Origin of the sequence: Sphingomonas sp. 2378 (genome assembly GCF_038084995.1) — a bacterium.
Lineage (GTDB): Bacteria > Pseudomonadota > Alphaproteobacteria > Sphingomonadales > Sphingomonadaceae > Sphingomonas.
Genome location: NZ_JAXCMJ010000019.1, coordinates 1 through 55210 on the forward strand (window position 1 = coordinate 1; position 55210 = coordinate 55210).

55 protein-coding genes are annotated in these 55210 nt (G+C 67.4%); 25 read left to right on the forward strand and 30 right to left on the reverse strand.

Annotation, left to right across the window (positions count from 1 at the left end):
• Positions 1-273 precede the first annotated feature (273 nt).
• The 7 genes from ptsP (at position 274) to SM191_RS10960 (ending at position 9528) form a co-directional block, all read left to right on the forward strand.
• Positions 274-2547: a phosphoenolpyruvate--protein phosphotransferase gene (ptsP, locus tag SM191_RS10930; protein WP_307002476.1), complete on the forward strand. Its 2274-nt coding sequence runs from the start codon at positions 274-276 to the stop codon at positions 2545-2547.
• Between the two features lie 91 nt (positions 2548-2638).
• On the forward strand, positions 2639-3583 hold the full coding sequence (locus SM191_RS10935; RefSeq protein WP_341506230.1) for a helix-turn-helix domain-containing protein: 945 nt from the start codon (positions 2639-2641) through the stop codon (positions 3581-3583).
• A gap of 90 nt (positions 3584-3673) precedes the next feature.
• On the forward strand, positions 3674-4603 hold the full coding sequence (locus SM191_RS10940) for a tetratricopeptide repeat protein (protein WP_307002472.1): 930 nt from the start codon (positions 3674-3676) through the stop codon (positions 4601-4603).
• A gap of 215 nt (positions 4604-4818) precedes the next feature.
• Entirely contained in the window at positions 4819-5811 is a 993-nt protein-coding gene (gene tilS, locus SM191_RS10945; protein ID WP_341506231.1) for a tRNA lysidine(34) synthetase TilS, read from the forward strand.
• 253 nt (positions 5812-6064) lie between these two features.
• A complete protein-coding gene (ftsH, locus tag SM191_RS10950) occupies positions 6065-8032 on the forward strand; it encodes an ATP-dependent zinc metalloprotease FtsH (protein WP_307002470.1) in 1968 nt (655 codons plus the stop codon).
• Positions 8033-8406: 374 nt separating this feature from the next.
• The gene (locus SM191_RS10955) at positions 8407-9288 is read left to right on the forward strand and encodes a dienelactone hydrolase family protein (protein WP_341506232.1); all 882 of its coding nucleotides are present in this window, start codon (positions 8407-8409) and stop codon (positions 9286-9288) included.
• Between the two features lie 96 nt (positions 9289-9384).
• Positions 9385-9528 carry a hypothetical protein gene (locus tag SM191_RS10960; protein ID WP_341506233.1) on the forward strand — a complete coding sequence of 48 codons (144 nt, stop codon included), beginning with the start codon at positions 9385-9387 and terminating at the stop codon, positions 9526-9528.
• A 50-nt stretch (positions 9529-9578) separates the two neighbouring features.
• Here SM191_RS10960 and SM191_RS10965 read toward each other — a convergent pair whose 3' ends face one another.
• The 3 genes from SM191_RS10965 to pgi all read right to left on the reverse strand — a co-directional run bounded on the left by SM191_RS10965 (position 9579) and on the right by pgi (position 12994).
• Positions 9579-9746, reverse strand: coding sequence for a hypothetical protein (locus SM191_RS10965; protein WP_307002464.1), 168 nt, complete (start codon positions 9744-9746; stop codon positions 9579-9581).
• A gap of 170 nt (positions 9747-9916) precedes the next feature.
• The gene (gene gor, locus SM191_RS10970) at positions 9917-11266 is read right to left on the reverse strand and encodes a glutathione-disulfide reductase (RefSeq protein WP_341506234.1); all 1350 of its coding nucleotides are present in this window, start codon (positions 11264-11266) and stop codon (positions 9917-9919) included.
• 234 nt (positions 11267-11500) lie between these two features.
• Positions 11501-12994, reverse strand: coding sequence for a glucose-6-phosphate isomerase (gene pgi / locus SM191_RS10975; protein WP_341506235.1), 1494 nt, complete (start codon positions 12992-12994; stop codon positions 11501-11503).
• A gap of 207 nt (positions 12995-13201) precedes the next feature.
• Here pgi and SM191_RS10980 point away from each other — a divergent pair, with 207 nt between their 5' ends.
• Positions 13202-14083, forward strand: a complete 882-nt coding sequence (locus tag SM191_RS10980; RefSeq protein WP_341506236.1) for an energy transducer TonB — start codon at positions 13202-13204, stop codon at positions 14081-14083.
• A 14-nt stretch (positions 14084-14097) separates the two neighbouring features.
• Here SM191_RS10980 and SM191_RS10985 read toward each other — a convergent pair whose 3' ends face one another.
• Positions 14098-14694: a GNAT family N-acetyltransferase gene (locus SM191_RS10985; protein WP_307002456.1), complete on the reverse strand. Its 597-nt coding sequence runs from the start codon at positions 14692-14694 to the stop codon at positions 14098-14100.
• Between the two features lie 177 nt (positions 14695-14871).
• The gene (gene sppA / locus SM191_RS10990; protein ID WP_341506237.1) at positions 14872-16833 is read right to left on the reverse strand and encodes a signal peptide peptidase SppA; all 1962 of its coding nucleotides are present in this window, start codon (positions 16831-16833) and stop codon (positions 14872-14874) included.
• Between the two features lie 225 nt (positions 16834-17058).
• Here sppA and groES point away from each other — a divergent pair, with 225 nt between their 5' ends.
• Together groES and groL are read left to right on the forward strand one after the other, a co-directional pair.
• Positions 17059-17346 (forward strand): co-chaperone GroES, encoded by a 288-nt coding sequence (groES, locus tag SM191_RS10995; protein ID WP_267435017.1) that lies wholly within the window; start codon positions 17059-17061, stop codon positions 17344-17346.
• A gap of 97 nt (positions 17347-17443) precedes the next feature.
• A complete protein-coding gene (gene groL, locus SM191_RS11000; RefSeq protein ID WP_341506238.1) occupies positions 17444-19084 on the forward strand; it encodes a chaperonin GroEL in 1641 nt (546 codons plus the stop codon).
• Between the two features lie 622 nt (positions 19085-19706).
• On the opposite strand, the gene SM191_RS11005 is transcribed toward groL, so the two are convergent.
• The 3 genes from SM191_RS11005 to SM191_RS11015 are packed head-to-tail and all read right to left on the reverse strand — an operon-like array spanning position 19707 to position 21687.
• Entirely contained in the window at positions 19707-20447 is a 741-nt protein-coding gene (locus tag SM191_RS11005) for a DsbA family protein (RefSeq protein WP_341506239.1), read from the reverse strand.
• A gap of 29 nt (positions 20448-20476) precedes the next feature.
• Positions 20477-21172 carry a DsbA family protein gene (locus tag SM191_RS11010; RefSeq protein ID WP_341506240.1) on the reverse strand — a complete coding sequence of 232 codons (696 nt, stop codon included), beginning with the start codon at positions 21170-21172 and terminating at the stop codon, positions 20477-20479.
• Positions 21172-21687, reverse strand: coding sequence for a DUF721 domain-containing protein (locus tag SM191_RS11015; RefSeq protein ID WP_341506241.1), 516 nt, complete (start codon positions 21685-21687; stop codon positions 21172-21174). Before SM191_RS11015 ends, SM191_RS11010 begins: the two co-directional genes overlap by 1 nt.
• 26 nt (positions 21688-21713) lie before the next feature.
• On the opposite strand from SM191_RS11015, the gene mutY reads away from it, so the two are divergent.
• From mutY to nudC, 3 genes are read left to right on the forward strand one after another with little or no spacing between them, the layout of a single operon-like run.
• Positions 21714-22763 (forward strand): A/G-specific adenine glycosylase, encoded by a 1050-nt coding sequence (gene mutY / locus SM191_RS11020; RefSeq protein ID WP_341506242.1) that lies wholly within the window; start codon positions 21714-21716, stop codon positions 22761-22763.
• An 8-nt stretch (positions 22764-22771) separates the two neighbouring features.
• Entirely contained in the window at positions 22772-24091 is a 1320-nt protein-coding gene (locus SM191_RS11025) for a serine hydrolase domain-containing protein (RefSeq protein ID WP_341506276.1), read from the forward strand.
• A complete protein-coding gene (gene nudC, locus SM191_RS11030; RefSeq protein WP_341506243.1) occupies positions 24088-24939 on the forward strand; it encodes an NAD(+) diphosphatase in 852 nt (283 codons plus the stop codon). The genes SM191_RS11025 and nudC overlap by 4 nt, the downstream gene beginning before the upstream one ends.
• A gap of 130 nt (positions 24940-25069) precedes the next feature.
• Here nudC and SM191_RS11035 read toward each other — a convergent pair whose 3' ends face one another.
• A complete protein-coding gene (locus SM191_RS11035) occupies positions 25070-25960 on the reverse strand; it encodes a prephenate dehydratase (protein WP_307002445.1) in 891 nt (296 codons plus the stop codon).
• Positions 25961-26088: 128 nt separating this feature from the next.
• Here SM191_RS11035 and SM191_RS11040 point away from each other — a divergent pair, with 128 nt between their 5' ends.
• The 4 genes from SM191_RS11040 (at position 26089) to SM191_RS11055 (ending at position 29866) form a co-directional block, all read left to right on the forward strand.
• A complete protein-coding gene (locus SM191_RS11040; RefSeq protein WP_341506244.1) occupies positions 26089-26796 on the forward strand; it encodes a c-type cytochrome in 708 nt (235 codons plus the stop codon).
• Between the two features lie 52 nt (positions 26797-26848).
• The gene (locus SM191_RS11045; RefSeq protein WP_445949846.1) at positions 26849-27844 is read left to right on the forward strand and encodes an NAD(P)H-dependent flavin oxidoreductase; all 996 of its coding nucleotides are present in this window, start codon (positions 26849-26851) and stop codon (positions 27842-27844) included.
• A 42-nt stretch (positions 27845-27886) separates the two neighbouring features.
• A complete protein-coding gene (locus tag SM191_RS11050) occupies positions 27887-28957 on the forward strand; it encodes a sialidase family protein (RefSeq protein ID WP_341506246.1) in 1071 nt (356 codons plus the stop codon).
• Between the two features lie 90 nt (positions 28958-29047).
• On the forward strand, positions 29048-29866 hold the full coding sequence (locus tag SM191_RS11055) for a shikimate 5-dehydrogenase (protein WP_341506247.1): 819 nt from the start codon (positions 29048-29050) through the stop codon (positions 29864-29866).
• 140 nt (positions 29867-30006) lie between these two features.
• On the opposite strand, the gene SM191_RS11060 is transcribed toward SM191_RS11055, so the two are convergent.
• Entirely contained in the window at positions 30007-30408 is a 402-nt protein-coding gene (locus SM191_RS11060; RefSeq protein ID WP_341506248.1) for an EVE domain-containing protein, read from the reverse strand.
• Between the two features lie 139 nt (positions 30409-30547).
• On the opposite strand from SM191_RS11060, the gene SM191_RS11065 reads away from it, so the two are divergent.
• Positions 30548-30931 (forward strand): hypothetical protein, encoded by a 384-nt coding sequence (locus SM191_RS11065; protein WP_341506249.1) that lies wholly within the window; start codon positions 30548-30550, stop codon positions 30929-30931.
• Between the two features lie 79 nt (positions 30932-31010).
• Positions 31011-31289, forward strand: coding sequence for a DUF3297 family protein (locus SM191_RS11070; RefSeq protein ID WP_307002433.1), 279 nt, complete (start codon positions 31011-31013; stop codon positions 31287-31289).
• Between the two features lie 236 nt (positions 31290-31525).
• Here the strand turns inward: SM191_RS11070 and SM191_RS11075 are convergent, their stop codons facing one another.
• The 4 genes from SM191_RS11075 to lipB all read right to left on the reverse strand — a co-directional run bounded on the left by SM191_RS11075 (position 31526) and on the right by lipB (position 35682).
• The gene (locus tag SM191_RS11075) at positions 31526-33388 is read right to left on the reverse strand and encodes an ABC-F family ATP-binding cassette domain-containing protein (protein WP_341506250.1); all 1863 of its coding nucleotides are present in this window, start codon (positions 33386-33388) and stop codon (positions 31526-31528) included.
• A 359-nt stretch (positions 33389-33747) separates the two neighbouring features.
• The gene (locus SM191_RS11080) at positions 33748-34455 is read right to left on the reverse strand and encodes a hypothetical protein (RefSeq protein ID WP_307002430.1); all 708 of its coding nucleotides are present in this window, start codon (positions 34453-34455) and stop codon (positions 33748-33750) included.
• A gap of 213 nt (positions 34456-34668) precedes the next feature.
• Complete coding sequence (locus tag SM191_RS11085; protein WP_267434984.1) at positions 34669-34938, reverse strand: hypothetical protein; 270 nt, start codon at positions 34936-34938, stop codon at positions 34669-34671.
• 90 nt (positions 34939-35028) lie between these two features.
• The gene (gene lipB, locus SM191_RS11090; protein WP_341506277.1) at positions 35029-35682 is read right to left on the reverse strand and encodes a lipoyl(octanoyl) transferase LipB; all 654 of its coding nucleotides are present in this window, start codon (positions 35680-35682) and stop codon (positions 35029-35031) included.
• A 171-nt stretch (positions 35683-35853) separates the two neighbouring features.
• Here lipB and SM191_RS11095 point away from each other — a divergent pair, with 171 nt between their 5' ends.
• Both SM191_RS11095 and SM191_RS11100 read left to right on the forward strand, forming a co-directional pair.
• On the forward strand, positions 35854-36717 hold the full coding sequence (locus tag SM191_RS11095) for a hypothetical protein (RefSeq protein WP_341506251.1): 864 nt from the start codon (positions 35854-35856) through the stop codon (positions 36715-36717).
• On the forward strand, positions 36717-37466 hold the full coding sequence (locus SM191_RS11100) for a hypothetical protein (RefSeq protein WP_341506252.1): 750 nt from the start codon (positions 36717-36719) through the stop codon (positions 37464-37466). Before SM191_RS11095 ends, SM191_RS11100 begins: the two co-directional genes overlap by 1 nt.
• On the opposite strand, the gene SM191_RS11105 is transcribed toward SM191_RS11100, so the two are convergent.
• From SM191_RS11105 to petA, 7 genes are all read right to left on the reverse strand, one after another.
• Complete coding sequence (locus SM191_RS11105; RefSeq protein WP_341506253.1) at positions 37450-38043, reverse strand: GNAT family N-acetyltransferase; 594 nt, start codon at positions 38041-38043, stop codon at positions 37450-37452. The two genes, SM191_RS11100 and SM191_RS11105, sit on opposite strands and share 17 nt — an antisense overlap.
• Before the next feature lie 5 nt (positions 38044-38048).
• Complete coding sequence (gene hemF / locus SM191_RS11110) at positions 38049-38909, reverse strand: oxygen-dependent coproporphyrinogen oxidase (RefSeq protein WP_341506254.1); 861 nt, start codon at positions 38907-38909, stop codon at positions 38049-38051.
• Positions 38910-38944: 35 nt separating this feature from the next.
• Positions 38945-39400, reverse strand: a complete 456-nt coding sequence (locus tag SM191_RS11115) for a tRNA (cytidine(34)-2'-O)-methyltransferase (protein ID WP_341506255.1) — start codon at positions 39398-39400, stop codon at positions 38945-38947.
• Positions 39400-39936 (reverse strand): adenine phosphoribosyltransferase, encoded by a 537-nt coding sequence (locus SM191_RS11120; protein ID WP_341506256.1) that lies wholly within the window; start codon positions 39934-39936, stop codon positions 39400-39402. The genes SM191_RS11115 and SM191_RS11120 overlap by 1 nt, the downstream gene beginning before the upstream one ends.
• Positions 39937-40191: 255 nt before the next feature.
• Positions 40192-41040, reverse strand: a complete 849-nt coding sequence (locus SM191_RS11125) for a cytochrome c1 (protein ID WP_341506257.1) — start codon at positions 41038-41040, stop codon at positions 40192-40194.
• 27 nt (positions 41041-41067) lie between these two features.
• Entirely contained in the window at positions 41068-42366 is a 1299-nt protein-coding gene (locus SM191_RS11130) for a cytochrome b (RefSeq protein WP_341506258.1), read from the reverse strand.
• A gap of 14 nt (positions 42367-42380) precedes the next feature.
• Positions 42381-42974, reverse strand: coding sequence for a ubiquinol-cytochrome c reductase iron-sulfur subunit (gene petA, locus SM191_RS11135; RefSeq protein ID WP_341506259.1), 594 nt, complete (start codon positions 42972-42974; stop codon positions 42381-42383).
• Between the two features lie 324 nt (positions 42975-43298).
• Here petA and SM191_RS11140 point away from each other — a divergent pair, with 324 nt between their 5' ends.
• Positions 43299-43805 (forward strand): hypothetical protein, encoded by a 507-nt coding sequence (locus tag SM191_RS11140; RefSeq protein ID WP_341506260.1) that lies wholly within the window; start codon positions 43299-43301, stop codon positions 43803-43805.
• Positions 43806-43808: 3 nt separating this feature from the next.
• Here SM191_RS11140 and SM191_RS11145 read toward each other — a convergent pair whose 3' ends face one another.
• The 9 genes from SM191_RS11145 to radC form a co-directional block, all read right to left on the reverse strand.
• Positions 43809-44258, reverse strand: coding sequence for a MaoC family dehydratase (locus SM191_RS11145; RefSeq protein WP_307002409.1), 450 nt, complete (start codon positions 44256-44258; stop codon positions 43809-43811).
• Positions 44259-44270: 12 nt separating this feature from the next.
• Positions 44271-45578 (reverse strand): alkaline phosphatase family protein, encoded by a 1308-nt coding sequence (locus SM191_RS11150; protein ID WP_341506261.1) that lies wholly within the window; start codon positions 45576-45578, stop codon positions 44271-44273.
• Positions 45579-45931: 353 nt separating this feature from the next.
• Entirely contained in the window at positions 45932-46324 is a 393-nt protein-coding gene (locus SM191_RS11155) for a BLUF domain-containing protein (RefSeq protein WP_341506262.1), read from the reverse strand.
• 79 nt (positions 46325-46403) lie between these two features.
• The gene (gene ychF / locus SM191_RS11160) at positions 46404-47504 is read right to left on the reverse strand and encodes a redox-regulated ATPase YchF (protein ID WP_341506263.1); all 1101 of its coding nucleotides are present in this window, start codon (positions 47502-47504) and stop codon (positions 46404-46406) included.
• Between the two features lie 120 nt (positions 47505-47624).
• Positions 47625-47819: a hypothetical protein gene (locus SM191_RS11165; protein WP_307002402.1), complete on the reverse strand. Its 195-nt coding sequence runs from the start codon at positions 47817-47819 to the stop codon at positions 47625-47627.
• A 151-nt stretch (positions 47820-47970) separates the two neighbouring features.
• A complete protein-coding gene (locus SM191_RS11170; RefSeq protein ID WP_341506264.1) occupies positions 47971-48573 on the reverse strand; it encodes a TIGR02466 family protein in 603 nt (200 codons plus the stop codon).
• Positions 48570-49145 carry an aminoacyl-tRNA hydrolase gene (gene pth, locus SM191_RS11175; RefSeq protein WP_341506265.1) on the reverse strand — a complete coding sequence of 192 codons (576 nt, stop codon included), beginning with the start codon at positions 49143-49145 and terminating at the stop codon, positions 48570-48572. Before pth ends, SM191_RS11170 begins: the two co-directional genes overlap by 4 nt.
• A gap of 63 nt (positions 49146-49208) precedes the next feature.
• Positions 49209-50180, reverse strand: coding sequence for a hypothetical protein (locus SM191_RS11180; protein WP_341506266.1), 972 nt, complete (start codon positions 50178-50180; stop codon positions 49209-49211).
• A gap of 81 nt (positions 50181-50261) precedes the next feature.
• Positions 50262-50963 (reverse strand): RadC family protein, encoded by a 702-nt coding sequence (gene radC, locus SM191_RS11185; RefSeq protein ID WP_341506267.1) that lies wholly within the window; start codon positions 50961-50963, stop codon positions 50262-50264.
• Between the two features lie 122 nt (positions 50964-51085).
• Between radC and SM191_RS11190 the strand changes: the two genes are divergently transcribed.
• The 3 genes from SM191_RS11190 to SM191_RS11200 are packed head-to-tail and all read left to right on the forward strand — an operon-like array spanning position 51086 to position 54851.
• Entirely contained in the window at positions 51086-54250 is a 3165-nt protein-coding gene (locus tag SM191_RS11190) for a YdbH domain-containing protein (RefSeq protein WP_341506268.1), read from the forward strand.
• A 29-nt stretch (positions 54251-54279) separates the two neighbouring features.
• On the forward strand, positions 54280-54468 hold the full coding sequence (locus SM191_RS11195; protein ID WP_230481998.1) for a YnbE family lipoprotein: 189 nt from the start codon (positions 54280-54282) through the stop codon (positions 54466-54468).
• Between the two features lie 2 nt (positions 54469-54470).
• Positions 54471-54851, forward strand: coding sequence for a YdbL family protein (locus SM191_RS11200; protein WP_341506270.1), 381 nt, complete (start codon positions 54471-54473; stop codon positions 54849-54851).
• Positions 54852-55210 lie beyond the last annotated feature (359 nt).

The following is a 55210-nucleotide window of genomic DNA, read 5'->3' on the forward strand; positions in this document are numbered from 1 at the left end:
CCTTGGCGGCGGCGGGGGGAGGGGGCGGCGGGGTCTGTGCGATGGCGGGCGCGGCGGCGGCGCCGAGGATAAGCGCGAGGGTTAGGAATTTGGGCATGCTACTCTCCCGTGACTGATCTTGACGCAACCGGTCGTTTCCTCCGCTGTTCCTGATAAATATTTGAAACATGATACATATCAGCGACTTTGTTCGGGTCGCCCGATGGCCAAAAGGCACGGTGCCGCGATATTAGGACATGACACCCCCGCATCCCGTCTGTTAGCCCTGTCGCCATGCCCGTTTCGGCCGCCGCATCCGCCCGCGAGATCCTCGTTCGTCTGCACGACGTCATGGCGTCGCGCACCACCGCCCAAGCCAAGCTGAACCAGGTCGTCCAGATCATCGGCGAGGCGATCGGCAGCGAGGTGTGTTCCATCTATCTGCTGCGCGAAGGGGTGCTGGAACTGTTCGCGACGCGCGGGCTGGCCGAGGAGGCGGTGCACGTCACCAAGATGGCGCTGGGCGAGGGGCTGGTCGGCACCATCGCCGAGGATGTCGAGGTGCTGAACCTCGACGAAGCGGCCAGCCACCCCGACTTCGCCTATAAGCCCGAGACGGGCGAGGACCGGTTCCACAGCTTCGCGGGCGTGCCGATCATCCGGCGCGAGCGGGCGGTGGGCGTATTGGCGGTCCAGCATAGCGAACCGCGCAAATATGCCGATGTCGAGATCGAGGCTTTGCAGACCGTCGCGATGGTGCTGTCCGAACTGATCGCCAATGCCGGGCTGATCGATGCGGCGGGGGCGGCGGGCACGCGGCCGCAGATGACCGCTTCGGTCCGCTTGAGCGGACAAAAGCTGGTCGACGGCATGGGCAGCGGTTTCGCCGTCTATCACCAGCCGCGCATCGTCATCGAGCATACGGTTGCCGAGGATATCGATGCCGAGCGTCGCCGCGTCTATGCCGCGTTCGACAAGATGCGCGAACAGATCGACCGCATGGCGCGCGAGGCCGAGTTCGGCGTCGCGGGCGAGCATGTCGAGGTCATCGAGACCTATAAGATGTTCGCCTATGACGAGGGTTGGGCAAGGCGGATCAACGAGGCGATCGATAGCGGCCTGACCGCCGAGGCCGCGATCGAGCGGGTGCAGCAGCGTACCCGCCAGCGGATGCGCCAGATCGACGACCCGCTTCTCGCCGACCGGATGCACGATCTGGAGGATCTGTCCAACCGGCTGCTCCGCATCGTCTCGGGCCAGATGGGCACGGCGGCGCAACTCGGGCTGCGGCAGGATACGATCCTGCTCGCGCGCAATCTGGGGCCCGCCGAATTGCTGGAATATGACCGGCGGCGGTTGAAGGGCGTGATCCTGGAGGAAGGGTCGCTGACCGCGCATGTCATCATCGTCGCGCGGGCGATGGGCGTGCCGGTGCTGGGCCGCGTGCGCGACATGCGGCGGCAGATCGCCGATGGCGACCAGTTGCTGCTCGACGTGACCGAGGGCAGCGTGCTGGTCCGCCCGACCGCCGCGATGGAGGAGGCGTTCGAGGCGAAGCTGCAACTCCGGCAGAAGCGGCGCGCGGCCTTCGCGGCGCTGCGCGACGTGCCGCCGGTGACGAAGGATGGTCGCCGCATCACGCTGATGGTCAATGCCGGGCTTCGCGACGACGCCGCCGCGCTCGACACCACGGGGGCGGACGGGATCGGGTTGTTCCGCACCGAATTCCAGTTCCTGGTATCGGCCACCCTGCCACAGCGCGAGCGGCAGCAGCGGCTGTACCGCGACGTGCTGGAGGCGGCGGGCGACCGGCCGGTGATCTTCCGCACCATCGATATCGGCGGGGACAAGGCGCTGCCCTATCTGAACACCGATGCGGCGGATGAAGAGAATCCGGCGATGGGCTGGCGCGCGCTTCGCCTCGCGCTGGAACGCGAAGGGCTGATGAAGGCGCAGGCCCGCGCTCTGATCGAGGCGGGGGCGGGACGCACGCTCCACATCATGTTCCCGATGGTGTCGGAGGCCTGGGAGTTCGACGAGGCCAAGGCGTTGTTCGAGGCACAGCGGGCCTGGCTTGGCGCGCGCGGGCGTCGCCCGCCGATCGACGTGCGCTACGGCGCGATGCTGGAGGTGCCCGCGCTCGCCGAACAGCTCGACCTGATCCTGCCGAACGTCGATTTCCTGTCGATCGGCACGAACGACCTGACCCAATTCCTGTTCGCCGCCGATCGCGCCAATCCCAAGCTGGCCGAGCGTTACGACTGGCTGAGCCCGTCGATCCTGCGCTTCCTCCGCCGGGTGGTCGATCCCGCCCGCGCGGCGGGGGTGCCGATCGGCGTATGCGGTGAGATGGGCGGGCGTCCGCTGGAGGCGATGGCGCTGATCGGGCTGGGCATCGAACGCCTGTCGATCACGCCCGCCGCGGTGGGGCCGGTCAAGGCGATGATCCGCTCGCTCGACCGTTCGGCGATCGCCAAGGAGATGGCGCGGCTGCTGGCCCATCCCGTGCGCGACATGCGCGGGGCGCTTGGTGCCTGGGCTGCGACGAACGGTGTGGAATTGGCCTAAATCAAGCCGGGGCCCCGCGTTGACTTGCGCACGGGGCTCTGAAAGAACGACCGCGATCATGGGGTGGGCCATGGTCACTTCGGAGTTGAGAATGGACGAGGTCAATCCCGGCCACGATGCCGCACCGGCGGCACCTGCCCGCGCCGGTGACGTCCTGCGCACGGCGCGTGAGGCGCAGGGGCTTTCGCTGGGCGATATCGGGGCTCGCACCCGCATCCCCAGTCGCCATCTCGCGGCGATCGAGGCATCCGATTATCAGAGCCTGCCGTCGGCCACCTATGCGGTCGGTTTCGCCAAGGCCTATGCCCGTGCGGTCGGCGCGGACGAGGTCGCGATCGCACAGGCGGTGCGTGCCGATGTCGACCGGCTGGGTCGCCGTACCACCGAATATGTGCCGCAGGATATCGCCGATCCCGCCCGCGTTCCCTCGCGCGGTCTGGCGATCGTCGGGGTCGGGCTGGCGCTGGCGCTGCTGATCATCGCGGGGCTGTGGTACGGAACCGACCTGTTCCGCCGCGACCGCACCGCGCAGGAGGTGCCCGCCGCCACCCCGCTGACCAACGCGACCGAGGCCGCAGCCGCCCCGGCGCCCAGCCCGACCCCGGTGACGGCGGGCAAGGTGGTGCTGACCGCCAAGGGCGAGGTCTGGCTGCGGGTCTATGATGCGGACAATGTCACGCTGAAGATGGGCACGCTGAAGCCCGGCGAACAATATGAGGTGCCTGCCAATGCCAAGGGGCCGCTGCTCAATGTGGGGCGTCCCGACAAGCTGGGCGTGACGCTGGACGGCAAGGAGCTTGCGCCGCTGGGCGACGGATCGCGGGCGATCAAGGATGTGCGGCTCGACCCCGCCTCGATCGCGGCGCGGTTGTCCGGCGCGCACGTGCCGTCCGCCACGACGGCGGCGACCGGCACGGGCCGCAGCACGACGCGCGAGCGGTCGGCGCGATGGCCTTCGTCGGAGCAGGCGGGCGATACGGCTCCGGCCCCCGCGCCATCGCCGACCACCGCCACCACGGCCCCGGCCGATCTGTAAGGGGCCGGCTCCTTCAGGCTGGAGACAGCCGTGACGGAGCAGGATAGCGTCCGTTATGTTCTTGATGATGCCCAGCGGGGGGTGAGACCGATGCGTAATCTGTTGCTGGCCGGGATCGCGGCCCTGACGATCCTGCCGACCGCCGCCATGGCGCAGTCCAATGTCGAGGGCCGCGTCGGCAAGCTGGAAAGCGAAATGCGCGCGGTCCAGCGCAAGGTGTTTCCGAACGGCGCGGGCGGCTATGTCCAGCCAGAGATCACCGCGCCGCAGACCCAGGCGCAGGCCCCCGGCGTTCCCGCGTCGAGCGCGCTGAGCGACCTGACCGCGCGCGTCACCTCGCTGGAAGAGCAGATGGCGAGCCTGACCGGTCAGATCGAACAGAATGGCTATCGCACCCGCCAGCTTCAGGACCAGTTCGACGCCTATAGGCGCGGCACCGAGGCGCGGCTGAAGGCATTGGAGTCCGGCCCCGCGCCGATCGCGCCCGCCGGGCAGAGCGCGCCGCTCGATTCGGCCCCGGCGGCGTCCACGGGCGGCAAGAGTCCGGCGGCGGCTTCGGTCGTGACCGGCGACACCGCCAGCACCGCCCCCGCGACGGGTGGCGCGGCGGTGGACAAGCCCTCGACCGGTGATGCGGCGGAGGACGCCTATCTCTATGGCTATCGCCTGTGGACGGCCAAGCGCTATGCCGAGGCGGAGACGCAGTTGAAGAAGGTGGTCGCGGATTATCCCAAGAGCCGCCGCGCCAGCTATGCCCAGAATCTGTTGGGCCGTACCTATCTCGACTCCGGCAAGCCCAGCCTGGCGTCGATGGCGTTCTACGAGAATTACAAGAAATTCCCGGACGGCGAGCGCGCGCCCGACAGCCTGCTCTATCTGGGCCAGGCGCTGACCAAGCTGAACAAGGCCGCCGACGCCTGCAAGGTCTATGACGAACTGTCCGACGTGTACGGCGCCAAGCTGTCCGCTTCGATGAAGTCGCAGATCACCGCCGGACGCACCGCCGCCAAGTGCCAGTGATCGATGATCATTCCTCCCCTTGCAGGGGAGGTGGCAGGGCGAAGCCCTGACGGAGGGGTGTCACGGCCAACGGGGACACCCCTCCACCATGCTTCGCATGGTCCCCCTCCCCTTGCAGGGGAGGAGTTCGGTGACGATGGCCAGCGCAAAATCCCTTGCGCCCGTCCTCCGGAAGGGCCAGAGCGCGCGCGTCCCTGACCAGATTTGAGAGCATCATGGCCACCGATGCCACGGCCGTCGATCAGATTGCGCGCTTTGCCGCCGATCTGACGCTTCTTCACGATCCTTCCGCCGATGCGGCGCCCCTGTTGCTGGCCGTGTCGGGCGGTCCCGACAGCATGGCGATGCTGACGCTGGCGGCGGCGGCGCTGCCGGGACGGATCGCGGTGGCGACGGTGGACCACGGCCTTCGCCCCGAGGCGGCGGATGAGGTGCGGATGGTGGCGGAGCATTGCGCGAAGCTGGGCGTGCCGCATCACGCCTTACGCCCTTCGGAGGCAATCGCGGGGGCCAGCATCCAGGCGCAGGCGCGAGACGCCCGCTATGCGCTGCTCGCCGAACAGGCGCGGGCCATCGGCGCGGCGGCGATCCTGACCGCGCATCATGCCGACGACCAGGCGGAGACCTTCCTGATGCGCGCGGCGCGCGGGGCGGGGCTGTCGGGCCTGTCGGGCGTGCGTGCGCGGACGGTGATCGCGGGCGCGGTGGTCTTGCGTCCGCTGCTCGACTGGCGACGGGCCGAGTTGCGCCAGATCGTGCGGCGGGCGGAAGCGCCGTTCGTGGACGATCCCGCCAATCACGATCCGCGTCACGACCGCACCCGGTTCCGCCAGTTGCTCGACGGCCATGAATGGCTGGGCGTGGCGCAACTGGCGCGTGCGGCGCAGCAACTGGCGGAGGCGGACACCGATCTTCGCGCGACCGTCGACTGGCTATGGGATCAGCGGGTTCAGATAGACGGCGACAATGTCCGCATCCAGGCCGCCGACCTGCCCCGCGAACTGGGGCGCAGGCTGGCCCGCCGCGCGATCGGCACGGTCCGTGCCGCCGCGGCGATCGAGTCGCCCGCCTGGAGCGAGGGCAGCAATATCGAGAAGCTGCTCGAAGCGCTCCACCATGGCAGCCGCGCGACCCAGGCGGGGGTGATCGCCAGCGTTCGCTCCGGCGTCTGGCGCTTCCGCCCCGCACCCCCGCGCCGAACGGGTTGATCCTCCAATTCCTCCCCAAGCTTGCTTGGGGAAGGGGACCGCCGCGTCAGCGGGGGTGGAGGGGCCATGTCGCTATCGATGCGCCATATGGCAGGCCTTGATGCCCCTCCACCACCGCTTCGCGGCGGTCCCCCTCCCCGCGCTTCGCGCAGGGAGGAATGAAGTCCGTCCCACCGATCACATTGATCGGCGTTGTTCCATTGCCATTAACCTCGCCATGCCTATCTTGGTGGCTGAAAGGTATCCGGCACCTATGAATGACAACGACAAGCAGCAGAGCCCCGATCCCAATGGGGGCGGCAACCCCTGGATGAAGAGCCTGTTGATCTGGGTAGGCATCCTGATGGCGCTCGCCCTGTTCGTCAGTCTGTCGGGCGCCGGTTCCTCGGCGCAGAGCGGCAACCAGATCGAATATTCCACCTTCCTCGACAAGGTGGACGAGGGGACGGTGAAGACCGCCACCATCTCGCGCGATACGATCACCGGTACGCTGTCGTCGGGTGAGCGGTTCAAGACCACGCCGGTTCCCGATTCGCAACTGATCCCGCGCCTGCGCAAGCAGGGCGTGACCTTCACCGCCAAGACCGAGGAAGCGCCCTCGGTCTGGATGCTGATGCTGTACAATTCGCTGCCCTTCATCCTGTTCATCGGCATCGCCTTCTTCGTGCTGCGCCAGATGCAGAAGGGCGGCGGGGCCAGCGGCGCGATGGGCTTCGGCAAGAGCCGCGCCCGGATGCTGACCCAGAAGGAGGGCAAGGTGACCTTCGACGATGTGGCCGGCATCGACGAGGCGCGCGACGAGTTGCAGGAAATCGTCGAGTTCCTGAAGGACCCGTCGAAGTTCGCCCGTCTGGGCGGCAAGATTCCGAAGGGCGCGCTGCTGGTCGGCTCGCCGGGCACCGGCAAGACGCTGCTCGCCCGCGCGATCGCGGGTGAGGCGGGCGTGCCCTTCTTCACCATTTCGGGTTCGGACTTTGTCGAGATGTTCGTCGGCGTCGGCGCCAGCCGCGTGCGCGACATGTTCGAGCAGGCCAAGAAGTCCGCCCCCTGCATCGTCTTCATCGACGAAATCGACGCGGTGGGTCGCCATCGCGGTGCGGGCCTGGGCAACGGCAATGACGAGCGCGAGCAGACGTTGAACCAGCTGCTGGTCGAGATGGATGGTTTCGAGGCCAATGAGGGCATCATCATCATCGCCGCGACCAACCGCCCCGATGTGCTCGACCCCGCGCTGCTGCGTCCCGGCCGTTTCGACCGTCAGGTCGTGGTGCCGCGTCCCGACATCGATGGCCGCGTGAAGATCCTCGAAGTCCATATGAAGAAGGTGCCGCTGGCCCCCGACGTCGACGCCCGCGTCATCGCGCGTGGTACGCCGGGCTTTTCGGGAGCGGACCTGGCCAATCTGGTCAACGAGGCGGCGCTGATGGCGGCGCGCAAGGGCAAGCGTCTGGTCGCCAATGCCGAGTTCGAGGAAGCCAAGGACAAGGTCATGATGGGCGCGGAGCGTCGTTCCATGGTCATGACCGAGGACGAGAAGCGGATGACCGCCTATCACGAGGCGGGCCATGCCATCATCGCGCTGCACGAACCCGCCTCGGACCCGATCCACAAGGCGACGATCATCCCGCGCGGCCGCGCGCTGGGCATGGTGATGCGCCTGCCCGAGCGGGATTCGTACAGCTATCACCGCGACAAGATGTACGCGAACCTGGCGGTCGCCATGGGCGGTCGTGTCGCCGAGGAAATCATCTTCGGCTATGACAAGGTGTCGAGCGGTGCCAGCGGCGACATTCAATATGCGACGGGTCTCGCCCGCGACATGGTCACCAAATGGGGCATGTCGGACAAGGTCGGCCCGGTCGAATATGCGCAGCCGGAAGGCGAAAGCTTCCTGGGTTATTCGTCCAGCCAGCCGGTGCGCATGTCCAACCAGACCGCGCAACTGATCGACGACGAGATCAAGTCGATCGTCGAGGGCGGCCTGCACCGCGCCAAGCATGTCCTGACCGAGCATGTCGACCAGCTTCATCTGCTGGCGGGTGCGCTGCTCGAATATGAGACGCTGTCGGGCGATGAGATCAAGAAGCTGATCGCGGGCGACGATATCGGTCGCGACGATCCCAAGGCGAAGGCGGTGCCGATCGCCAAGGCGGGGACGTCGATCCCGAAGACCCGTCGCGGGGCGGGGCCCTTCGGTTCGCCGAGTCCGCTCGGGGCCTGATCCGGTTTCCGGTTGCGGAAAGGGCCGTTCCTGACACGGGGGCGGTCCTTTTTCTTTGGGGTGGTCGCGTGGCCTTCGACTTCGCTCAGGCGGAACGGTGGTTGGGGGCCATGTCTCTGAATCGCCTCGCCTGATATCCTGGATCGGGATGATAGCAGGTCGAGCCACCCCTCTCCTGAAGGGGAGGGGCTCGGATCGGCTCCAGGTCTTCCTGCCCCCCAACGTCCGTTCGGCCTGAGCGAAGTCGAAGGCCACGGGAATCCCTGTACCCCAATCCCGCACTAGCCCTCTGATCCCACGCCGTTTACACTCCTCTCACGGCCATCACCCGCGTCCCAGCGAACGACCGACCAGGCCGAAGGGAGGAAGTCCGCATGACCGATGCGCTGCACGACCAGGCCGTCCGGATTTACGACGCCTTCACCCATGAGCATCACGACCGGCGAACCCTGCTTCGCCAGATGACCGCGCTGGCGGGATCGGTGGCGGCGGCAGAGGCGCTGATCCTGGGGATCGCCGCCAGCCCGGTGGCGGCTGCGATCGTCGATCCGCATGACACGCGCCTGCGCATCGACCGGCGGGAGGGCATGGAGGCGGGCGCCCGCTCGGCGGCCTATATCGCGATGCCCAAGGGCGCGAAGAAGCGGCTGGGCACGGTGCTGGTCATCCATGAGAATCGGGGGCTCACCCCGCATATCGAGGATGTCGCGCGGCGTATGGCGCTGGCGGGCTTCCATGCCGTCGCGCCCGATCTGCTCGCACCGCAAGGCGGCACCCCGGCCGATGAGGATCGCGCGCGAACGCTGATCGGCTCGCTCGACTATGATCTGGCGCTCGCCCAGGCGCGGGCGATGATCGAGCATGCCGCCCGTGACAGGGCGGGCACCGGCCGGGTCGGTGCCGTGGGGTTCTGCTGGGGCGGGGCGTTCGTCAACCGGCTGGCGGTGGCGACGGGGCCGGCCCTAGCGGCGGGCGTCGCCTATTATGGACCCGCTCCCGCCCCGTCGGAGGCCGCCAGGGTGCAAGCGCCCCTCATGCTCCATTATGCGGGCAAGGATGCGCGGGTGAACGCGACCGGCGAACCCTGGGTCACGGCCTTGCGGGCGGCGGGCAAGCCGGTCGAGGCCTTCACCTATCCGGGCGTCGATCATGCCTTCAACAATGACGGCTCCGCCCAACGCTATGATGCCGTTGCCGCGAAGCAGGCCTGGGACCGGACGATCGCCTTTTTGCACCGTCATCTGGATCGCGCATGACCGCGCCAGCGCAATCGTGATCGCAATAGAGACGAAATGGCCGCCGACCTGATGCTCTATACCAACCCTCGGTCACGCGGCCGGATCGCTCGCTGAATGCTGGAGGAGGCGGCGAATCGCGCGTTCGGCGTGACCGTGACGCCGGATCAAGGCCATATGGCGGGCTATGGCGATTTCGATCGGGCCGTCGCGGTCATCGATGGGACGACCACCCCGCCTATCGTCGCGCCAGCGCGCTGACGACGGGATGGAGGAGGCGGTCTGACCGAGCCGACCCTGGCCGACCGGGCTCAGGCCGAAAGGCGCTCGTCTTCCCGCTTTCGATGGGCGGCGCGTAGCATGTCGAGACCGGCCGCGATGTGATTGCCCGCCAGCCTGTGGCCCAGCGCATCCGCGCCCTCCATCGCCGCGATGGCGAGTGCGATCACCTGTTCGAACGTGGTGGTCTGATCGTTCATTCCGCTTTCCATGGCCATCCTGCCCAAAGCCCGCGCATCGAGTCGGCCTTGCTTATACCGTCCGAATATTAAATCGCGATAAAATATAGCGCGATATATAATTTGTCACATATCGGCCCTTTGTGCCTTGGCGGGACAGAGCGGCATCCGCTCCATCCCGCAAGGCGGGTTCAGCGCATCAGCACCAGTTCCTCGGCCATGGTCGGGTGCAGCGCGACGGTCGCGTCGAACTGCGCCTTGGTCAGACCCGCCTTGACCGCGACGGCGGCGGCCTGAAGGATTTCCGGCACGTCGGGCCCGATCATGTGCAGACCCACGACCCGGTCGGTGTCGCCGTCGCACACCATCTTGTAGAGCGAGCGCTCCTCGCGGCCCGCCAGCACATTCTTCATCGGGCGGAAGTCGGAGGTGTAGACGCGGACCGACCCCAGTTTCTGCTTGGCCTGCGCCTCGGTCAGGCCGACGCCCGCCATCGGCGGATGGCTGAACACCGCAGCGGGGATGCATTCGTAATCGACCCTGGTCGGCTTGTTGCCGAAGATGGTGTCGGCGAAGGCCTGTCCCTCGCGGATCGCGACGGGGGTCAGTTGCACCCGGTTGGTGACGTCGCCCACCGCATAGATGCTGGGGCAGGTCGAGCGGTTGTCCTCATCCACCTTCACCGCGCCGTGATCGTCCAATTCGACGCCCGCCGTTTCCAGCCCCAGGCCATGGGTGTTGGGCACGCGACCGGTCGCGAACATGACCAGATCGACCTCGATCGGGGCGTGGCCCGACATGGAGACCTTGAGCGAGCCGTCCGCCTGCTTCTCGATCCCCTCGAACGTCGCGTCGAAGCGGAACTCGATCCCCTTCATCATCGAAATCTGGAGCAGCCGGTCGCGGATGGTCAGGTCGTATCCGCGCAGGATCTCCTTGCTGCGGTTGATCAGGGTCACATGCGCGCCGAACTGATGGAAGACGCCGGCAAATTCGTTGGCGATATAGCCCGCGCCCGCGATCAGCACCCGTTTCGGGATGCTGTCGAGATGGAACGCCTCGTTGGAGGTGATGCCATGTTCGTGGCCGGGACAGGAGGGAACGGCGGGGTGCGCGCCGACCGCGATCAGGATGCGCTCGGCGGTCTTCTCGGTCCCGTCGGCCAGGCGGACGCTGTGCGGACCGGTGACGGTGGCGCGCTGATCGATGATCTCGACATTGTGGCTTTCCAGCGTTTTCTTATAGGCGCCGTTCAGCCGATCGACTTCGGACAGGACGTTGTCGCGCAGCGTCTCCCAAGAGAATTCGCAGTCACTGGGCACCTGCCAGCCGAAGCGGCGCGCGTCCTTCAGGTCCTCGGCGAAATGCGCGCCATAGACGAGCAGCTTCTTCGGCACGCAGCCGCGAATGACGCAGGTGCCGCCGACGCGGTATTCCTCGGCCACCGCCACGCGCGCGCCATGCGCCGCCGCGACCCGCGACGCCCGCGTGCCGCCGGAGCCCGCCCCGATGACGAACAGGTCATAGTCATACTCAGCCATGGGAAAGACTTCTCCGGGGAATTGGGGACGACAGGTCCCCCTAAAAGCACAACGGGGGACGCCGAGCCAAGTTCAGCGTCCCCCTGACAGTGATCGGAAATTCAAATTCCTCCCCAAGCTGTGCTTGGGGAGGGGGACCGCGCCCGAAGGGCGTGGTGGAGGGGCATGGTCGCTGGCGGTGACACCCCTCCGTCAGGGCTGCGCCCTGCCACCTCCCCTTGCAGGGGAGGAATGTTACGCGCCGAACGCCCGCTGGATCAAATCCTCGGTCGAGGGGTCGAAGTCCTGCCCGCCCTGATCCGCCGCCTTGGCCATTTCCTTGCCCAGTTCGACGCCGAACTGATCGAAGCTGTTGATGCCCAGCAGCACGCCGTTCACGAACACACGGTGCTCATAGAACGCGATCAGCGCCCCGAGCGTGCGCGGGTCGAGCGTGTCGAGCAGGATGGTCGAGGAGGGACGGTCGCCCGAATAGCTGCGCGCGGGATCGTCGACCGTCTTGCCCTTCATCAGCGCGGCCCCCTGCGCGAAGGCGTTGAGCAGCAACTGGCGATGATGATCCTCGCTCAGCACATCGCCGGGCTCGATGACGGCGATGAACTCGACGGGGACGAGGTGGGTGCCCTGATGGAGCAACTGGAACACCGCATGCTGCGCATCGGTGCCGACCCCGCCCCAGGTGATCGCGGCGGTGGGACGGCCGACCGGCTGGCCATCGACCGTCACGCCCTTGCCGTTCGATTCCATCTCCAACTGCTGGAGATAGGAGGGCAGGAGGCGAAGCCGCTCGTCATAGGCGAAGGGCGCGCGCGTCTCGGCATGGCGGACCTGGGTGTAGTAAAGGTCGGCAAAGGCGGCGAGCGCGGGGGCGTTCTGGCTGAGGTCGGTCAGGCGGAAATGGCGATCCATCTCGGCCGCGCCCTCCAGCAGTTCCTCGAACGCATCCCAGCCCAGGCCCAAAGCGGCCGGGAAACCGATGGTCGACCAGAGCGAATAACGCCCGCCGACCGACCCGGCGAAGGGCAGGATGCGCGTCTCGTCCACGCCCCATTCGACCGCCTTGTCGGGGTTGGCGGTCAGCGCGATCACCTTGCCATAGGGATCCTCGACCCCATGCTCGGTCATCCATTGCAGCGCCGAGGTGGCGTTGAGCATCGTCTCGGTGGTGGTGAAGGTCTTGGACGCGACGACCAGCAGCGTGGCGGCGGGATCGAAGCGCTTGAACACCTCCTCCAGCGCGACGCCGTCGACGTTCGACACGATCGCCACGTCGTAGCGGTCGCTGTCACGCCCCAGCGCGTCGACCAGCAGGTCGGGGCCAAGTGCCGAGCCCCCGATGCCGATATGCAGGACATGGCGGATCGGCCCCAGCGCCTCGGCCTCGATCGCGTCGATCAGCGCGCGCATCCGGGCGTGGGACTGGCGGGCGGTGGCGACGCTCTCGGCCTTGCCCTCGCCACGCTCGGCGGTGTGCTCGACCGCGCGGCCTTCGGTCACGTTGACCACCTCGCCGCCGAACAGCGCGTCGCGCTTGGCGGCCAGCCCCTTGGCCTTGGCCAGTTCGGCGAAGGCGGCGACCGCGTCGGGCGTCAGATGGGTCTTGGACCAGTCGAAATGGATACCCGCCACGTCCAGGCTGAGCGATGCCAGCCGATTGGGATCATTCGCGAAAAGATCGAGAAGCGGGGTCTGCGGGAGCGATTCGATCGTCGACCAGTCGGCAGCCATGATGCCTGTTCCTTTCTAGCGTCCCCAACGGGGTTCACCCACGGCGTTAGCCAAAGCGGGTGCGCAAAGCCAAGCCTTAGATTGGTATGGTGGGGACAGGGCGGCAGAGGAAAAGGCCGAGTGCTTCACAATATCGTTGGGCCGTGGGACGGGTCATGGCATCCTGCCGGGCGATCGGCCGGTCCGGTCGAACCGAGGGAGAGGGGAATGATGCGCGGTCGAATGGCTTTGGCACTTGCCGGGGGCGCGGCGATATTGGGGACGATGACATCGTCCATGCTCTTCGCTGCGGAGCCCAAGCCTCCCATGGTGCCGACGTCCAAATGGAACATGGATTACGCGCCGACCGAATGCCGCCTGTTGCGGACGTTCGGTGAGGGCAAGGAGCAGATCCTGCTCCAGATCGCGCGCTATGATGTCCTGGACCGGTTGGAAATGGCGCTGGCCGGGCCGCATATTCCCGCGACCGATGAAAAGCAGGCGGTGTCGGTGTCGACATCGACCGTCGCCGAAGTCCCCGGCATGCGGGCGCAGGGCTTTGCGGGGATGCGTAACACGCCCGCCACGCTTCGGTTCAGTCCCGATGTCGATCTGCCCAAGGCTTTGCGCGGGGATGTCGCGGCGGGGAAGCCGACCATGTTGGGCATCAATTTCGTGCGACGCTACGCCATCCGGCTGGATTTGGGGGCGATGGCGAACGCGCTCGCCGCGCTCGACAAATGTTCGGACAATCTGATCGCCTCCTGGGGGCTCGATCCGGTTCAGCAACGCCAGTTGAAGAGTGGGCCGGAGCCCGTCGAGAGCCCTGTCAGCTGGTTCCGGCCCGACGATTATCCGGCGGGATTGAGCCAGATGGGCATGGGGGGCGCCGTCATCATTCGCCTGCTGGTCGGAACGGACGGCAATGTCCAGAAATGCGAAGTGGCCAAGGCCGGGGGCGACAAGGCGTTCCAGGACGCGACCTGCGAAGCGGCGACGAAGCGAGCCAGGTTTCGGCCCGCCATCGCCGCCGATGGCCAGCCCGTCGCCTCGGTCTGGATCAAGCGGATCGATTGGAAGCCCGGCGGGGCGTTCTTTGTATTCCGCTGACGGGTGAGGGTCGATCAGCCCTGGCGATGCTTCGCCGACACCGGATCGCGGACCACGCCGACATCGGCGAAGCGCTTGGGTTCGGCGGGATGGGGGGCGGGTTCGGCGAGTTCGCGTTGCCAATAGCCGACGTCGATCCAGCGGCCATGCTTGTGCCCGACCTCGCGGAACACGCCCGCGCGGCGGAAACCGACCGCTTCGTGCAGCTTGATCGAACCGTCATTGGGCAGCGCGATCACGCCCATCGCCTGGGTGAATCCTTGCGCGGTCAGCGTGTCGACCAAAGCCTCGTAAAGCAGCCGTCCGATGCCCGAACGCTGCGACACGTCGGCGACATAGATGGTCGTCTCCACCACCCAGCGATAGGCTTCGCGCTCGCGGAAGCGGGCGGCATAGGCATAGCCGATCACGCCCTCCTCATTCCCCTGTTCGTCCGCCAGGGTCGCGACGATCCAGGGATAAAGGCCGTCCGCCCCCTCCATCCGCGCGCGCATCGTGTCGGCATCCGGGGCCTGGGTCTCGAACGACACGACACCGGCCAGAACATGCGGGGCATAGATGGCGGCGATGGCGGCGGCGTCATCGGGGCGGGCGGCGCGGATGGCGATCATGCTGGGCGGGGACTCCGGAAGTGATGGACCTGCCTAGCGTGAAGGGCGGCGGTTCGGGAAGTGCCAATCCCACACCCCGTTCGCACTGAGCGAAGTCGAAGTGCATGGGATAACGCTTGCCGATCGGGCGGGGCGTGGCCTTCGACTTCGCTCAGGCTGAACGGGGGGTGGGGGGCGTTACAGCCCCAGCTTCGCGATCACCATGTCGAGCAACCGCTGATCGCCCGGCCTGGCCATCGGGCCCAGGCCACCGCATTCCAGGCAACGTGCCTGCACCGACCCGCCGCGCACCAGCCGGGTCACGTCGCCCAGCGCCCGCGCCACGACCGCACGGCGTTCGGCGGCGGCGATGGCGAAGACGTCGCCGCCCTGCTGGCTGTCATCGTCGCTGTCGAACCCTTCGGCCAGCATCGCGGCGAAGCCCGGCTTCTTCTCCAGATATTCGGCATGGACCTTGGCGGGGTCCAGCTTGGCGCGGCGCGCAGCCTCGGCGATGGCGTCGGACAGATTGCCGAAGCGGTCGACCAGGCCGATCTGACGCGCGGTGCCGCCGTCCCACACCCGCCCCTGCGCGATGGTGTCGACCTTTTCCGGCGTCATGTGGCGTGACTGGGCGACGCGGGTCAGGAACTGGCGATAGCCATTCTCGATCCCCGCCTGAAGGATGGTGTCGAGCATCGGCGTGGTGCCGCCCAGCACGTCCGGCTGGCCGGTCAGCGGCGTGGTCTTCACCCCGTCGGTGGTCACGCCGATCTTGGCCAGCGTGTTCTCGAAGGTCGGGATGATGCCGAAAATGCCGATCGACCCGGTGATCGTCCCCGGCTCGGCGAAGATTATGTCGGCGGGGGTCGAGACCCAGTAACCGCCCGACGCGGCCAGACCGCCCATCGAGACGACGACCGGCAGCTTCTGCCGCTTGGCCTCCAGGATCGCTTGGCGGATCTGCTCGGACGCCAGCACCGAGCCGCCCGGCGAATCGACGCGCACGACCAGCGCCTTCAGCTTCTTGGCGGCCAGCCCGTCGAGCAGCGCCTTGGACACCGTCTCTCCGGCGGCGGTGCCGGGGCCCGCTTCGCCATCGACGATATCGCCCGCGACGGTCAGCACGCCGATCGCGTCGCCGCTGGTGGGCAGCGGATTGGCACGTACCCAGGAGGCATAGGAGATGGTGCGGAAGCTGCCCGCGGGCTTGTTCGCCTCGACCCCGGCGATCTCCGCCACCCGCTTGCCGAAGGCCATGCGGTCGCCCAGCTTGTCGACCAGCCCGGCCTTCCGATTGGCCTCGGCGATATTGCCGTGGGTAGCGAGCACCGCGCGGTCGGGCTGCGACAGGAAGGCGTCGATCTGCGCCTTGGGCCGCGCCTTGGCGACGGCTTCGCGCCACTGGGCGAACAGCGTACCGTACAGGGCCTGCGACGCGGCGCGCGCATCGGGGCTCTGGTCGGTGCGGATATAGGGCTCCACGAAGGATTTGAACTTGCCGACGCGATAGACATGGGTGTTGACGCCCAGCTTGTCGATCAGCCCCTTATAGTAAAGCTGGTTGCCGCCCGGCCCCGCGAACAGCGTGCCGCCCAGCGGATTAACCCAGATCTCGCTGGCATTCGATGCCAGGCGATAGGCGCCGTCGGTATAGGCGGTGGCATAGGTCAGCACCGGCTTGCCGCTCTTGCGGAAGCGGGTGATCGCATCGCCGACCTCCTGCAACGTCGCCGGATAGGCGCCGCCGAACGCGTCGAGGTCGAGGACCAGCAGCTTCACCCGGCCATCGCCCCTGGCGGTGTCGATCGCGCGCACCACGTCGCGCAGGCGATATTGGCGCGGCGTGTCGCCGCCCGACAGCAGCGCGAGCGGCGCGATCGTCTCGGGCTGTTCGACGATCGGGCCGTCCAGCTTGAGGAGGAGCGCGCCGTCGCTGATCGCCTTCGTCCCCGGCCGCGCATTGAGCGCTGCGAAGATCAGTCCGAAGAACAGCAGCATCGCCGCCAGGACCAGGAAATCCTTGATCCCCACCAGCAGCCGCCACGCCGCCTTGACGATCCGCCAGCCGCTGCGCTTGCCGGGCTTGCGCCCCGGGCGACTGAAATCCTGGTCGAGCGGGGAGGCGGGCGGAAGAGCGTCTGCGCGAGCGTCGGTCATCAGGCATGGCTAGCCCAGCCGCGAAGGCTGGGCAATGGCCCGTATTATGGGGCCAATACGGATGTGGATGGCCTATGATTTTGTTCCCGGCTTTCGGGCGGCCCGTCGAAATTTTTTGGGATGGACCGTTGACGCCCTGAACCGTCGTTCACATATCCGGGGTGTTGGCACTCGCATGGCTCGAGTGCCAGAAAAGTGTAACATGCCAGATAAAGGGACATGGCAATGAACTTTCGTCCGTTGCACGACCGCGTTCTCGTCCGTCGCGTCGAGGCCGAGGAAAAGACGGCTGGCGGGATCATCATCCCCGACACCGCCAAGGAAAAGCCCCAGGAGGGCGAAGTCGTCGCCGCCGGTTCGGGTGCGAAGGCCGAAGACGGCAAGCTGACCCCGCTGGACGTGAAGGCGGGCGACCGCATCCTGTTCGGCAAATGGTCGGGCACCGAGGTCAAGGTGAACGGTGAAGACCTGCTGATCATGAAGGAATCGGACATTCTCGGCGTCATCGGCTGAGGACAGTCCCGTCATGCCAGCGCAGGCTGGCATCTTCTCCCGCACGAGACCCCAGCCTTCGCTGGGGTGACGAAATTTCAGAGAAAGGGTAGCCACCATGGCAGCCAAGGAAGTCAAGTTTTCGCGCGACGCGCGTGAGCGCATTCTGAAGGGCGTCGACATCCTCGCCGATGCCGTCAAGGTCACGCTGGGCCCCAAGGGCCGCAACGTCGTGATCGACAAGTCGTTCGGTGCCCCGCGCATCACCAAGGACGGCGTTTCGGTCGCCAAGGAAATCGAACTCAAGGACAAGTTCGAGAATATGGGCGCGCAGATGGTGCGCGAAGTGGCGTCGAAGACCAACGACATCGCCGGTGACGGCACCACCACCGCGACCGTCCTGGCCCAGGCAATCGTCCGCGAGGGCATGAAGTCGGTCGCGGCCGGCATGAACCCGATGGACCTGAAGCGCGGCATCGACATCGCCGTCACGAAGGTCGTCGAGGACATCAAGTCGCGCTCCAAGCCCGTCTCGGGCAGCCAGGAAGTGGCCCAGGTCGGCATCATCTCGGCGAACGGCGACCGTGAAGTCGGCGAGAAGATCGCCGAAGCCATGGAAAAGGTCGGCAAGGAAGGCGTCATCACCGTCGAGGAGGCCAAGGGCCTCGAATTCGAGCTCGACGTCGTCGAGGGCATGCAGTTCGACCGTGGTTACCTGTCGCCCTATTTCATCACCAACCCGGAAAAGATGACGGTCGAACTCAACGACCCGTACATCCTGATCCACGAGAAGAAGCTGTCGAACCTCCAGGCGATGCTCCCGATCCTGGAAGCCGTCGTCCAGTCGGGCCGGCCGCTCCTGATCATCGCCGAGGACATCGAGGGTGAGGCTCTGGCCACGCTCGTCGTCAACAAGCTGCGCGGCGGCCTGAAGGTCGCGGCGGTCAAGGCGCCGGGCTTCGGCGATCGTCGCAAGGCGATGCTGGAAGACATCGCCATCCTGACCGCGGGCGAGCTGATCTCGGAAGACCTGGGCATCAAGCTCGAAACCGTCACCGTCGGCATGCTCGGCACCGCCAAGCGCGTCACGATCGACAAGGACAACACCACCATCGTCGATGGCGCGGGTGATGCCGAAGCGATCAAGGGCCGCACCGAGGCGATCCGTGCGCAGATCGAGAACACCACCAGCGATTACGACCGCGAGAAGCTCCAGGAGCGTCTGGCCAAGCTCGCTGGCGGCGTGGCCGTCATCAAGGTCGGCGGTGCGACCGAGGTCGAGGTGAAGGAGCGCAAGGACCGCGTCGACGACGCGCTGCACGCGACCCGCGCGGCCGTCGAAGAGGGCATCGTCCCCGGTGGTGGCACGGCGCTGCTCTATGCGACCAAGGCGCTCGACGGCGTCAAGGGCGTCAACGACGACCAGACCCGTGGTATCGACATCGTTCGCAAGTCGCTGACCGCGCTGGTTCGCCAGATCGCTCAGAACGCCGGTCATGACGGTGCGGTCGTGTCGGGCAAGCTGCTCGACCAGCACGACACCTCGTTCGGCTTCAACGCGTCGACCGACACCTATGAGAACCTGGTCGCCGCCGGCGTGATCGACCCGACCAAGGTCGTCCGCACCGCGCTCCAGAACGCGGCGTCGGTCGCGGGTCTGCTCATCACCACGGAAGCCACCGTGGCCGAGCTGCCCGAAGACAAGCCCGCCATGCCCGCCGGTGGCGGCATGGGCGGCATGGGCGGCATGGACTTCTAAGTCGGATCGGGGACCGGCGGGGCTTGCCCGCCGGGAACCGGACCGGCCTGTCCTTGCGGTACAGCCAGAGAAGGCCCGGGGAATGATCCCCGGGCCTTTTTTGCGTGCGCTTTACCTTCCCCGATCGTCGTTCAGCCTGAGCGAAGTCGAAGGCCACGGGACTCGCTCGGGGGGAGGGCGGGGCGTGCACTTCGACTTCGCTCAGTGCTAACGGCGGTGGGGCGTGAGGCTTACCTTCCAGGATCGAGCCCGGTGCCCCGCTCCCTGCATCCGTTCAGCCTGAGCGCAGTCGAAGGCCATGGGTAGTGCGCAGTTCAATCGGCGGGGCGCGCACCTCGACCCCGAACAATGCGAACGGGGGGTGGGGTGGGAAGCGATCGGAAGGCCCGGTTCCCCGGCGAAGGCCGGGGCCCAGTTTCGATGCGCCTGAGGAGGGCGTCGAAACAGGCGGGGGAGGCCCAGCGATCCGCCTCGTCATTGGCTCCCCAGCCATCCGCTTCGCGCGCCATCGGAGACATGGCAACTAGGCCCCGGCCTCCGCCGGGGTACGAAGGGGGGCATGGAAAAAGGCGGCCGGACCTTCGCCCGACCGCCTTTCCCGCAATCCGAAAGTCGGACCTGCTTACGCGCCCGCGTTCTTCAGCGCCGCCTGCACGTCCGCCCAGCCGATCGCGCCCTTCAGCGGCTTGCCGTTCAGGATGAAGGTCGGCGTACCGGTCACCGTGCCGTCGGCGCCGCGATCCTGGGTCTGCTTGGTCAGGCGGTCGATCTGCGTCATGTCGCTCAGGCACTGGCGCGCCTTGGCTTCGGGGATACCGCGCTGCTTGACGAAGTTGATCAGGTCCATCTGATCGGCCAGCGCCTTGATGACATCGACCGGCTTGGCGTTCTGGAGCTGCTGCTGCATCGCGGGGCTCATCGCCTGGAGCTTGTCGTTGAAGCCCTGCTGCGACTGGTACATCTGTTCCAGCACCGGGAAGAAGGTCGCCTCGCCCGCGCAGATGCCGAGCAGCGCCGGGGGCAGGTCGGGCGCGCCGTGGATCAGGAATTCGCGGAATTCCCAGCTGACCTTGCCCGACTTGACGTAGGTGTTCGTCAGCGGCTCGTAACCCTCACGCGCGAATGCGCCGCAGGCGGGGCACAGGCGCGAGCCATATTCGACCAGCTTGATGGGCGCATTGGGGTTGCCCATCACATAGCCTTCGTCGGTCTTGCTGACGACCTGGGTCCAGTCCTGGCCCGCAGGGGCGGCGATCGCGGGCAGCGGCGAAGCGGCGGGGGCAGTGCTGTTGGCGTCGCCGTTGCCGCCGCCACAGGCCGCAAGGGCGAGCGGAAGGGCGAGGAGGAGAAGGCGAGACTTCATCGACATATGCTCCGAGGAAAAAGAAGAGATTAGCGGGCGCCGGCGGCGCGCAACAGCGGCATCAGCCGATCCCAGGTGAAGACGCCCATCGCCTGTTTGCCGTTGATGAAGAAGCCCGGCGTCCCCTCGATGCTTTCGGGGGCGGAACTGGTCATCGCGACGATCCGGTCGGTGGCGGCGCGGTCCGACAGGCAGGCGGTGATCTGCGCATCGCCAAGCCCCGCCGCCTTGCCGATCGCGGTCAGCCCGGCGCCATCGGCGATCGCGCGCATCTGCGCCGCGAGCGGATAGGTGCCGATGCGCTGGCCATTGGCCTGATCGAACTCCATGGCGCGCTGGCCCCAGCTCTTCTGCTGCGCGAACAGCGTCTCGGTCAGCCCGACGAACTTGCCCGCGCCGCCGCAACGCGCGAGGAGCGACGCGGCCAGATCGACCCGGTTGAGCAGATAATGGCGAATCTCGATGCTGGTCGAGCCCGAGCGGACGAACTGGCCCTTCAGCACCGGCGTCGCGCTGTTCACGAAAGCGGCGCAGTGCGGACAGGTATAGCTGACATATTCCACCAGCTTCACCCGCGCATCGGGGTTGCCGATGACATAGGCGCCCGCAGGCGTCTGGGTGATATGGGTCGTCCAGTCGACCTTGCGCTGCGCCTGGGCGGCATTGGCGCTGGAGGCCACGGAGAGCGAAAGGCCGAGTGCGGCCAGCGACAGGAAGAGGCGCATCACGATACCTTGGGGATGCCGCGCGTCGCGGCGACGCCTGCGGCGAGCGATTCGAGAACGGCGCGAAGTTCCGGGTCGGCGATCTGGCGCAGCCCGTCGCCCATTTCGGGCGGCACCGGCTGGGGCTTGGGCGGCGCGGCGCGGCGGGGGGCGGCCATGGGCAGTTCGCCCTGCCGGATCTGGAGCCGTGCGACCGCCGGATAGCCGAAGAAGCGGTTCACCCGCTCGATGATCTCGGGCGCGATATGCTGCATCATCGGCGCATGGGCGCCGCGCACCACCAGGGTCAGGACGCCATTCTGCTTCTCGCCCTGCGGAAAGCGGATCGACTCGGGCGCGCTGGCGGTCGACAGGCGGGGACCGACGATATCCGGCCAGCGGCTGACGATCGCGCTCTGCACGAAGCCGAAGCGGCGAAAGGCCGCGCCGCCGATCGCGGGCAGCAGTTCGGACACCGCGCGGGGGCGATTCGATCGGGGGGGCGGCTCCTGGGGGGCGCGGACGCGCTTGCTCATATCCGCCCCCATGCCATAGCGGGCGGGTGGACGCCAAGCATTCATCATCGCCCGATACGCCCGCCGCCCGGTTGCTCGCCTGGTATGACCGGCATGCCCGCGACCTGCCCTGGCGCAGCAAACCGGGGGAGACGCCCGATCCGTACCGTGTCTGGCTGTCCGAGGTGATGCTGCAACAGACGACGGTGGCGGCGGTCACCCCACGCTTCACCGCCTGGGTGGAGCGCTGGCCCGATGTGGCGAGCCTGGCGGCGGCGTCGGACGAGGACATCATGGCTGCCTGGGCGGGGCTGGGTTACTATGCCCGCGCCCGCAATCTGGTGAAGGCGGCGCGGGCGGTGGTCGCCGAGCATGGCGGGCGCTTCCCCGCGACCGAGGCGGCGCTTCGCGACCTGCCGGGGCTGGGGGCCTATACGGCGGCGGCGGTGGCGGCGATCGCGTTCGGCGAGCGGGCGGTGGTGGTCGATGCCAATGTCGAGCGGGTCGTGGCGCGGCTGTTCGCGATTCGGACGCCGCTGCCCGCCGCGCGCCCGGCGATTCGCGAGGCGACCGACCGGATCACGCCGGACGCGCGCGCGGGGGACTTCGCGCAAGCCATGATGGACCTGGGCTCCTCCATCTGCACCGTGAAGAAGCCGCAATGCCTGCTCTGCCCGCTCGCCGCCGATTGCGACGCGCGGGCGCAGGGGATCGCCGAGACGCTGCCCGCCAAGGCCCCCAAGAAGAGGCGCCCCTATCGCCACGGCACGGTCTTCTGGATCGAGCGGGACGGCCGGGTCTGGCTGGTCCGCCGCCCGGACAAGGGGATGCTGGGCGGGATGCGCGCGCTGCCTACCGGGCCTTGGGAGGACGATCGGCCGGGCCTGGCCGATGCGCCGGGCAAGGGGCCCTGGACGATGCTGAACGAGACGGTCGTCCATGGCTTCACCCATTTCGAGCTGGAATTGGCGCTTGCGAAGAGCGAGGGCGAACCGGATGATTCGGGGGCGGGCGAATGGTGGCCGATCGCCGAATTGGGAACCGCTGGCCTGCCCACATTGTTCGCGCGGGCAGCCGATCGTTTGAAAGGGGTCTGAAGCCGATGATGCGCCGTGTGATGATGACGGGCGGGGTGATGCTGACCCTGCTGAGTGCCACCGCCCCGGCGCAGGTCGCCGCGCAAGCCCGACCCCAGGCGCGAACCGTCGCCCCGCTGCCCACGACCCAGGCGCTGTTCGACAGCTATGTCCGGTCGGGGAAGATGCCGGGCATCGTCGCCGCGATCGGGCTTCCGGGCAAGCCGGCGATGTTCGTGTCCGCCGGGCGCACGGGGGTCGAGCCCAATGCCCCCGCCGTCACGCCCGACAGCCTGTGGCGCGTCTATTCGATGACCAAGCCGATCACCGCCATGGCGGCGATGATGCTGATCGAGGAGGGCAAGCTAAAGCTCGATCAGCCGCTGTCCGACATCTATCCCGCCTATCGGCAGATGCGGGTGCTGACCGACCCCGACGCCTCGCTCGACAGCCGCCCGGCGACCAAGCCGATCACGATCCGCAACCTGCTGACCCATACGGCGGGGCTGGGATACAGCATCGTGACCAAGGGGCCGTTGCTCAAGGAATATGAGCGGCTGGGGATCGTGCCCTTCGCCGCCAATGCGCGGGTGGAGGCGCAGGTCCGCCCGACCCGTCCCGCCAACCTCCAGCAATTCGCCGAGCGGGTCGCCACCCTGCCGCTGATCGCCGAGCCGGGAACGAAGTGGAGCTATTCGATCGGCCTCGACGTGATGGCGGCGGTGGTCGAGAAGGTGTCGGGAATGCCGTTCGAGCGGTTCGTGCAGACGCGGCTCTTCACCCCGCTCAAGATGAATTCCAGCTATTGGCAGGTGCCCGCGTCGGCGGCCAACCGGCTGGTCGGCAATTACACCTTCCTCGGCGACAATCTGGTGCCGCTCGATCCTGCGGCGAGATCGGTGTTCCTCCAGGCGCCGAGTTTCCCCTATGGCGGCGCGGGGCTGGTCATGTCGGCGCGCGACTATGACCGCTTCCTCCAGATGCTGCAAAATGGCGGGGAGGTGGACGGCGTGCGGGTGATGAAGGCCGAGACGGTCGGCCTCGCCATGTCCAACCTGTTGCCCCAGGGGGTGACCTTTGGCGGCGTATCGGGATCGACCGGGGGCAGCGCGGTGGCGGTGCCGACCGGCTATGGCGCGGGCGGGTCGGTGACGCTGGCCGACACGCCGGGCGGGCCGGGCAAGGGCACCTATGGCTGGGGCGGAGCGGCGGGCACCATCGCCTATGTCGATCCGACCCGGCATCTGCGCGGCACGGTGATGGTCAATTATTTCCCCGCCGACAGATATCCGCTCCGCCGCGATCTGGCGGCGGCGCTCTATCAGGATCTGGGGCGGTCGCGTCCGTGACGATCGGCTTTACCGGCGGGCGCTTGGACCGCGCCGATCCGTTGCGCCACGATCCCGAGGGGTTCGCGGCGACCCTGGCCGATCCGGCGGCGCGGTTGCTGGTCCTGAACGACTATCAGCCGGAGATGGCGGAGGGGCGGCTGGTCTGGACCGCTATCGCCCCCGACGCCGTGCCCGAGGACCATGTCCTGCTCGGCATCGAGGACGCTGTGCCGCATTTCGCGCGGCTGACCGGCCAACCGGCGGTGGGCCGTTCGTTCGAGATGATCGCCGCGCTCCATGCGCTGGCGGCGGGGGAGGCGGCGACCTATGCGGCGGCGCGCTCGGTGGTGGACTGGCATGCGCGGCACCGCTTCTGCGCGCGGTGCGGGGTGGAGACGGTGCCGTTCCGCGCGGGCTGGGGACGGAAATGCCCTGCGTGCGGGACCGAGCATTTCCCGCGCGTCGATCCGGTCGTCATCATGATCGCGGAGCATGAAGGGCGTGCGCTGCTCGGCCGTCAGCCCGCCTTTCCGCCGGGGCGCTATTCCGCGTTGGCGGGATTTCTGGAACCCGGCGAATCGATCGAGGAAGCGGTCGCGCGCGAGTTGTTCGAGGAAGCGGGCGTGCGGGTGAGGAATGTCCGCTACATCGCCAGCCAGCCCTGGCCCTTCCCGTCGTCGCTGATGATCGCCTGCGTCGCGGAGGCGGTGGATGACCGGCTGACCATCGACACGACCGAGTTGGAGGATGCGATCTGGGTGTCGCGGGACGAGGTTCGCGCGGCGCTGGCCGGGGATGCGTCGCGCTTCGGCGTGCCGCCGTCCTATGCGATCGCGCATACGCTGCTGGAGGCATGGGCCAGGTAAGTCCTCCCCTGCAAGGGGAGGGGGACCGCCGCGAAGCGGTGGTGGAGGGGTGTCCCCGCTAACCGTGACACCCCTCCGTCAGGCCTGCGGCCTGCCACCTCCCCTTGCGGGGGAGGAATGGGGCACCCCGTTATCCCCGCTCGCGCGCCTGGGCGTAGGTACCCAGCATCCGCACCCATTTGCTGTGGAAGCCCAATTCCTCGATCGCGCGGTCGAAGGCGGGTTCGCCGGGCTTGCCCACGACATCGCAATAGAATTCGGTCGCGGCGAAGCTGCCGCCGCGCTGATAGCTTTCCAGCTTGGTCATGTTGACGCCGTTGGTGGCGAAGCCGCCCATCGCCTTGTACAGGGCGGCGGGGATATTCTTCACCTCGAAGATCAGGCTGGTCATCCACGGTCCGTCGCCGACCGGCGGCTGGCTGCCCCGCGCCAGTGCGACGAAGCGGGTCATGTTGCGCTCGCCGTCCGAAATATCCTCGGCCAGCAGGTTCAGCCCGTAGAGTTCGGCCGCGCGTCGCGGGGCGAGGGCGGCGACGCGGGGGTCGCCCATCTCCGCCACGCGCGCCGCCGCGCCCGCCGTATCGGCATAGACGATCGGGCGGATGCCATGCGCGCGAAGCCAGTGGCGGCACTGGCCCAGCGCCTGCGGATGGCTCATCGCCTCGGCCAGTTCCTCGCGGGTGCCCGTCGCCATCAACGCGTGGCGGATCGACAGGAAATGCTCGCCCACGATCGCCAGCCCGGATTCGGGTAGCAGGAAATGGATGTCCGCGACGCGCCCGTGCAGCGAATTCTCGATCGGGATGATCGCCCGGTCGGCCTTGCCGCTCTTCACCGCGTCCAGCGCGTCGGCGAAGTCGAAACAGGGCAGCGGCAGGCCGTCGGGATAGGCCTCCATCGCCGCGACATGGCTGTTCGCGCCCGGTGCGCCCTGAAAGGCGACGGCGCGGTGCGGCTCGGCCAGCGCGGCGTTCGTCATCGCCTCGACGATCGGGCGGGCGGGGGCGGCGTAATTTTCCATGGGCCAGCGGCCTAATCGCGGCGCGGCACGCGATCAAGGCGGGAAGCCGAGACACAAAACTTGCCGTCCGCGAAAGCGGCACCTAAGGTCCGCGTTCAGGAGAGATATTGGCGGGGCAGCGAAAAGCGATGGACCTAAAGACCAATACGATCGCGGGATGGGTGCTGGGCGCGGCAGGCGCGGCACTGGGCCTTTCGATCGTCGGCGGCATGATGTTCCACGACGAACGGCCGGAAAAAATGGGCTATGCGATCGAGGGCGTCGAGGCCGAAGGCGGCGGCGGGGCCGCGGCGGAGGTGCCGATCGCGTCCCTCCTGCCCACCGCCGACGCGGCCAAGGGCGCGGAAGTGTTCAAGAAATGCGCCGCCTGCCACACGATCAACCAGGGCGGCGCGAACGGCATCGGCCCCAATCTCTATGCCACGATGGGCGAGGCGATCGCGCAGGGGAAAGCGGGCTTCGCTTTCTCCGACGCGCTGAAGGCGGTCGGCGGCAATTGGGACTGGGACAAGATGAACGCGTGGCTGACCTCGCCGCGCAAGTTCGCGCCCGGCACGAAGATGACCTTCGCGGGTCTCTCCAATCCGCAGGATCGCGCGAACGTGATCCTGTACCTCAACCAGCAGGGATCGAACCTGCCGCTGCCCGCCGCCCCGGCCGCCAAGGAATCCGCAGCAGGCGACGCCCCGGCCAATGGCGCGGACGCGGCGGTGAACAAGGTCGAGGAGGATGTGCGCGGCGATACCGGATCGATCGCCAATACCGGCACCCCCGCCAAGGGCGCGCCCTCGGTCGATCCGCAGGCCGCGATCGAGGGGGCCAAGGCGCCGCGCTGATCCGGTGTGCCTGACCGACCTGATCGCGGGCATCCCGGTCCTCCAAGCGCCGATGGCGGGGGTATCGACCCCGGCCATGGCGGCGGCGGTGAACGACGCGGGCGGGCTGGGTGCGATCGCGCTGGGGGCGAGCGGTGTGGAGCAGGCCGCCGCCATGATCGCGGAAACCCGCGCGCGGACCGAGCGGCCGCTCAGCGTCAATCTCTTCGTCCACGCCCCGCCCGCTCCTGATCCGGCGCGCGAGGCGGCGTGGTGCGAGGCCCTACGCCCCGCCTTTGCCGAGCAGCGGGCCGAACCGCCCCCAGGGCTGCGCGCCATCTATGCCAGCTTCGTCGATGACGACGCCATGCTGGCGTTGCTGATCCGGGAGCGCCCGGCGGTGGTCAGCTTTCACTTCGGCTTGCCCGGCCGCGATCGAATCGCCGCGCTGAAACAGGCGGGATGCCTGTTGCTGGCGAGCGTCACCTCGCTGGACGAGGCGCGGGCGGCGGAGCGGGCCGGGATCGATGCCCTGGTCGCGCAGGGCTATGAAGCCGGGGGCCATCGCGGCGTCTTCGATCCCGATGCGCGCGACGATCGGCTGGGGACGTTGGCACTGACCCGCTTGCTGGCGGTGCGCACGGGCCGCCCCGTCATCGCGGCGGGCGGGATCATGGACGGCGCGAGCGTGTCGGCGGCGCTGGCGCTGGGCGCGGTGGCGGCGCAACTGGGCACGGCCTTCATCGCCTGTCCCGAAAGCGCGGCGGATGCGGCCTATCGCTCGGCGCTGATGGGGGAGGGTGCGGCGCATAGCGTCATGACCCGTGCGATTTCGGGGCGGCCCGCGCGCTGCCTGCCCAATCGCTTCACCGCGCTGGGGGAGCGGCTGTCCGCCGCCCCGCCCGCCTATCCCATCGCCTATGACGCCGGAAAGGCGCTGAACGCCGCCGCCAAGGTGCGGGGTGAGCATGGCTATGGTGCGCAATGGGCGGGGCAGGGCGCGCCGCTCGCCCGTGCCATGCCCGCGGGCGATCTGGTCCGGACGATCGCTGGCGAGATGCGGCGATAGCGTCTATCCGCGCGCCAGATGGCTCCGGCGGAGAATGACGGGATGAAGATGCTTGCGGCCTGGATGGCCCCCATGCTGGTCGTCGCGACCCCGATGGCGACGGCGGCGAGCCGATCGCCGATCCTGTTGTCCGAGTTCGTCGATGCGCAGGCCCCTTATCCTCAGGCCCATGCCTCAACCCTGGTGCAACTCCCCGATGGGACGCTGGCCGCCGCCTGGTTCGCCGGATCGGGGGAGAGCCGTCCCGATGTCCGCATCTGGTTCGCGCGGCGGGGGCCGGGGGGATGGAGCGCACCGGTACCGGTCGCGGACGGCGTGTCACCGCATGGCGACACGCGTTATCCGACCTGGAACCCGGTGCTGTTCCAGGCGCCGGGCAGGCCGCTGCATCTCTATTACAAGGTCGGGCCCAACCCGCGCGAATGGTGGGGCATGGTCATCCGCTCCGGCGACGGCGGTCGGACCTGGACAGCGCCCGAGCCGTTGCCGGGCGGCGCGCTGGGGCCGATCAAGAACAAGCCGGTGATCGCCGCCGACGGTGGTTGGCTCTCCCCCTCCAGCCGCGAAGAGGGAACGGCGGAGGCCAATATCTGGTCGCTGCGGATCGAGCGGAGCACCGATCAGGGGCGGCACTGGACGGTCGGCCCGCGCATCGCCTCACCCATGCATATCGAGGCGATCCAGCCCAGCATCCTGTTCCACAAGGACGGCGGGCTCGAACTGGTCGCGCGGACGCGGCAGGGGGCGCTGGCGCAAAGCTGGTCGCGGGACAATGGCGTCACCTGGTCCCCTATCGCGGCGATCGACCTGCCCAACCCCAATGCGGGCACCGATGCGGTGACCTTGGCCGACGGGCGTCAGTTGATCGTCTATAACCACAGCGCCCATGCCCCGAATACGCCCGGCGATGGCCCGCGCTGGCCGCTCAATATCGGGTTGTCGGAGGACGGGGTGCATTGGCGCAACGCCCTGACGCTGGAGGCCAGGCCGATGCCCGACGGCTATGCCTATCCGGCGGTGATCCAGACGCGCGACGGGCTGGTGCATGTGACCTATACGTGGAACCGGCAGCATATCCGGCATGTGGTGATCGATCCCAGCTTGTTGCGGTGACCTTGTGGCGTGGGCTTCGACTTCGGGGCATAGCGCCGAAGTCGAAGGCCAAGGGATGCACTCGCCACGATGCTGGGCTAAACAGCGGGAATGACTACCAAGCCCCCCATCGGTCGCGACACGCGGCTGTGCATGTCGCTGTCGGCGCGGCCCGGCAATTTTGGATCGCGCTTCCACAACTGCCTCTATGAGCTGACCGGGCTCGATTATGTCTATAAATCGTTCAGCACCACCGACCTGGCGGCGGCGGTCGGTGGTATCCGGGCTCTGAACATCCGGGGCTGCGCGATCTCGATGCCGTTCAAGGAAGCGGTGATCCCGATGCTCGATGGCCTTGCCGGGTCGGCGGCGGCGATCGATAGCGTGAATACGATCGTCAACGATGACGGGCGGCTGACCGGCTATAACACCGACTATGCCGCCGTGGTCGAGTTGATCGCGGATATCGATCGCGCGACGCCCTTCGTGCTGCGCGGGTCGGGCGGCATGGCCAAGGCGGTGGCGGCGGCGTTTCGCGATTCGGGTTTCGGCCATGGCACCATCGTCGCGCGCAACGAAGCGGTCGGGCGCGCCCTGGCCGATCTCTATGGCTTTGCCTGGGCTGGTGAATTGGCGGAGGGCGCGCCGCTGCTCGTCAACGTCACGCCGATCGGCATGACGGGGGGGGATGAGGACCAGCTCGCCTTTCCCGAGGCGATGATCGCCGAGGCGGAGATCGCCTTCGACGTGGTCCAATATCCGCCCGAGACGCGGTTCCTGAGCGTGGCGCGCGGCCTGGGCAAGCGGATCATTACCGGCACCGAGGTCGCGACCATCCAGGCACTGGAGCAGTTCGTCCTCTATACCGGGGTGCGGCCCACCCCGGAGCAGGTCAAGGAAGCGGCGGAGTACGCACGGAATATGGGCTGATCGGGACATTCCTCCCCTGGAAGGTGAGGTGGCAGGCCGTAGGCCTGACGGAGGGGTGTCGCCGCTGATGATCGGACTCATCGCTGGCGGTTATACCCCTCCACCAGCTTCGCTGGTCCCCCTCCCCTTGCAGGGGAGGATTAATTTCGAGCCAACGCCATCAGCACCGCCCATTCCGCGTCCCCCACGGGCGATACCGATAGCCGCGACTGGCGCAGCATGGGCAGGTCGGCGAGGCGCGCGTCCGCCTTCATCGCCGCCAGCGTGACGGGGCGGGGCAGGGGGCGGTCGGGCGCGACCCGAACCGAAACCCAGCGACCATCCTCGCCATCGGCGCGTGCCGCGCGGGTGATCGTCGCGATGCCGACCGCCGCTTTCTCCTTTCCGCTGTGATAGAAGAGAGCCGAGTCGCCGACCGCCATCGTGCGCAGATGCTTGGCGGCGGCGGCGTTGCGCACCCCGTCCCATTCGGTCGCGCCATCGCGGACCAGATCGTCCCAGCCATAGCTTTCGGCTTCCGATTTCAGCAGCCAATGGGCCATGTCGCCAATTTCTCCTGAACCCTGACTAAACGCCGCATTCCAACGCCATTCAGCCCCAAGCGAATAGGAAAGGCAACACGGACGCAGCGTGCGCGTTTTGCCATCAGCGGACCGGGCTTTTGAGTATCGGAGGTTCGAGATGAACGGAATGTTGAAGAAGGTGGGGATGGGCGTCGCGCTGGCCGCGACCGCGCTGACCGTCGCGGCCCCCGCCGAGGCGCAGCGTTGGGGGCGTGGCTGGGGTGGCGGCTATTATCACCGCGATCGCGGTGGCGATGCGGTGGCGGGCGCGCTGCTGGGCGGTATCGTCGGCCTGGGCGTGGGCGCGGCGATCGCGAGCAGCAACCGGCCACGCTACGTCGAGCGGGACTATTATTACAATCGGGGCTACGACCCCTATTACGCGCCGCCGCCCCCGCCGCCGGTGGTGTACCAGTATCGCAGCTATGCGCCGCGTTGCTGGAACGACTGGCGTTGGGATCCCTATTGGGGCCGCAGCGTCCCGGTCCAGGTCTGTAACTGAACCTCATGGCGGCGTCGGGAGCGATCCCGACGCCGCTTTTTCTTGGCAGGGCGACCGAGTCGGCGTTAAGGCCCGAAGCATGACCGATACCGTTCCCGATCGCCTGTCCACCAACCCGGACAGCCCCTATTTCGACCAGGACCTCCTCTCGCGTGGGGTCGGCATCCGCTTCAAGGGTGCGGAGCGCCGCGACGTCGAGGAATATTGCATTTCCGAAGGCTGGATCCGCGTCGCGCTGGGCAAGAAGGTCGACCGCCATGGCCGCCCGCTGACCCTGAAGCTGAACGGCGAGGTCGAGGCGTGGGTCGAGAATCCCGCCGATGGCGCGGAAGAGGGGTCGGACGAAGCCGAGGCCTAATCCCCTGGTCCACCCGGCGAAAGCCGGGGTCCAGTAGCGGTGCCTTGGCGATAGCCTCCCACGCGGCGGGTAGCGCGCCACACGCTGCGTGGAAACTGGGCCCCGGCCTTCGCCGGGGTCGAGTGACTTATAGGGGCGGGAAACTCCTCAACTCCCGTTCAGGCTGAGCGAAGTCGAAGCCCACGGGAAGTCCTCGCCGCACTTCGACGTCGCTCAGTGCGAACGGGGGGTACGGATCAGGCCGCCTCCATCGCCTCGCCCGCCTCCATCCAGCGCGCCTCCGCCTCGGCCAGCTTGTCGACCACCTCCGCGCGGCGCTTGTTCAGTTCGCCCATCGACAGCTTCGCGTGGCGCGGTTCGGCCGCCGCCGGGTCGTTCATCGCCTTGTCCAGCGCGTCGCGCTCGCGGGTCAGCCTGGCCATTTCGTCCTCGATCCCACGCAGCGTCTTCTTCATCGCGTTGAAGCGTTCGCGCTGTTCGGCGGAGGCCTTCTTGCTTGCCGCCCGGTCCGCCTTGGAGGCGGCGTCGCCCTGGCCCGCATCGCCCTTCAGGACGAAGGCAATATAGTCGTCCAGCGACCCGTCGAACTCCTTCGCCGTGCCGTTGTCGACCAGCACCAGCCGGTCCGCCGTCATCTCCAGCATGTGGCGATCATGGCTGACCAGCACGACGGTGCCCTTGTACATGTTGAGCGCCTGGACCAGCGCCTCGCGCGCATCGACGTCGAGGTGGTTGGTCGGCTCGTCGAGGATCAGCATGTGCGGCGCGTCGCGGGTGATCAGCGCCAGCGCCAGGCGGGCGCGCTCGCCGCCCGACAGCTTGCCGACCTTGGTCGTCGCCTTGTCGCCCGAAAAGCCGAACCGCCCGAGCTGTGCGCGCACCGCCGCCGGAGTCGCGCCGCGCATGATGCGGGTCATATGCTCCAGCGCGGTGTCGTCGGTGTCGAGTTCCTCCACCTGATATTGGGTGAAATAGCCGACGCGCATCTTGCCGCTCGCGTTCATCTCGCCTTCCATCGGCGTCAGTTGCGCGGCGAGCAGGCGGGCGAGCGTCGTCTTGCCGTTGCCGTTGCGACCCAGCAGCGCGATCCGGTCGTCCGGGTCGATGCGCAGGTTCAGCCGCTTCAGGATCGGCGTCTCGGCATAACCCACGCTCGCCAGGTCCAGCGTGATCAGCGGCGGGCGCAACTGGTCGGGATCGGGGAAGTCGAAGGACAAAGACGGGTCGTTCGCCATCTCGGCGATCGGCTGCATTTTCGACAGCATCTTGGCGCGGCTCTGCGCCTGCTTGGCCGTCGAGGCGCGGGCCGAGTTGCGCGCGATATAGTCCTGCAACTTGGCGCGCTGGGCGTCCTGATTCGCCTTGGCGGCGGCCAACTGCGCCATCCGCTCGGCGCGCTGGCGCTCGAACGAATCATAGCCGCCGGGATAGAGCGTCACCTTGCCGTTCTGGAGGTGCAGGATATGGTCGACGACATTGTTCAGGAAGTCCCGCTCGTGGCTGACCAGCAGGATCGTCGCGCGATAGGATTTGAGGAAATCCTCCAGCCACATCACCGCTTCGAGGTCGAGGTGGTTCGAAGGTTCGTCGAGCAGCAGCACGTCCGGCGCGGAGAACAGCAGCGCGGCCAGCGCCACGCGCATCTTCCATCCGCCCGAATAGCTGGACAGGGGCCGGGCCTGCATCGCTTCGTCGAACCCCAGCCCTTGCAGGATGCTGGAAGCTCGCGCGGGGGCGGTATAGGCGTCGATCGCGATCAGCCGTTCGTAGATATCGCCCAGCTTTTCCGGGTCGCTCTCGGTCTCGCTGCGCTCCATCAGTTCGGCGCGCTCGACATCGGCGGCGAGCACCGTCTCGAACGGGGTGGCGGTGCCGTCGGGGGCTTCCTGCGCGATATAGCCTAGCCGCGCGCCCTTGGGCATTTCCGCGGCGCCGTCGTCGGCCTCCAACTGGCCCGCGATCACGCGCACGAGCGTCGACTTGCCCGCGCCGTTGCGACCGATCAGGCCGACCCGGCTGCCGGGGGGGAGCGCGGCGGATGCGCCGTCGAGGATCGTGCGGCCGCCCAGGCGCACGGTGATGCCATTCAGGTTGAGCATGAGGCGCGCGTAGCAAATCCCGGCACAAAAGGGGAGAGGGCCCTTTGATCCTCCCCGGAACGGGGAGGGGGACCGCCGTGAAGCGGCGGTGGAGGGGGCGTTCCACAAGCGATGTCCTGTGAGGATGCCCCCCTCCGTCAGCGCTCCGCGCTGCCACCTCCCCGTGCCGGGGAGGATCGTGTCCTGACGTCGATCGACATTCCCCATTCCTCCCATGGCAGGGGAGGTGGCAGGCCGTCAGGCCTGACGGAGGGGTGTCGCGCTCTCGATAAGGGGACACCCCTCCACCATGCTGCGCATGGTCCCCCTCCCCTTGCAGGGGAGGAAAAATGACCCTTCAGCCTGAATGATGATCAGGCTTAGCGCGCCGCCAGATTGGTGCGGCCCGCAGGCGGCCAGTTCTGTGCCCCGCACTTCTTGACCACCCATTCGGCCTTCTTGTTCCAGCATAGCGCGTCGAGGCGCGGCATGGTGGCGGCAAAATGTTCGCGGCCGATATAGCGGGGGAAACGCTGCTCGCCATAGGGGGTCAGGCTGTTGCGCAACTCGCGCATCCGATCGACCGCCAGTTCGCCCAGATGGCCGCGCGGGGTGAAGACCGCCGCATGCGCGATCGATCCCGCCGTCTGACAGAAATTGAGCTGGGCCGCGACCGCCGCGAAGCTGGAATAGGTGCGCGTGCCATATTGATCGAGCGCCATCTGGCCTTCGCGCACCGTCTTGCTGGTGCGCTTGAAATAGGCACCCAGCGTGTCGAACGCGCCCTTCAACTCGGCATCGTGATCCTTCAGGATCGCGTTGTAGTTGGAGACGGTCGAAAGCATCGGCTCGAACTGGCATTGCAGGGCCGCGACGTTCAGCGCCGCGCGCATGTTCCACAGCAACCCCGCGCGCAATTCCGCCGGAGTCGCGCCCGGAAGCGGCTGTCCGATACCGGGTTCGTCCCCCCGAACCGGTTTGCCTTCGAAATTATAGGGCTGCAGGAAAAATTGCGCCGATGCGGGTGCTGCGGCACCCATCCCCCAAAACGCCACGCCGGCGACCAGCGCGGTACGCACCACCTTCATCTGATTTCGATCCTTCCCCCGTAGGGCCTTCGAGCGTTCCGAAACATAACGCTTTTCAGGCTTTTCCCCAAATGGAAATCGCGGGTTCGGCAAGACCGTGCGGTGGACGGTGTCGTTACGGAAGGGCAGCGAAATCGCACGGCGCCCCAAGGAAAAGGGGCCGCCCGGTCGCCCGGACGGCCCCTTCCACGTCGGGAATGACCCCGACGATGATTACATCGCGTTGGTCGCGTTGGTCATCATCGTGTCGTTGGCCATCATCATGTCGTTCGACATGGTGTCGTTGGCCATCATGCCGCCGTTCATGGCGCCGTCGACGGCGGTCATGTTGTCGGTGGCGGTGTCCATGCCTTCCGAAGCGTTCATTTCGGTGGTCATGTTCGCGTCGGTGGTGTTCTCGGTGTTCGAGCCGCAAGCCGAAACCGCGAGCGCCGCGCCGGCGATGATCGAGCCCGTCAGGACCTTGGAGATGATTGCACGCATTGGAAGCTCCCTTGATATTAAGGATTTGGAACGGCTTGCTGGCCCTATTACCCAAATCGGGGTGGACATTAATCGGATACCGCCCGGTCCTCAAGTCTCGTTTTGTCGGACCTGCCCCAGGGACTGGAGGAACGCCGGAAGAGTGAACGCTAGCGCCTCGTCAAAGGTTTCCAACGACTTGACGCCGTTTAACGCAAAAAGACTGGTCACGGGGAACTCCGGCAGGCCGCAGGGAATGATTCCACCGAAATGAGACAGGTCGGGCGCGATGTTGATCGCGAAGCCGTGAAGCGTGACCCAGCGCCGCACCCGGACGCCGATCGCGCCGATTTTCGCCTCCGTGCCCCCGTCGCGGGTCCAGATGCCGACCCGCTCGTCGACGCTGAAGGCATTCACCCCCAGCCGGGCGAGCGCGGCGATCAGCCAGTCCTCCAGACCATGGACGAACTGCCGCACATCGCGACCCCGCCGGTTGAGGTCGAGGATCAGATAGCCGGTGCGCTGGCCGGGGCCGTGATAGGTATATTTGCCGCCGCGCCCGGTCTGGAACACCGGAAAGCGCGGATCGACCAGCTCGACCGGGTCGGCGCTCGTCCCCGCCGTATAGACGGGCGGGTGTTCGAGCAGCCAGACCAGCTCGCGCGCCTGGCCCTGCGCCACGGCGGCCGCGCGCGCCTCCATCTCGGCGAGCGACTGGTCATAGGGGGTCAGGCCGGGGCTGACCCGCCATTCGATATCGGGCATGTCGGGAAAATGGGTCACGATCGCGGCTATCTGCGCCTGCCATCGCCCTGATGCAAGCGGTGGACAAGCGGGGCGTCGCGGTCGCGATGGCGTTGCACGCTGCGATGGGCTAGGTCGGGGCGATTGCCCGAACGATCAGGGGGCGACCATGTCCGGCTCAAGGGAGGAACGATGACCGTCAGGATCGGATCGGTGTGGGACAGCACGCAACAGGTGCTGGCGGGCAGGGCCGCCATGCTGATCCCCTTCGCCGCGATCGGCTTCGTCCTGCCCAGCCTGTTGCAGCTTCTGGTCCTGCCCCAGGGCGGCGCTTCGTCCGCCGGCAATGTCTCCGGGTCGGGGCTGGTGGTGACCATCATGTCGCTGGTGCTGGGGGTATGGGCGCAACTGGGGATCATGGCGCTGGCGACGCATCCCGCCACCACCTCGGCAGAGGCGTCGCGTGTCGGGTTCCGCCGCTTCTTCCCGGTATTGGGCCTGGCGCTGGCGATCGGTTTCGTCGTCGCGCTGCTGGTTCTGGTCTTCATCATCGGCATGGTGGTGTTCGGTTTCGACTTCACGGCGGCGATGGCGGTGAATGGCGATCCCTCGCGCATGCCGCCGATGCCGGGTGGCGCGGTGATCTTCGCGATGATCTATTTTCTGGTGGCGTTGCCGCTGACGCTCTGGCTGGTCGCGCGGTTGATGCTGACCTATGCCGTGGTCCTCAACGAGCGGCGGGGGCTGGGGGCGTTCCGTCGTTCGATCGCGTTGACGCGGGGCATGACGTGGCGGCTGATCGGCATGACGCTGCTGTTCCTGATCGTCCTGTCGGTGTCGGTCTTCGCGGTACAGGGCGTGACGGGCGCGGTGTTCCGGCTGATCCTGGGGCCCGACATGCTCTGGCTGGTGCTGGCGTTGACCACCTTGGCGAGTGCGGTGGTCAGCGCGGCGTTCATGACGCTGGCCTATGTCTTCGTCGCGCGCCTCTATGTCGCGACGGCGGGGGAGCAGGCGCTTCGCCAGGACGGCCAGGACGGATCGCCGCAACTCTGATGACATTGAGCATCGTCGCGACCCTGCGGGACGCCTGGGGCCTGTTCCTCCGGGATCGTTCGCTGCTGATCCGGCTGGCGGGGCCTTTCCTGTTCTGGCCCGCGCTGGCGCTGGGGCTGCTGGTTCCCGCACCGCCTCTGCCTGACGAAGGTGTGGGGGAAGCGACCGCACAGGCGACCGCCTGGATCGATTCGGTAGGGCAATGGGCGGGCCAATATGGCGGCTGGTATCTCGCCAGCTATGCCGTCGGCCTGATCGGCACCGCCGCGCTGCTCGCCCTGGTGCTCGGCGAGGGGCGGCTGACCGTGGGGGAGGCGCTAAGCCGGGCGCTGGGGATCGCGCCCCGCTATGTGCTGGCGATGGTGCTGGTCGCGCTGCCGGTCGGGGCGGGGATGCTGCTCTACATCCTGCCGGGCCTCTATGTGGCGGGGCGGCTGTTGCTCGTCGGGCCCGTCCTGCTGGCCGAGCGGCGGATGGCGGCGGTGGCGGCGCTGGCCCGCTCGGTCAGGCTGACGCGCGGGGCGGGGTTGCCGATGGCGGCGCTGTCCGCCTGCACCTATCTCGGTGGGATCGTCGCGACCCAGCCCATTTTGATGCTGATCGACCTGTCCAAGGGCGATGGGCCGGGCAATCCGGTAGCGCTGGCGCTGCTCCACGCCGCAGCGGCGGCGGTCGCGATGGCGGCGGGGCTGGCCCAGGCGCTGATCGCCGTGGCCGCCTATCGCCGACTGGTCAATCGACCGGTCTGATCCGGGGGATTTGCGGCGCGGCGTCCTCGGGCAGCAGGCCGAGCGCGCGCGGGTCGACAAAGGTCTCGATCGCGCGCCCGATCGCGGTGAAACCCTGACGCCGATAGAAATTGAGCGCGGAAGGGTGGTCGAGCGTGCAGGTATGCACCCATACCCGCTCGACGCTGGCGGTCCAGGCGCGCATCAACGCCTGCGCCATCAGCCAGCGGCCATGGCCCTGCCCCGCCAGTTCGGGGATCAGCCCGAAATAGGCGATCTCGCATTCGCCCGCCTGACGATGGTCGAGTTCCAGCAGCCCCACTTCGATCCCGGCGCGATCGACCACGGCGAAGACCGACACGGCGGGGTCATGGATGATCGCAGTCAGCATGTCGTCGGACATCACCAGTCGCGAGAACCATAGCCAGGGCGCACCCACCCGCGCGAACAGCGTCCGGTACTTGGCCGGATCGGGCTTCACCCAGGCGACCAGGCTCAGTGGCGCGGGGGGCATGGGGCGAGGGCGGGGCCGCTCGCACATCTCCAGCGTGGTGACGATGGTCGCGACCTCGGTCGCATCGACGGGGATCAATGCCATGGCGCTTACTCCCAGGTCGCGAGTGGCGGCAGGCTCATCAGGATCGCGTCGATATTGCCCCCGGTCTTCAGCCCGAACAGCGTTCCCCGGTCATAGACCAGGTTGAACTCGGCATAGCGCCCGCGCCACGCCAGCATCTGCGCACGGTCGGCCTCGGTCGAGGGCGTGTCCATGCGTCGCCGGACGATCCGGGGGAAGACGTCCAGGAATGCTTCCCCGACATCGCGGGTGAAGGCGAAATCGGCGGCGAAATCGCCCTCCAGATGGTCGTAGAAGATGCCGCCGACGCCGCGATGCACCTGGCGATGGGGGATGTAGAAATAGTCGTCGGCCCATGCCTTGAACCGGGGATAATGATCCGGGTCATGCGCGTCGCACGCGGCCTTCAGCCGGGCGTGGAAGTCGGCGGTGTCCTCTTCGATGGGCAGGGGCGGGTTCAGGTCCGCGCCGCCGCCGAACCAGCGCTTTGTGGTGGTCAGAAAGCGGGTGTTCATATGCACGGCGGGCACATGCGGGTTCGCCATATGCGCGACCAGGCTGATCCCCGTCGCGACGAAGCGGGGATCGTCGCCCGCGCCGTGGATCGTCTTGGCGAACGGCCCCTCGAAGGTGCCGCCGACCGTCGAGACATTGACCCCGACCTTTTCGAAGACCCGTCCCTTCATCACCCCGCGCACGCCGCCGCCGCCAGGCGTGCCGCTGGGGTCGGTACGGTCCCAGGCGGTATAGGCGAAGGCGGCGTTCGACCCGGCTTCGCGCTCGATCGCCTCGAATTCGGCACAGATCCGGTCGCGCAGGGATTCGAACCACCGGCGGGCGGCGTCCTGCTCGGCATCGAGCGCGATATCGGGGGTGCGGCTGGTCATCACCGGGGCGTTCTGGGCATGGCCGGGGCGGGGGGTCAACCCGCCATATGCGCCCATCCGGTCTGGCGGCGCGCCTCCGCCATCAAAATCCCGCCGGTGATCGCGACATTGAGCGAACGGACGCCCTCGCGCATCGGCACGCGGACCCGAATGTCGGCGGCGTCATGCACCGCACGCGGCACGCCCGCCCCTTCCGAGCCGAGCAGGATCACGTCGTCGGGCCGGAACGCCATATCGGGCAGCGGCACCGCCCCCAATGTCGTCGCCAGCACGATCCGCCCCGGCGTCGCGGCGCGGAAAGCCTCCCAATCGGCATGGCGCACCACCTCGGCCATCGTTGCATAGTCCATCGCCGAGCGGGCGAGCGCGCGATCGGAATAGGGAAAGCCCATCGGCTCGATCAGGTCCACCGCGACGCCGAAACAGGTGGCGGTGCGGATCAGCGTGCCGACATTGCCCGCAATGTCGGGCTCATAAAGGGCGAGGCGCATCAGTGGCCGGGAAAGGCGAGCAGCGAATCGACCGCCAGCCCCTCGGCCCGCAACGCCTCCGTGCCGCCCAGGTCGGGCAGGTCGACCAGGAACTGCGCCTGTTCGACCACGCCGCCCGCCTTGCGGATCAGCCGGACGGCGGCGCGTGCGGTGCCACCGGTGGCGATCAGGTCATCGACCAGCAGGACACGCGCACCGGGAACCAGCGCGTCCTCGTGCATCACGATCCGGTCATGGCCGTACTCCAGCGCATAGTCCTCCGCGATGGTCGCGCCGGGCAGCTTGCCGTCCTTACGGATCAGCAGCACCCCCGCGTTCAGCGGCACCGCGAGCGCGGCGGCGAACAGGAAACCGCGCGCTTCGATCCCGGCGATCAGGTCGACTTCCCCTCGCGTCGCGGCGGCCATCCGCTCGATGGCGGTCGCGAAGCCCTTTGGATCGAGCAGCAAAGTGGTGATGTCGCGGAACTGGACGCCGGGCTTGGGGAAGTCCGGGATGGTGCGGATCAGGGCTTTCAGGTCGTTATTGGCGGTCATGCGGGGCGTCATGAGCCTGTGGGCGGCAGGGGTAAAGGGGGAGCGCCCGCGTATCCCTCACTCCGTTCAGGCTGAGCGAAGTCGAAGCCCACGAGTGGACCTTCCCGCTTGGCAAAGGGATTCCCTTGGCCTTCGACTACGCTCAGGCTGAACGGAGGCGGGAGCGTGGTTCGCGGCGCATAAGGAAAGCCCCCAATAAAAAGGACGGTCTCCCCTCGGAAACCGCCCCAGTATCTCACATCGGACAACCCCGTCTCAATGCTTCACGTCGCGCCAGACATTCTGATATGCGCCCCAGGCCAGGAAGCAGAAGATCAGGATGAAGATCACCGCCCCGATCCCGGCGGCATGGCGCGATTCCAGCCGGGGCTCGGCGGTCCAGGTCAGGAAGGCGGCGACGTCCTTGGCCATCTGGTCGCGGGTCGCCAGCGTGCCGTCGGTATATTGCACCTGCCCATCCTGGGTCAGCGGCGGCGGCATCGCGATGTTGAGGTTCGCGAAATAGGGATTGTAGTGCAGCCCGGTCGGCGTCTTGATGTCCGGGAACTTGCGCAGCAACTCGGCGGGCTGGTTGCGATAGGCGTCGGGGCCGATCAGCGAATAGACGTAATTGGTGCCGTCATGCCGCGCCTTGGTCATCAGGGACAGGTCGGGCGGCAGCGCATTGTTGTTCGCCGCGCGCGCCGCCACCTCGTTGGCGAAGGGCGAGGGGAAGCGATCGGCGGGCACGTTCTTGCGCGTCGTCGCCTCGCCCGTCTCCGGGTTGATGCTCGGCTGTTCGATCACCCACTGATTGGCGATCGCCTTCACCTCGGCCTCGTTATAGCCCAGATCCTTCAGGTCGCGGAACGCCACCAGCCGCAGCGAGTGGCAGGCCGCACAGACCTCCTTATAGACTTGGAAACCGCGCTGGAGCTGGCGCCGGTCGAAGCGGCCGAGAATGCCGTCCGACGCCAGATGCGCGGGCTTGGGGTGAAGGTGGAACTCCTCCTCGGCGGTGGGGGCGGGCGGGTCGGAGACGAGCCCCGACACGCTGCCCCAGAGCGCGATGGCGAGGACCAGGGTGAAGGCCGCCCCGACCAGGAATGCGATGCCACGAACCATGTCGTAATCCTCTCTTATCGGTTCGCGTCAGGCCGAAGCCGAAGGGGTTAGGGCCGACTTGGTCGGGGCCGTCCCGCCATGCTTGGCGAGCACCGCCTCGGTGATCGAGTTGGGCAGGGGGGCGGGCCGCTCCGTCCGCGCGATCCAGGGCAGGATCACCAGGAAGTGGAGGAAATAATAGGCCGCCGTGATCTGGCTGAGGATGATGAAGAAGGGCGTCGCGGGCGAGCCCCCGCACCAGCCGAGCAGCAGCACGTCGACCACCAGCACCCAGAAGGCGACCCGCGCCTTGGGCCGGAAATTGTTCGACCGCACCGGCGAGCTGTCCAGCCAGGGAAGGAAGAACAGCAACAGGATCGACCCGAACATCGCCAGCACGCCCCACAGCTTGGCGGGCAGGATGAAGTCGGCAGTGAAGGCGCGCAGGATCGCGTAGAAAGGCCAGAAATACCATTCGGGCACGATATGCGCGGGCGTCGAGAGCGGGTTGGCCGGGATGTAATTGTCCGGGTGCCCCAGATAATTGGGGAAGAAGAACAGCAGTCCCGCGAAGACCAGCAGGAACACGCCCAGCCCCACCGCGTCCTTGGCGGTGTAATAGGGGTGGAAGGGCACCGTATCCTGCTCGCCCTTCACGTCCACGCCGGTCGGGTTGTTCGAGCCCGGAATGTGCAGCGCCCAGATGTGCAGGATGATGACGCCCGCGATCACGAAGGGCAGCAGGTAATGGAGCGAGAAGAAGCGATTGAGCGCGGCATTGTCCGGCGCGAAACCGCCGAGCAGCCAGATGCGGATCGTATCGCCGACCAGCGGGATCGCCGAGAAGAAGCCGGTGATGACCTGCGCGCCCCAGAAGCTCATCTGCCCCCAGGGAAGCACATAGCCCATGAAGGCGGTCGCCATCATGAGGAGGAAGATGACCACGCCCAGCAGCCACACCATCTCGCGCGGGGCCTTGTACGATCCGTAATAGAGGCCGCGGAAGATATGGGTGTAGACGACGATGAAGAACATCGACGCGCCATTGGCGTGGGCATAGCGCAGGAACCAGCCCGCGTTGACGTCGCGCATGATCCCCTCGACCGAGTCGAAGGCGACACCCGCATTGGCGGCATAATGCATCGCCAGCACGACGCCGGTGATGATCTGGATGGCGAGCGCGGCGCCCGCCAGCACGCCGAAATTCCAGAAATAGTTCAGGTTGCGCGGCACCGGATAGCCCGCGCCCACGGCATTGTAGACGAGGCGCGGCACCGGCAGCTTCTCGTCCAGCCAGCGCATGAGCGGCTGTTTCGGTTCGTAATGCTTGGCCCAGGGAAAGCTCATCTCTCGGGTCTCCCTTAAGCTGCCGCGCCGACCGTGACGGTCGTGTCGCTATCGAATTTATACTCGGGAACCAGCAGGTTCAGCGGCGCCGGGCCCTTGCGGATGCGCGCGGCGGTGTCATAGGCCGAGCCGTGGCAGGGGCAGAAATAGCCGCCATAGGGGCCCTTGTTCTCGCCCTCGCCCGCGCCCAGCGGCACGCAGCCGAGATGGGTGCAGACGCCCAGCGTGATCAGCCAGTTCTTCTTGCCCGGCTTGGTCCGCTCCTCCAGCGTCTGGGGATCGCGCAGGTCGGACAGCGGGACAGCGTCGGCTTCGGCGATTTCCTTGGGCGTCAGGTTGCGGACGAACAGCGGCTGCTTGCGGAAACTGGTCTTGATCGCCTGACCCGGCTCGATCTTGGACAGGTCGACCTCGGTGGTCGACTGGGCGAGCACGTCGGCGGAGGGGTTCATCTGGTTGATCAGCGGCAGGACGATCGCCAGCGCCCCGACGCCCGCGAAGGACATGGCGGCGACGTTGATGAAGTCGCGACGGCGGGGATCATGGACCTCTTCCTGGAATGGCTCCGGCGCCTCGCCGGGGGGTACGGTGTTCTCCGTCATCGCCATTCGTCCTGTCCCTCCACCTGGTTCGCGTCCGCGATCGATACGCCGTGGCGGTCGCGCCGGATTGTTCCGGTCCTGCGCCGCCCTCTCAACTCACCCGTCCATGATGAACGGTGCTTCAGGTTAGCCTTGCTTGACCGGCTTTGCCAATCCCCTTTGGGCCAATCCCCTTTGGCCCAATCCCCTTCTGCCCCGCTGTTCAGCGCCCATGCATCGCCATGGGTGCAGGAACCATGGCACGACGCGACGGGTTGACCGTCGATCGACGCGGATGACGGACCCCTGCCGCACCCGCATGGCGACAGGCCAGGGATATGGAGAGCGAGGATGGGCCTCGGCAAGACGGGTTGGGCCGCGTTGATGGCGGCCGGGTTGCTGGCACTGGGCGGCTGTGCCGATGGTTATGGCTATAGCGGCGTGTCGGTCGGATCGGGCTTCGGCGGTGGCTATGGCCCCGGCTATTATGGCGGCGGCTATGGTTATGCGCCGTCCTATTATGGCTGGTACAACGACTTTTATTATCCGGGCACCGGCATCTATGTCTATGACCGCTATCGTCGGCCCTATCGCTGGAACGATGGACAGCGGGCCTATTGGGAAGGGCGGCGCGGCGCGTGGCGCGGCGGCCCGATCCGGGATCAGTGGCGCGGCTGGGGCCGTGACGGATGGCGGGGCGACCGCTGGCGCGGGCAGGGCTGGCGGGGCAATGGTGCCGTCGCCCCCACGCCCGGCGTGCCGCGTGCGCAAGGGTGGCGCGGCAATCGCGGTACGCCCGGCGCCGGGCGTGGTGGACCTCGTCCGGGCGGCCCGCGTGGGCCTCGCGGACCGCGCTGAGGCTCAGGCGGCGGGCCGGGTTCGGATCATGACGGTGGGGCGGAAGCGCATGACCGCCACATCGTCCTGATTATAGACGGTCAGCAGGCTGATGACGAAGCCCATGTCCGGTCGACTGGCCGAACGGCGAGTCTCCAGCACTTCCGTCTCGCAGCGTAGCGTATCGCCGGGATAGACGGGCTTGAGCCAACGCAATTCGTCGATGCCGGGCGACCCCAGGCTCTGAAAGCCGGTGTCCCGGTAATGCGCGACGATCATCGCCATCGTCATCGACGCGGTGTGCCAGCCGCTGGCCGACAGCCGTCCGAAATGGGTGGCCGCCGCCGCTTCGTCGGACAGATGGAAAGGCTGGGGATCATAGCGCGCGGCGAAGGCGATCACCTCGTCACGATCGACAGGGCAGGCGCCGAACCGCGCCACGTCGCCCACCGCTATATCCTCCAGCCAGATCATCGCCGTCCTCCCTTATCGCTGCCAAACGCGTCGGAAGGGCGCATCGGTCCCATCCAGGCCGCGGCCGGGCGGCAGGCCGATCAGATCGCGGAGCAGGGGTGCCACATCGACATTGTCGAACGGGGCCAGCTTTGTGTCCGGGCGGAAGGCCGGGCCCTGCGCGATAAACAACGCGGTCATGCTGGGATCGGCATTGTCATAACCATGTGTGCCCCCGGAAAAGGGCTTTTCCGCCGGTTTGGCGTCGATCAGCCAGCCAGCGTCGGCCAGGCAGAAATAGGGCGCGATGCGCGGGTTGCGGCCATAGCGGAAGCGGGCGGGAATCTCGCTCCTCCGCCAGCAATCCATATGATCGTGATGCCCCAGCAGGCGCGCCTCCAGCGCGGCCTCGTGACCGGACACCGCGCGGATCATCGCGAAGGGGCCGTCTTCGGACATTTCGTAATCGGCCGGGTTTACCATCTGGTCGAGCGCGATGACCCGTTCGCTGGAGATGGCGGCCATGCCATGATCGGAGACGATCACCAGATTGGCGGTCTGGCCCAGTTCGGCCAGGCCCGATAGCAATGCGTCGATCGCCTGGTCGACATGGCCGATCGCGCCGTTCACCTCCGCCGAATCCGGGCCGCCGTCATGACCGGCGATATCCACCTCGTCGAAATAGAGCGTCAGGAAGCGCGGGCGGGTCGTAGCGGGGCGTCGCAGCCAGTCGATGACCGTATCGACTCGCTGGCGGTCCGAGATGTTCGCGTTGAACTGCAACCAGTCATGCGGACGCACCCCGCCGGTGACGGCATGGTGCCCGCCCGGCTGGAGCGTGCCGCCCCAGGCGACATTGGAGCCCGGCCACAGTACCGTGGCGGTGGGAATGCCCGCCCGCTCGGCGGTGACCCAGACCGGTTCGGCCTCGTCCCACCAATAGGGCTGGTCGGAGGCCATGGTGAAGCGCTCGCCCGGATGTGCTGGGTCGGTGAAGCTGTTGGCGACGATGCCGTGCCGGTCGGGCACCACGCCGGTCACCAGAGTCCAATGATTGGGAAAGGTCTTGGACGGAAAGGACGGTCGCATCGCGGCGCTCACGCCCTCCGCCGCCAGCCGCGATAAATGGGGGGACAGGCCGCGCTTCAGATAATCGGCGCGAAACCCGTCGATCGACACCAGGATCGTCACCGGCGCGCGGGCTTCGGCGGGGGCGGTAGCGGAAGCGACGGATGCGGCTGGGGAAGTGTTGGCGACCGGCGGCAGCGACGGCGGGCTGTAGGGATAGGCGCAACCGGCCAGCAGGGTCAGCGCGAGAGCGGCGAGGGGGAGTCGGGTCACGGTGAGGATCGTCCTTTCGGTCCCACCCGATAACGTGATCTTGTTACACTGGCGAGCACTGGGTCCAGTCCTATCGACATTCAGCAAGTTATGAACTCAAGCCAACGCCAACCATCTTTGCGCGCAGAGGCGCGGAGGACGCAGAGGAATCCTGTTCGCACCACAGCACGGCCCCGCATCGTCCGATGGTAAAGACGGACTGTGATCGCCGCGGGCACACCCTCTCTGCGTTCTCCGCGCCTCCGCGCGAACACATTCTCCGCAGCTTCGCGCGAAAATGAATGTCGATTGAGCTTGGACGTGACCAGAATCGGCATGGAACCCCGCAACGCCAGGTTTCCGGCGATGTGCCGTCAGGTTACGGGAAAGAAACGACGAATCTCGTCCTCGCTGTTGCGCAGGAGCAGGCGGAGCCGTGCCTCCGCGTCGCTGGGCCGGTCGCCGGGGAGGCCCGCCATCGCCCATTCGCCAAACGCGGGCGCATCGATCATCCGGTCGTCCAGAATGGCGATGTCGGTGTGGCGCGGATCGCGGGCGATTCGCTCGAACGCCTCCGCGATGCTGTCGGCCGGTCCTTCGATCAACTGGCGATACTGGCCCTCGCCGATCCACAACAGGCCCGAGATACCGTCCATGCCGTTGTTGCGACGCGACGTCGCCAGAATCGCCTGATGATCGGCGCGCACATCGTCGCCGACCGGGCGGCTGCTATAGACGATGCGACGATACGGGCTAACATGGATCATGATAGGGGCGGAACGGGCCGATCGCGTCATGCAAAGCGGGAATGCGCCAGCCGGTCGAAGCCGACCGGCGCATTATGGATCACACGTTGAAGCGGAACAGCATCACGTCGCCGTCCTGCACGACATATTCCTTGCCCTCGGCGCGCAGCTTGCCCGCATCGCGCGCGCCCGCTTCGCCCTTGAACGCGATATAGTCGTCAAAGGCGATGGTTTCGGCCCGGATGAAGCCGCGTTCGAAATCGCTATGGATTTCGCCGGCCGCGTTGGGGGCCTTGGCGCCACGATGGACGGTCCAGGCGCGCGCTTCCTTCGGCCCGACGGTGAAGAAGGTGAGCAGGTCGAGCAGCGCGTAACCGGCGCGGATCACGCGGGCGAGGCCGGTTTCGGACAGGCCCAACTCGGACAGGAATTCGCCGCGATCCTCGACCGGCATGGTCGCGATCTCGGCCTCGATCGCCGCCGACACGACGACCGCCTGCGCGCCCTCGGCAGTCGCCTTCTCGAACACGCGTGCCGAGTTGGCGTTGCCGTTTGCGGCGTTCGATTCCTCGACATTGCAGACATAGAGGACCGGCTTGGCGGTCAGCAGTTGCGCCTGCGCAAAGACGCGGGCTTCCTCCTCGTCCTTCGGCTTGGTCAGGCGGGCGGGCTTGCCCTCGCGCAGCAGGTCGAGCGTCTGGCCAAGCACCGAGGCGGCGATCTTGGCTTCCTTGTCGCCCTGCTGACCCTTTTTGATGAAGGCGGGGACGCGCTTTTCCAGGCTTTCCAGGTCGGAGAGCATCAGCTCGGTCTCGACCGTCTCGGCGTCCGCAATAGGATCGACCTTGCCCTCGACGTGAGTCACGTCGCCATCCTCGAAGCAGCGCAGGACATGGACGATCGCGTCCACCTCACGGATATTGCCCAGGAACTGGTTGCCCAGCCCTTCGCCCTTGGACGCGCCGCGCACCAAGCCCGCGATGTCGACGAAGGCCAACTGCGTCTCGATGATCTTGGCCGAGCCGGCGACCTCGGCCAGCTTGTACAGGCGCGGGTCGGGGACCGCGACGTTGCCGACATTCGGCTCGATCGTGCAGAACGGATAATTGGCGGCCTGCGCCGCCGCCGTTTCGGTCAGCGCGTTGAAGAGGGTGGACTTGCCGACATTCGGCAGGCCGACGATGCCGCAGCGGAAACCCATGCGTCGCTTATCCTACAGGAAGGGGAAAGCGCCCCTCTAGCGATGATGGGGATATTTCTCAACCGATGGCGGGCAGGGCGCTAATCCCCACCTTCGCTCAGGCCGAACGGGGCGGGGTGTTCAGGCGATCCCGACCATCATCGCGGCGGCATAGGCGAGGAGCATCATACCCAGCGCGCCCGAAAAGCCCATCAGCACCAGTCCCATATAATAGAGCATCGGCGGATGGGCCCGCTTCGCTTTCTTGTTCCGCCCAAGACCCGACAGGACGAAACTCGCCAGCATGCCAAAGGTGAAGACACAAAATTCGAGCATGGGGCGTAACGTCCGGTCCTGGGGCTGCGATCGGCAATCCCCTAACCGATACAGGTTAACCGCACGATATCACCGCGACGGAACGCCCCGATTCATCGCCGAAATGATGGAACTTTTCGGCTCGTCGCCGGTCCGCGGCGCGTCGTCGTTCCTATCGATAGTTGAAGCTGACGCTGATCCGTTCGCCCTTGGCGCCATTGGGTACAACCTCGTGCCGCAGCCAGCTTTCCCACAGCAACACGGTGCCCGGTTCCGGCGTCGCGGTGGCGAAGGTGGTCAGGTCGTCGGGCGCGTCGGGGCGACGGGGCGGGGCGGCCATCAGCATCGGCAGGCGCGGGTCCTCCAGTTTCAGCGCGCCCGAGCCCCTGGGCATGGCGACGTAGAGCGTGCCCGACACCACCGAATGCGGATGGATATGCGCCGAATGATGCCCGCCCGGCTTCAGGACATTGACCCACAGGCTGTCGAGCTTCAGCCTGCGCCCGCCCAGGTCGAACGCGCATTCCTCGGCGAAGCGCGCGACATGGCGGTCCAGCTTCTTGCGCAGGTCGGCGAACACCGGATCGCGGATCGGCAGGTCGTTCAGCGAAGCATAGCTGGTATAGCCGCGATAGCCATGCTCCTTCGACCAGCGCCGCCCGGCGCGATCGTCCTCGGCCAGCGCCCAGCAGCTTTGCTCGATCTCCTCCAGCAGATCGGCATCGTCCAACTGCCCCTCATAGAGCAGCGAGGCGAAGAGACGCCGCACGCTCATGCCGCATCCCCCAGCCGCAGCGCGATGTCGTTGACGAAGCGTACGTCATCACCTTCGGCCAGCCAGTGCGCCTCCGCCGCCACCGCGCCGAGCAGGTCGGACAGCGGCTCGATCTCCGCCTTGGCGTAATTGCCCAGCACATGGCCGGTCACCCGGTCCTTATGCCCCGGATGGCCGATGCCCAGCCGCACGCGGCGGAAATCGGGCCCCAGATGCTGGTCGATCGAGCGCAGGCCGTTATGCCCCGCCGTGCCGCCGCCGGTCTTCACCTTGACGCGGAAGGGCGCGATGTCGAGTTCGTCGTGGAAGACGGTCAACGCCTCGACCCCCAGCTTGTAGAAGCGCAGCGCCTCGCCGACACTGCGGCCGCTTTCGTTCATGAAGGTGGCGGGCTTGAGCAGCAGGATCTTCTGCCCGCCGATCCGCCCTTCCTGGGTCCAGCCCTGGAACTGCTTCTTCACGGGGCCGAAATCATGCACCTCGGCGATCGCGTCCATCGCCATGAAGCCGACATTGTGGCGGTGCATCGCATATTGCGCGCCCGGATTGCCCAGTCCGGTCCAGACCTGCATGTGATATTCCTCTTCGCGTCTTTGGCCATGGCCCCTAGCATCGGGGAGGCGGGACGCACAGGGTCAGGCGGTCAGCCGATCGATCGCGCGTGCCGTCATCCGGCGATAGGTCTCGTCGGAATAACGATGCGTGCCGACGAAATGGACCAGCCGCTCGTCGCCCGAGAGGGGGGCGAGCCAATAGTTGCAATAGTGCGCATAGGGCAGAAGCCGCGCGCCCGGTTCGTTGGCTAGCAGGAAGTTGGAGGTCACCTGTTCGCTGCCCCAGCGCCACCAGATATCCTTGCCGACCAGCCGGGCCGCCTCCGTGGAGAAGCGTGTCGCCTCCGCGCGTCCGCTCGGTCCCCCGCGCGCAAAGCCTGCAAAGCCCGAACAGCCGCGTATATAGGCGTGACGCCCGGCATCGGCATGACCGGCGAAGCGCGATTCGACCAGGGTCTGCATATGCACGGGCCCGGCTACCGGGCCTTGCGGATAGCGCCGGGCGACAAAGTCGGGCAGGGTCTGGATACCCTTTTCCTCGGCATCCGGATCGCCCAGCAAGATGAAGCTGGCATTGGCGGCGATCGCGGCCCGCACCTCGGCCATGTCGCCCAATGTCACCGTGTCCGAATCCAGCTGGACGACATAATGATGCGCGCGAAGGTCGAGGACCGTCAGCAGCCTTTCCCAGGTGCCTCCTTTCGGACAGGTGCCGGTATCGACATCGGCCAGCCGCAGCATGGCCGGCGATCCGCAATGATGGGACAGGATGCGCTTGTCCGCCTCGGTCAGGCTGCCGTCGTCGAGGATGACGATCCGGCCCATCCTAAGATGATGGTGAAAGGACTTCACCGCGACCAGATAGGGCAGCAGCGTTACGGTGCCGATCATCGAAAAGATGACCACGCCATCATCCTTGGGGGCGATCGGCGGCGTCGCCAGAATGGGGGCCGCGTCGCGCAGATGCCGCTTCATCCGCCGCGACCGCGCCAGCCGATCGACCGCGCGAAAGGCGAGGTCGAAGCCCGGCAGATGACGGATCGTGTCGATCATGGTCGCCCTGATGAGCCAGCCGGACCGACCCGGCAAGTCACGATCCGTATGGGCGGAGAACCGATTCGGGACCGGCGGGATTTAGATCAGGCCCTGGGCGCGCAGGCTGACATGGCCCGAGGTGCCGATGATCAGATGGTCGTGCACCGTGATCCCCAGGTTGCGCCCCGCCTCCGCGATGGCGCGGGTCACGTCGATATCGGCGCGGCTGGGCGAGGGGTCTCCGCTGGGGTGGTTGTGGACCAGGATCAACGCCGCCGACCCGCATTCCAGCGCGCGACGGATGACCTCGCGGATATAGACCGGGGCCTGATCGATCGAGCCTTCGCCCATCAGTTCGTCGCGGATCAGCATGTTGCGGGTGTTGAGGTGAAGCACCCGGAACCGCTCCACGCCATGATGCGCCATATCGGCATGGAGATAGTCGAGCAGCGCCTGCCAGTTGGACAGGATCGGTCGCCGCGCCGCATCCGCCTGGACGAGTCGCAGCGCGCAGGCATGGGCGATCTTCAACGTCGCCGCCGCCGTCTCGCCCACCCCCTCGACCCGTTGCAGCGCGATCGGATCGGCGGTCAGCACCCCGCCGATATCGTGGAATTCGCGCAGCAGCGCCTTGGCGATCGGCTTGGTATCGCGGCGGGGAATGGCGGTGGTCAGCATATATTCGAGCAGTTCATGATCGAGCAATCCGCCGCCCGCCAACAATCGCTCGCGCAGTCGTGCACGATGCCCGGCATGGTCGCCTTCGCGACTCGGACCCTGATCCCGCCCCTGATCGCCCATGTCATTCCCCCTGTCGGGACTGCATAGGGCGGGCGAGGGGAACTGTCGCCGGGCTTCATGCGATTGCGTGCGGCGCGACCATGTGGCTATGACATAGGTCAGGTGGAAGGAGTGGCATCGGGGTGGAGGGCGCGAACGAGGAGGTCGGACCGCGCATCGGCCCGACGCGACGCTTCCGTCGCCTGCAACATATCCTGATCGCCATCGCGCTCATCCTGTTGGTCGCGCTGATCGCCCTGTGGATCGCGCGCAAGTCGCTGGCCGGGGATGCGATCGACCGCGCCTTGGCCGAGCGCGGCGTGCCCGCCCGCTACAAGATCGCCGATCTGGGGCTCGGTCGGCAGAGGCTGACCGATGTGGTGATCGGCGACCCGGCTCATCCCGATCTGGTCGCCGACTGGCTGGAGACGCGGACGCGCATCGGCCTGTCGGGGCCGGTGGTGACGGGGGTGCGCGCCGGGCGGGTGCGGTTGCGCGGGCGGCTGGTCGACGGGCGGATCACGCTGGGCACGCTCGACCGGTTGATGGGGCCGCCCTCGGGCAAGCCCTTCGCACTACCCGCGCTCGACGTGGTGGTCCAGGATGGCGGGATCAGGCTGGACACGCCGCAGGGGCTGATCGGGCTCAGCCTGTCGGGACAAGGCGTGTTGAGCGACGGTTTCTCCGGGCGGCTGGGCGCGGTCGCGCCGCGTCTGACCTTGGGCAATTGCGTCGCGAGCGGGCTGGCCGCGCCGCTGCGGGTGCGGATCGTGCGCGAACGGCCGACGCTGACCGGGCCGGTCAGGCTGGCCGGGCTGGAATGCGGCGCGGTGACGGCACGCCGCCTCGCGGCACGGGTCGATGTCACCCTCGCCGCCGCGCTGGACCGCTGGCAGGGGCGGGCGACGCTGAGCAGCGCGGCGATCCGCCATCCCGCGCTGGCCGCCACCTCGGTCGACGGGACGATCGATTTCGCCGGAGATGCGGCGGCGACCGGCGGGCGGCTGGCGATGACCGCGCGGGGGCTGGCGGCACGGGCCGGTCGGGCGGAGCGCGGCGTCGTCGAGGGGCGCTATCTGGTCGGTCGCGCGATGCGCTTCGACGGGCGGCTGCGACTCGGCGGCGCGCAAATCGACCCCGCCCTGCTCGCCCGGACCCGAAGTTGGAGCGCTGCGACCGCCGCCACCCCGGTCGGGCCGGTGGTGCGCGCGATGCTGAACGCGGCGGCGCGGAGCGGACGCCGCTTCGCCGCCGATATGCGGCTGGCGCTCGACCGGCAAAGCGGGCCGCGCGCGGCGGGCCTGTCGGTGCGCATACCCAGCCTCGCGCTGGCCTCTGACAGTGGCGGGCGTATCGCCTTTCGCGGCGAGACGGGCCTTGTCTATGACGCGACCGGACTGCGGGTCGATACGACGCTGGCGACCGGGGGCGGGGGACTTCCCGCGATCCGCGCGACGCTGCGCCAGGCGGCACCGGGCGCGCCGATTCTCGGCACGGCGGCATTGGCCCGTTACGAGGCGGACGGCGCGGCGCTGGCCTTCGACCGGATGCAGTTCCGTGCCGCCGCCCATGGCGAGACGGCGGTCACCACGCGGATGGCGCTGTCCGGGCCGATCAGCGGCGGACGGATCGACGGGCTGGTCCTGCCGATCGCGGCGCGCTGGGACGGCGGGCGGAATATTCGGATCAATCCCGATTGCCAGCCGCTGGCCATCGACCGGCTGGCCCTGTCGGGCGTGCGGCTGGACCGGGTGACGACACGGCTTTGTCCGCTCGATGGCGCGCTGGTACGGCTCGACGGCACCCGTCTGGGCGGCGGGGCCCGGCTCGGCCCGACGCGGGTGGTGGGTCGGATCGGCAGCAGCCCGCTGACCGTCGCGGCGGCGACCACCCGCTTCGCGCTGGCCGACCGTTCCTTCGCGCTGACCGGTGTGGAAAGCCGTATCGGCCGCCCCGAATCGCCGACGCGGATCGACGCGGCGAACCTGACCGGGCGGATCACGCCGGAGGGGATTGCGGGCTGGTTCGACGGCGGCGCGGGGCAGATCGGGCAGATTCCGCTGCTGCTCCAACAGGCGGCGGGCGATTGGCGGCTCGCGGGCGGCACGCTGTCGCTGAACGGCGATTTGCAGGTGCGCGACGCCCGCGCCGAATCGCCCCGCTTCCTGCCCATGGCGGCGCGCGGCGTCGCGCTGACCCTGGCGGGCAACCGGATCGACGCGACCGGACAGTTGTTCGAGCCGACCAAAGCGGTGAAGGTCGCCGATATCACGATCCGCCACGCGCTCGACCGGTCGGAGGGTATGGCCGATCTGGCGGTGCCGGGCATAACCTTCACCAAGGAATTCCAGCCGGAGCTGCTGACCCCGGTGACCAAGGGCGTGATCGAGGATGTCCGGGGCAAGATCACAGGCCAGGGCCGGATCGACTGGGACGGCAACGGCGTCCGCTCGACCGGACAGTTCGGGACCGACGGGATCGACCTCGCCGCCGCGCTGGGCCCGGTCAGCGGGATCGCGGGCACGATCCGCTTTACCGACCTGCTCGCGCTGGAAAGCGCCCCCGGCCAGGTCGCGACGGTCAAGACGATCAATCCCGGTATCCAGGTGACGAACGGCGTCGTCCGCTATCAGACGCTGTCGGGCGCAAGGGTGAGGGTGGAGAGCGGGCGCTGGCCCTTTGCGGGCGGTACGCTGACCCTCGACCCGACGCTGCTCGACTTCTCGCAGCCGGTCGAACGGCGCATGACCTTCCATGTCGAGGGGGCCGCCGCCGACCAGTTCCTGCTCCAGTTCGACTTCCAGAATCTGAACGCCACCGGCGTCTTCGACGGCACTTTGCCGATGATCTTCGACGAGCGCGGCGGGCGGATCGAGGGCGGGCGGCTGGTGGTCCGGCCCGGCGGCGGCAGCATCGCCTATCTGGGGGAGATCAGCCAGAAGGACCTCGGCCTGTGGGGCAATCTGGCCTTCGGAGCGCTACGTTCGCTCAATTATCGCAGCTTGCGCATCGACATGAACGGCCCGCTGGCGGGCGAGATGGTGACCGATGTCCGCTTCGCCGGGATAAGCCAGGGCAAGGGGGCGAAGACCAATTTCCTGATCCGGCGGCTCCAGCGGCTGCCCTTCGTCTTCAACGTGCGGATCAAGGCGCCTTTCCGCGGGCTGCTCGATTCGGCCCAGTCCTTCTACGACCCGCGCCGGCTGATCCAGCGCAACCTGCCCGCGCTGCTCGAGGAGCAGAACAAGCGCGCCGCGCCGCCCGCCAATCCGCCTATTCAGCCTTCCGCAAGCGAGACCGTGCCATGAGCGTAACAGGATTGAAAATGCTGGACAGGATGCCGATCTTGGGTGGAGCACGATGGATGCCGGTCGCGCTTTTGGCGATGAGCGGGGGATGCGTGAACATCTCCGCGCCCGACAAGCCGATCGAGATCAATCTGAACATCAATGTGACGCAGGAAGTGGTATATCGCCTGGATGGCGAGGCCAAATCGCTGATCCAGCAGAATCCGGGGATATTCTGATCATGAAGACGAAGACGGTGATCCTGGCGCTCGGGGCGGTTGCGCTGTTGGGTGTGTCGGGCATGGCGATGGCCCAGCGCGATCCGGCCTATGCGGCGGCGCGCGCGGCGGGGCAGGTCGGCGAGCAGCCCGACGGTTATCTGGGCATCGTCGGCGCCGCGACTCCCGAGCTGCGCACGCTGGTCAACAGCATCAATATCCAGCGCAAGGCCGCCTATACCCAGAAGGCACAGGCGAGCGGCGCGACGGTGGAGCAGATGGCCTTCACCAGCGGCTGCAACCTGATCGCGCAGACGGCGAGCGGCGAGAAATACAAGACGCCCGAAGGGGTGTGGAAAACGCGCACGAGCGCGCCACCGGAACGCGCCCCGGCCTGCGTATAAAGCGCTTCTTCCTCCCCTCCCGCAGGCGGGAGGGTCTGGGGGAGGGGACTCGGGTAGCGTTCGGGCCAGCGGTGTGAGGAGCGGGCCGGATTCCGTGCGACCAAAAAGCGGCATCGCTCGCCGACAGCGCCAGCCCTCCCCCGACCCCTCCCGCCTGCGGGAGGGGAGAAGAAGAGGGAAAGGTAGGATGGCCCCCCTCGTCGCTCCCCGGACACAATCCTTAACACATCTGTCACAACCTCACCCCCAAGCGGTTGACTTGGGGAGACACGCTTTCTAAACGGGCCTCGCCTTGGCGGGGTCGCTCGCCGTTCGCGCGCATTCTCCCCTTCGGTGACGAAAACAGGTGAGGGTGGCTG

Excerpts from the sequence above, each read along its gene's own strand:
- SM191_RS11005 (WP_341506239.1), bottom strand. The coding sequence starts at position 20,447 with ATGAAGTCTCGCCTTCTCCTCCTCGCCCTTCCGCTCGCCCTTGCGGCC.
- pgi (WP_341506235.1), bottom strand. The coding sequence starts at position 12,994 with ATGGCTGCCGACTGGTCGACGATCGAATCGCTCCCGCAGACCCCGCTT.
- SM191_RS11085 (WP_267434984.1), bottom strand. The coding sequence starts at position 34,938 with ATGCGTGCAATCATCTCCAAGGTCCTGACGGGCTCGATCATCGCCGGC.
- ychF (WP_341506263.1), bottom strand. The coding sequence starts at position 47,504 with ATGGGTTTCCGCTGCGGCATCGTCGGCCTGCCGAATGTCGGCAAGTCC.
- SM191_RS10965 (WP_307002464.1), bottom strand. The coding sequence starts at position 9,746 with ATGAACGATCAGACCACCACGTTCGAACAGGTGATCGCACTCGCCATC.
- SM191_RS11145 (WP_307002409.1), bottom strand. The coding sequence starts at position 44,258 with ATGATCTGGCTGGAGGATATAGCGGTGGGCGACGTGGCGCGGTTCGGC.
- SM191_RS10985 (WP_307002456.1), bottom strand. The coding sequence starts at position 14,694 with ATGATCGCCATCCGCGCCGCCCGCCCCGATGACGCCGCCGCCATCGCC.
- SM191_RS11105 (WP_341506253.1), bottom strand. The coding sequence starts at position 38,043 with ATGGCATTGATCCCCGTCGATGCGACCGAGGTCGCGACCATCGTCACC.
- SM191_RS11015 (WP_341506241.1), bottom strand. The coding sequence starts at position 21,687 with ATGAGCAAGCGCGTCCGCGCCCCCCAGGAGCCGCCCCCCCGATCGAAT.
- SM191_RS11195 (WP_230481998.1), top strand. The coding sequence starts at position 54,280 with ATGCCGATCTTGGGTGGAGCACGATGGATGCCGGTCGCGCTTTTGGCG.
- SM191_RS11040 (WP_341506244.1), top strand. The coding sequence starts at position 26,089 with ATGGACCTAAAGACCAATACGATCGCGGGATGGGTGCTGGGCGCGGCA.
- SM191_RS11050 (WP_341506246.1), top strand. The coding sequence starts at position 27,887 with ATGAAGATGCTTGCGGCCTGGATGGCCCCCATGCTGGTCGTCGCGACC.
- SM191_RS11010 (WP_341506240.1), bottom strand. The coding sequence starts at position 21,172 with ATGCGCCTCTTCCTGTCGCTGGCCGCACTCGGCCTTTCGCTCTCCGTG.
- petA (WP_341506259.1), bottom strand. The coding sequence starts at position 42,974 with ATGGCGATGACGGAGAACACCGTACCCCCCGGCGAGGCGCCGGAGCCA.
- SM191_RS10935 (WP_341506230.1), top strand. The coding sequence starts at position 2,639 with ATGGACGAGGTCAATCCCGGCCACGATGCCGCACCGGCGGCACCTGCC.
- SM191_RS11055 (WP_341506247.1), top strand. The coding sequence starts at position 29,048 with ATGACTACCAAGCCCCCCATCGGTCGCGACACGCGGCTGTGCATGTCG.
- SM191_RS11035 (WP_307002445.1), bottom strand. The coding sequence starts at position 25,960 with ATGGAAAATTACGCCGCCCCCGCCCGCCCGATCGTCGAGGCGATGACG.
- tilS (WP_341506231.1), top strand. The coding sequence starts at position 4,819 with ATGGCCACCGATGCCACGGCCGTCGATCAGATTGCGCGCTTTGCCGCC.
- groES (WP_267435017.1), top strand. The coding sequence starts at position 17,059 with ATGAACTTTCGTCCGTTGCACGACCGCGTTCTCGTCCGTCGCGTCGAG.
- SM191_RS11165 (WP_307002402.1), bottom strand. The coding sequence starts at position 47,819 with ATGCTCGAATTTTGTGTCTTCACCTTTGGCATGCTGGCGAGTTTCGTC.
- SM191_RS11045 (WP_445949846.1), top strand. The coding sequence starts at position 26,849 with ATGGCGGGGGTATCGACCCCGGCCATGGCGGCGGCGGTGAACGACGCG.
- SM191_RS10980 (WP_341506236.1), top strand. The coding sequence starts at position 13,202 with ATGATGCGCGGTCGAATGGCTTTGGCACTTGCCGGGGGCGCGGCGATA.
- SM191_RS11060 (WP_341506248.1), bottom strand. The coding sequence starts at position 30,408 with ATGGCCCATTGGCTGCTGAAATCGGAAGCCGAAAGCTATGGCTGGGAC.
- gor (WP_341506234.1), bottom strand. The coding sequence starts at position 11,266 with ATGGCTGAGTATGACTATGACCTGTTCGTCATCGGGGCGGGCTCCGGC.
- SM191_RS11065 (WP_341506249.1), top strand. The coding sequence starts at position 30,548 with ATGAACGGAATGTTGAAGAAGGTGGGGATGGGCGTCGCGCTGGCCGCG.
- SM191_RS10960 (WP_341506233.1), top strand. The coding sequence starts at position 9,385 with ATGCTGGAGGAGGCGGCGAATCGCGCGTTCGGCGTGACCGTGACGCCG.
- sppA (WP_341506237.1), bottom strand. The coding sequence starts at position 16,833 with ATGACCGACGCTCGCGCAGACGCTCTTCCGCCCGCCTCCCCGCTCGAC.
- ptsP (WP_307002476.1), top strand. The coding sequence starts at position 274 with ATGCCCGTTTCGGCCGCCGCATCCGCCCGCGAGATCCTCGTTCGTCTG.
- radC (WP_341506267.1), bottom strand. The coding sequence starts at position 50,963 with ATGGGCGATCAGGGGCGGGATCAGGGTCCGAGTCGCGAAGGCGACCAT.
- SM191_RS11115 (WP_341506255.1), bottom strand. The coding sequence starts at position 39,400 with ATGCGCCTCGCCCTTTATGAGCCCGACATTGCGGGCAATGTCGGCACG.
- SM191_RS11025 (WP_341506276.1), top strand. The coding sequence starts at position 22,772 with ATGCGCCGTGTGATGATGACGGGCGGGGTGATGCTGACCCTGCTGAGT.
- SM191_RS11120 (WP_341506256.1), bottom strand. The coding sequence starts at position 39,936 with ATGACCGCCAATAACGACCTGAAAGCCCTGATCCGCACCATCCCGGAC.
- groL (WP_341506238.1), top strand. The coding sequence starts at position 17,444 with ATGGCAGCCAAGGAAGTCAAGTTTTCGCGCGACGCGCGTGAGCGCATT.
- SM191_RS10955 (WP_341506232.1), top strand. The coding sequence starts at position 8,407 with ATGACCGATGCGCTGCACGACCAGGCCGTCCGGATTTACGACGCCTTC.
- SM191_RS11100 (WP_341506252.1), top strand. The coding sequence starts at position 36,717 with ATGACATTGAGCATCGTCGCGACCCTGCGGGACGCCTGGGGCCTGTTC.
- pth (WP_341506265.1), bottom strand. The coding sequence starts at position 49,145 with ATGCAGGTCTGGACCGGACTGGGCAATCCGGGCGCGCAATATGCGATG.
- SM191_RS11080 (WP_307002430.1), bottom strand. The coding sequence starts at position 34,455 with ATGAAGGTGGTGCGTACCGCGCTGGTCGCCGGCGTGGCGTTTTGGGGG.
- SM191_RS11140 (WP_341506260.1), top strand. The coding sequence starts at position 43,299 with ATGGGCCTCGGCAAGACGGGTTGGGCCGCGTTGATGGCGGCCGGGTTG.
- SM191_RS11200 (WP_341506270.1), top strand. The coding sequence starts at position 54,471 with ATGAAGACGAAGACGGTGATCCTGGCGCTCGGGGCGGTTGCGCTGTTG.
- SM191_RS11170 (WP_341506264.1), bottom strand. The coding sequence starts at position 48,573 with ATGAGCGTGCGGCGTCTCTTCGCCTCGCTGCTCTATGAGGGGCAGTTG.
- SM191_RS11095 (WP_341506251.1), top strand. The coding sequence starts at position 35,854 with ATGACCGTCAGGATCGGATCGGTGTGGGACAGCACGCAACAGGTGCTG.
- SM191_RS11075 (WP_341506250.1), bottom strand. The coding sequence starts at position 33,388 with ATGCTCAACCTGAATGGCATCACCGTGCGCCTGGGCGGCCGCACGATC.
- SM191_RS11155 (WP_341506262.1), bottom strand. The coding sequence starts at position 46,324 with ATGATCCATGTTAGCCCGTATCGTCGCATCGTCTATAGCAGCCGCCCG.
- SM191_RS11125 (WP_341506257.1), bottom strand. The coding sequence starts at position 41,040 with ATGGTTCGTGGCATCGCATTCCTGGTCGGGGCGGCCTTCACCCTGGTC.
- SM191_RS10940 (WP_307002472.1), top strand. The coding sequence starts at position 3,674 with ATGCGTAATCTGTTGCTGGCCGGGATCGCGGCCCTGACGATCCTGCCG.
- SM191_RS11070 (WP_307002433.1), top strand. The coding sequence starts at position 31,011 with ATGACCGATACCGTTCCCGATCGCCTGTCCACCAACCCGGACAGCCCC.
- lipB (WP_341506277.1), bottom strand. The coding sequence starts at position 35,682 with ATGCCCGATATCGAATGGCGGGTCAGCCCCGGCCTGACCCCCTATGAC.
- ftsH (WP_307002470.1), top strand. The coding sequence starts at position 6,065 with ATGAATGACAACGACAAGCAGCAGAGCCCCGATCCCAATGGGGGCGGC.
- SM191_RS11130 (WP_341506258.1), bottom strand. The coding sequence starts at position 42,366 with ATGAGCTTTCCCTGGGCCAAGCATTACGAACCGAAACAGCCGCTCATG.
- SM191_RS11180 (WP_341506266.1), bottom strand. The coding sequence starts at position 50,180 with ATGATCGACACGATCCGTCATCTGCCGGGCTTCGACCTCGCCTTTCGC.
- hemF (WP_341506254.1), bottom strand. The coding sequence starts at position 38,909 with ATGACCAGCCGCACCCCCGATATCGCGCTCGATGCCGAGCAGGACGCC.